The sequence below is a fragment of the Bifidobacterium olomucense genome (genome assembly GCF_012932375.1).
Lineage (GTDB): Bacteria > Actinomycetota > Actinomycetes > Actinomycetales > Bifidobacteriaceae > Bifidobacterium > Bifidobacterium olomucense.
This window is the reverse complement of record NZ_JAAIIG010000006.1, coordinates 57,672-115,342: the sequence shown is the minus strand read 5'-3', so window position 1 is coordinate 115,342 and position 57,671 is coordinate 57,672. Positions and strand designations below refer to the sequence as shown.

The window sequence follows — 57,671 nt, the reverse complement described above, 5'->3', positions numbered from 1 at the left end:
GCCGGTGTATCAGGGGCTGACTGCGCGTGTGGCGTCGCGTTCGGCGTTGCGCTTGACACGTCAAGCCGGCGGTGCGGCCGGCATGCCAGGCGGTGTGGCGGGTGACACGGCGGACGGCATGGCGGACGTATCGGTCGCTGGCCGTCTTGCGTGGACGTTCCGCCGCGCCAGCACCAGTCTGTTGCGCCTGTACCCAAGTGCGCTGGAACTGCTGGGCCGATTGCAAGCCGCGGGATTGCGCGTAGTACTCGTCAGCAACGCGCAATCCTGCTACACCCGGCCCGAACTGGGGCTGCTGGGACTTGACGATGCGTTCGATCGCATCCTGATCTCCAGTGAAGAGGGCGTTCGCAAGCCGTCGCCGGACATCTTCCGTCGTGCGTTGGCCCGCGAGGGATTGCGGCCGGATCAGGTGGTGATGGTCGGCAACGATTCCGTCTCGGACATCGCCGGCGCCCGTGCGGCCGGCATCGACGGCATCTACCTGCGCACCGCCATCTCTCCGCCGGACGATCCAGACGTCTGCAAGGATGCCGTGTTGTCCTTAACCGGCGCTGATTATGCTGGAATCAAACGATTCCTCGGAGTGCAGTAAACGAATTATTCGGCTCCCCTCCCTGAGGGGAGCTGGCTCGCGAAGCGAGACTGAGGGGAGCGGCACGCAAACTGCATCCTTCAACAGGACGGAGGAGCCGAGCGCCGAGCAACAAAGGAGCATCCATGAACGAAATCGAAATGGCCCGCCAACGCAAGGCTACCGGCCGCGATCGCCGTCATAAGGGCCTGTCCGTGTTCCGGCTCAAGGTGATCGGCGCGGTCTTCATGGCGCTTTCCATAGCCTCCACCACGCTCGTGCCCATGCTGTTCGGCGAGCCGTCCGCCGACAATATGACCGGCCTGACCGTGGCCGTGATCTGCGAGATCGCCTCGTGGTGCGCGGTGCCGATCTACGCTTGGCTGCTGTTCGACGGCTGGCGTCATACGCGCAACGTCGGGCGGTATTGGGCGGGGCTGTTTATTCTCGCCGCGCTGGCCGGTATCCCGTACGGCAAGATCATGACCGGCGATTGGGGAGTGCCGTTCAGCATCGCGACTGGCTCGTCAGGCTCGTCCGGCGGCTCAGCTGCGTCGTTCTGGGTCAGCAATCCGGTGTGGGGCTTGGTCCTTGCACTGCTGGTGCTCATGGCCATCGATTGGCTCGCTAAGCATTATTCCGGGGTCGTGCGCTGGCTGCTCACCGTCGCCGTGATCGTGGCCGGCTTGCTGTGGAATCTTATTATGCGCGTCGGCGTAAGCCAGCGCGTGATGTACACGGGTGCGGTGACCCTCGCCTTCGTGCTGATCTTCTACTTCCTGGCTCCCCGCGAAAACACGATGATGTTCACCGCCGGGCTGCTGGGTGCGGTCATGTGCATCACGCCGGGCGTCGGCGTGGCGTTCCTGCACTACCGCAACGGGGAGCTCGGATATAAGCATTCCTGGACCAAGTGGGTGTTTTACGCGCTCTACCCGGTCATGCTCCTCATCGGAGCCCTGCTGTAGTTCGCCGAGGTGGGTAAGGAAGCAAGGCAACGTGAGTCTTGAACTTGACGTTGGGCCTACTGGTGTCTTGCGCGTCGTGGCGTGATGCCGTTCAGGGCGTTCATTCGTGCGGATTTGCGGCGGCCCCGGGTCTTTCTTTCCCGCTTACGGGGTGGATTCCCGTTATGGGAAGGTCTATCTGCATTACAAGGGGCTGATTCCCGCTGTCCGAAATACCTATCTGCGTTACAAGGGGCTGATTCCCAAGTAGCTTCGCCGGCGGAATGGCGGAACAGCGTTGGCATGGAGGCCGAATAGGGGTGTTTTTGCTCCAGTGCAGCCCCTTGTAACGCAGATAGGCTTCTGCGCCACCGGTGTACCTGCCCCTCGTAGCTGAGTTCGCCCCACAGTTGTTCCACGGTTGCCCCATGACCCCCGCCAAGACCCGCCGACTCCTGCTCATCCGAGGATGCCGCCCCCGAATTCAGCACCTGCATCACCACCTCAGCCGGGGTAAACCACGAATCACGGGGTGCGGACGAAAAGTTGGATGTTTGGCGTCCGGATTGGAGTTCGTGGTGTGAGGACGAGGCTTTTGAATTGTATTTCGGTGATGGGTTGACGTTGCGTGTGATTATTAGCGCGCTGCCGGTCATGCCGACCAAGTCGCCGATCGGCAGGTGGGGTGCCGCCGCGGTGGGACCCAGTCCGTTGCTGGTGTATGCGTGGTCCTGACGGTATCGCGAGGAGGCGGCACCGGATTGTCCCCAATGAGAAAACGGCCTGCGAACCATGTGAAATCACATTGCTCGCAGACCGTTTCCCTGCCCTCGTGAAAGCTTTACGCTGCCATATCGCCGAACGGCATATCGGTGCTGCGCGGCACCAGCTGCGCCTCCACCACTTCGTGCTGGTTGTCGAGCGGCTTGCCGTCGATGAGCTTCAGCGCCTTGGTGGCCGCGATCTTGCCCATCGCATACGGATCCTGCTTCATGGTGGTCAGGTTGATGGTGTCGGCGTAGGGGCTGTCGTCAAAGCCCACAATCGAGTAATCGCGCGGCGTGCGGTGACCGTAACGTTCCAGCTTGAGCACCAGCGGAATCGCCATCATATCCATCTGGCAGCAGATCGCGTCCGGGAATTCCTCCAGCGCCAGCAGTGCGGACAGCGCGGAATCGGCGAACGCCGGACCGCGCGGCACGGACAGCACCTGCCAGTTGAGATCGTGCTTGTGCTCGTTGTCCTTGCAAGCCTGGATGAAGCCGCGCGTACGGGCGTCGATCGAGGAGTTCAGCAGTGCCGCCTCCGAGCACGGGTACACGATGTGCTTATGTCCGAGGTTGATCAGGTGCTGGGTGGCGGTGTACATGCCGCGCTCGTCATCGATGCTGATGGAGGCGTCGAAGCCGGCCTCGGACGGGGTGTTGATACCGACGATCGGTACGTGGAGTCGCTTGAGCTGCTCCGCCTCGTGCGGGTCGATGGCGAACGACGCTGCGAACACGGCGTCCACGTTGCGGCGGATCGGCAGCTCGGTGAAGAACTCATGACGGTTCTCTTCGGTGTCGATGTGCTGGAACAGCGAAATGTCGTACCCGGCCGGATGCATCACCGATTCGATGCCGGCGAACGTTTGCGTATTGAACCAGCTGGTGATCTCCTCGTTCATCAGCAGCGCCACGCGGTTGGTGCGGCCGGACTTCAGGGCTGTGGCCGAGCGGGAGATGTTGAAGTCGAGTTTGTCGGCGATGTCCAACACCTTGCGACGGGTTTTGTCCGAAACCAGGTCCGGTCGGGTGAACGCGCGTGAGACTGTGGAGATGGATACGCCGGCGGCCTTTGCTACTTCGTAGATATCTGCCTTGCCCATGTGCCCTCCTCAGTTGATGAGACAGTCGGTCATCGTCCCGTGATGGTTGAACTGTCGTGATAATACGTCGTTGTGCTGTCAACTTATACCATTGTACACTGCAAACGTTAGCGAAACGTCGGATTAATGGCGGCTTCAATCATGATATTCTTGCGATAGTTACCCGTTGCGAACGTATGCTATTGGCGACGGGGTTACTCGATGGTGAGTAGGGGGTGCGGTGATGCGACGATTTGACGGAACGTTGCGGGTCGGCGGAGTGCGTCGGGTCGGTGAGACGCGGCGTGGGATTTTCCGTGGGGCGTCGATCAGGAAGTTGCGCAGGTCGTCGTGCGGGAGGCTGTTCGCAGGACTACCTGAGGTGTCGTCCGGGAAGTTGCGTCGAGCGTCAGGTGGGAAGTTGCGTAGGATGTTGCGCAGGTTCGCGGCGGCGATTGCGGCGGGCGCGCTGGCGTTTGGCTCGGCCGGTGCAGCGGACTTAGGTGCGACCGGCGCGGGCGCGACGTTGCTGGGTTCCACGGTCCCGCTCGCCGCTGCTGACGAATCCGAACCCGGCAGCGACGTGATCGTCATCGCTTTCCAGACCAACTGGAATTCCGTGGCGCGCGAATGCGCCGAAACGTACGGTCCGGAAGGCGTGGGTTACGTGCAGGTCTCCCCGCCGCAAGAGACCATCACCGGCAAGCAATGGTGGACCTCCTACCAGCCGGTCAGCTATCGGCTCGACTCCAAGCTCGGTACCGAAGCCGAGTTCAAAGCCATGATCGCAACATGCAAAGCGGCCGGCGTGGGCGTCATAGCGGACGCAGTCATCAATCACATGGCCGGCGCGGACCGTTCCGGTACCGGCGTGGCCGGCAGCCAGTTCGACGGTGAGGGTAACTTCCCCGAAGTGCCGTACACCGCCGCCAATTTCCACAGCTGCGTCGACAACGTCAGCAACTATCGCAACGCGAGCAACGTGCAGAACTGCCGTCTTTCCGGGCTGCAGGATCTCGACACCAGTCAGGAGTACGTGCAGAACAAGCTTGCCGACTATATGTCCGCGTTGCTGGACATGGGCGTGGCCGGCTTCCGCGTGGACGCCGTCAAACACATCGCCGCCGCAGACGTTGCGGCCATCAAGGCCAGACTGGCGGCCAAGTCCGGCCGTGCGGCGGACAGCATGTTCTTCGAGCAGGAGGTGATCGGCAACTCTGCGGAAGCCAGGGAAATCCAGCCCGCGCAATACCTCGCCACCGGCAAAGTCTCCGAATTCAACGTCAACGCACGGCTCAAGCAGGCGTTCGATAATGACATCAATTCCGCCAGCTTCGGCTTGGGAGGCATTGGGGCCAGCGCAAGTTGGGTGCCGTCCGACAAGGCCGCCGTATGGGTGACGAACTGGGATACCGAACGTAACGGCAGCGCACTGACCTATAAGGACGGTGCGAAATATCTGTTGGCCAATGCCTTCCTGTTGGCGTACGGGTACGGTCAGCCGCACGTTTATTCCGGTTATTACTTTGCGGATGCCGACGACGGTGCGCCCGGAGCTACCGATAATGCGGTGCCGGATATGACTTGTCCGGCGGGCGACGAGTCGGGCGACGACGTTTCGGGTGATGCGGCGAACGCTGCTGAGTCGAGCGGTGAGTCGGGCGGTGAGTCGGGAGCGAAGCGAAACGTCGCGCGAAATACTGAGTCAAGCGGGACTTGGCAGTGTGCGCAACGCTGGACCGCCATCCGCGGCATGATCGGCTTCCACAACGCGGTTGCCGGCAGCGAAGTCACGGATTGGGCGGAATACGGCGAAAACGTGGTCGGTTTCGGGCGAGGTGCGGTTGCGGATGATTCCGGTGATGCTGACGGCTCTGACGGTGCGGCTGCCGGCGATCGGGCCGCGGCGGGCAAGGCCGGCTCAGGCGTGGGGTATCTGGCGATCAACAACAGCGACGAATCGGTCACACGTACGTTCGCGACTTCGCTGCCGGCCGGCGTGTACTGCAACGTGTACGCCACAGGCGACTGTTCCGCCGCGGTTTCCGTCAGGTCGGACGGCACGTTCGAGGCCACGTTGCCTGCCGGTTCGGCGGTCGCCATCCACGTGGGCGCGGAGCGTTCGGGAAGTGCGGGCGGTGTTTCTGGCGGTGCTTCTGCCGGCCGGCGGACCGACCCGGCCGACCCGGATTGGTTCGTCTCCAGCGCGGCGGCGATGGTGGGTGCGCAACCTGCGGATCATGCGCAGATCGTGATGGACGAGGAGATGGTCGAGGCGATCGACGAGGCCAATCATTCCGCGGGATTGTCGGTGCTGGTGCTGGCCGGCGCGATACTGCTGGTCGTCGCCGCCGGTCGTGTGCGGAAGTCGTTCGCAAAACTTGAGTGAGACACGCTCAACTTTTTGTGGGGAATTTGGGAATAGAACTTGCGTCCGGGAAGTTGAGTGGTGTAGGCTCAAGTTTTGGAAGGTCCGAGAACCTGCCAAGGAATCCGCAACGGATTCCCGAGGAACTTGGGCGAAGAACGTAAGAACGAATAACAAACAAAAGGAGCACACATTATGGCACGTGCAGTTGGTATCGATCTGGGTACTACGAATTCCTGCATCGCAACGCTGGAGGGCGGCGAGCCCACCGTTATCGTCAACGCTGAGGGTGCCCGCACCACGCCGTCCGTGGTGGCATTCTCCAAGTCCGGCGAGATTCTCGTCGGCGAAGTGGCCAAGCGTCAGGCTGTGACCAACGTTGACCGCACCATTTCTTCTGTCAAGCGTCACATGGGCACTGATTGGACCGTCGAGATCGACGGCAAGAAGTGGACCCCGCAGGAGATCTCCGCACAGATCCTGATGAAGCTGAAGCGCGACGCTGAGGCCTACCTCGGCGAGCCCGTCACCGACGCCGTGATCACCTGCCCGGCATACTTCAACGACGCCCAGCGTCAGGCCACCAAGGACGCCGGCAAGATCGCAGGCCTGAACGTCCTGCGTATCATCAACGAGCCGACCGCGGCCGCTCTGGCCTACGGCCTTGAGAAGGGCAAGGAAGACGAGCGCATCCTGGTCTTCGACCTCGGCGGTGGCACCTTCGATGTCTCCCTGCTGGAGATCGGCAAGGATGAGGACGGCTTCTCCACCATTCAGGTTCAGGCCACCAACGGCGATAACCACCTCGGCGGCGACGATTGGGATCAGAAGATCATCGATTGGCTGGTCTCCGAAGTCAAGAACAAGTACGGCGTTGACCTGAGCAAGGACAAGATCGCTCTGCAGCGTCTGAAGGAAGCCGCTGAGCAGGCGAAGAAGGAGCTTTCCTCCTCCACCTCCACCAGCATTTCCATGCAGTATCTGGCCATGACCCCTGACGGCACCCCGGTCCATCTGGATGAGACCCTGACCCGTGCCCACTTCGAGGAAATGACCTCCGATCTGCTCGGCCGTTGCCGCACCCCGTTCAACAACGTGCTGCACGACGCCGGCATCTCCGTGTCCGACATCGACCACGTGGTGCTCGTCGGCGGTTCCACCCGTATGCCCGCCGTCAAGGAGCTCGTCAAGGAGCTCACCGGCGGTAAGGAAGCCAACCAGTCCGTGAACCCGGATGAGGTTGTGGCTGTCGGCGCTGCCGTGCAGTCCGGCGTCATCAAGGGCGACCGCAAGGACGTGCTGCTCATTGATGTGACCCCGCTTTCCCTCGGTATCGAGACCAAGGGCGGCATCATGACCAAGCTCATCGACCGCAACACAGCTATTCCTACCAAGCGCTCCGAGGTCTTCTCCACCGCTGAAGACAACCAGCCGTCCGTGCTGATTCAGGTCTATCAGGGTGAGCGTGAGTTTGCTCGCGACAACAAGCCGCTGGGCACCTTCGAGCTGACCGGCATCGCTCCGGCTCCGCGTGGCGTCCCGCAGATCGAGGTCACCTTCGACATCGACGCCAACGGCATCGTGCACGTGTCCGCCAAGGACAAGGGCACCGGCAAGGAACAGTCCATGACCATCACCGGTGGTTCCGGCCTGCCGAAGGACGAGATCGATCGTATGGTCAAGGAAGCCGAGGCTCACGAGGCTGAGGATAAGAAGCGTAAGGAAGACGCCGAGACCCGTAACCAGGCCGAGGCCTTCGCCTACAGCACCGAGAAGCTCGTCAACGACAACAAGGACAAGCTCTCCGACGACATCGTCAAGGAAGTCACCGAGAAGGTCAACGCTCTGAAGGAATCCCTGAAGGGCGAGGACACCGAGAAGGTCAAGACCGCTCAGACCGAGCTGATGACCGCCGCCCAGAAGATCGGTCAGGTGCTCTACGCCCAGCAGGGCGCTGAGGGCGCCGCCGGTGCGGCTGGCGCTGCTGGTGCTGGCGCTTCCGCTGGTTCCGCTTCCTCCGCTGACGACGACACCGTCGAGGCCGAGGTTGTGGACGACGATGACGACAAGGGCAACAAGTGATGTCCGAGTTCAATAAGGACGATTATCTGAACGACCTGCCGGACGCAGACGACTTGGCCAACGCCCAGTCCTCTGCGGCCGGCACGGCCTCCTCTCAGGGCGGTTCGGATACTTCCGGCGCTGCTGGTGCTGGCGAGAAGCCGGCGGCTGACGCGGCTGGCGCGGCTGACGCGGCTGACGATTCGGCCAAGGCTGAGGGCGCGAAGTCCGATGCCGGCGCTGCGAAGTCTGCGGCTGACGGCGAGAAGCCGGCGGGCGACGGTTCGGCTGATGCTTCCGACGACACCGCTTCCGACGACACCTTGACCCCGCTGGGCAAGGCCAAGAAGGAAGCCGCTGAATACCTTGAGGCTCTGCAGCGTGAGCGTGCGGAGTTCATCAACTACCGCAATCGCGCCACCCGCGAGCAGGAGCGTTTCCGTCAGCATGGCATCATCGACGTGCTGACCGCGCTGCTGCCGGCTCTGGACGATATCGATCGTATCCGCGAACACAGCGAAATGGACGACTCGTTCAAGGCTGTCGCCGCGAAAATCGACAAGGCCTTCGAGAAGTTCGGCGTGGAGAAGTTCGGCGAAAAGGGCGAGGAATTCGACCCCACCAAGCATGACGCGATCCTGCACAAGCCGGACGCGGATGCCGACAAGGAAACGGTCGATACCGTGGTCGAAGCCGGCTACCGCATCGGCGATCGCGTAATCCGCGCCGCCCGAGTGGTAGTGGCCTCCCCGCAAAACTAATCCCCGCTTTTAAAAAAGAGGGCCTTTCCGAAATTCGCTGACACATTGAGCGCAACGTTTTTCGGGCTTACGTGTAGCGAACGCAGACGTAAGTTAATCACCAAGTGAAGCGTGGGGCGATGGCATGCGTTGCGCCCAACGTACGTTGGTCATTGCACAGAGCGGGGAGTCGGGATATGCGTTGCTCGACTGTAAGCTTGGCCAAACGGCCTTGAGCGTGTCGAGCAACGCATATCCCGACTCCCCGCGGTCACCGCACTGAACCCGCGGCCCCACGCTGAAACAACGTTCCATTATTAACGGTCGACACTTCAACTCTTGAGAAGTTACCGACCAATCACACAGACTTTTACATATAACGAAAGGAGACATGAATGGCTGAGAACGAATGGCTCAGCAAGGATTTCTACAAGGTCCTTGGTGTCTCCAAGGACGCTTCGGACGACGAAATCAAGAAAGCGTACCGCAAGCTGGCGCGCAAATACCATCCGGACGTCAACAAGACCAAGGAAGCCGAGGAGAAGTTCAAGGACATCTCGGAAGCTTATGACGTGCTGAGCAAGAAGGAGGATCGCCAGAAGTACGATGCGATCCGTCAGTTCGGCATGGGCGGCGCTCGCTTCGCCGGCGGTTCCGGTTCCGGCGGTTTTGATGCTTCCGGTTTCTCCGACATTTTCGGTTCCATGTTCGGGGCGGGCTCCGGCATGGGCGGCAATGGCTCGCGCATTCGTTTCTCCACATCCGGCGGCAACGGCGGCCCCAACATCAACGACATCTTCTCCATGTTCGGTGGTGCCGGTGGTCCGTCCGGCGCGCAGTATGGCGGCGGGGCGTATGGCAATCCCGGCGGCTCGTACGGTTATGAGGAGGCACCGCGTCCGGAGCGTGGCGAGGATCGCAACTCCAAGATCAGCCTGACGTTGCGTCAGGCGGTGAAGGGCGCGACCGTGTCGCTGTCGGTGGACGGCAAGAAGTTCAAGGCCCATGTGCCCGCCGGCGTCAAGGATGGCCAGAAGATCAAGCTGTCGGGCAAGGGCAAGCCGGGTTTGAATGGCGGTGCGTCCGGTGACTTGTATCTGCATGTCACCGTGAAGGACGATCCGACTTTCTCGATGCGCGGTCATGATCTGGTTATGGACTTGCCTGTTACCGTGGGCGAGGCCGTGGCCGGCGGCAAGGTCGAAGCCAAGGATATCGACGGCAATCCGGTTACGTTCAAGGTGCCGGCCGGTTCCAGTTCGGGCGCGGAGATCAAGCTGTCCGGATTGGGTGTCAAGCATGGCAATGCGGCGGGCGATCTGATCGGCCGTGTGCAGATTATGGTTCCGGCCAAGCCGGGGCTGACGGTCAAGCATGTTGCCAAGGAGTTCGACGCCAAAGCCGGCGACTATCTGAGCCGGTGACGGATTGGGTTCTGGCGTATTGAGCGTTGGCGGTCGGGTCCTGGCGTATCGAGTGTTGGCGGATTGAGTGTTGGCGGTCGGCCGCGCTGACTTAGCGGTTGCGGCTCGACCGCCAACTCGTCCGCCAGTGGTCCGGTCATTTGATGTTCCAGCTATTGTCGGTTCGACCGTTGTGGATTACAGTTCGTGGATTTGAGGTTGATCCTGTAGCGGTTTGGCTGGTGGTCCGTCCGCCGGTTCTTGTCGTTGACTCGACCGTTTGGAGTGTGCTTGGTTCATGTATGTAAGGTTCGTTCCTTAGCGGTTTGGTTGCTGGCTTGACTGTTGGAGGATTGGTAGTGAATCGTTCGTTGGTGTTCCGTCCGTTAGATTTTATCTATTAGCGGTTTGGCCAGCGGCGGTGAGTTTGCCGGAATCCCGTTGTTCATGTTCAGCGGTTCGAGTGGATCGCCGATGCAAAGATTCACAGTTTGTATAGGAGGCGCATGATGGCCAGAGGAGCCAATCAGATGCGACAGTTGTACGCCATGTGCGCCACCGCAATCGTTTTGGGGCGTGCCGATCTGGACGGAGCCGACGAGGTTGGTTTCGACATCGAACTGCCTATTTTTACCGTCGGGCAAACGGCCGAGCTGGCCAATATGCATCCTCAGACGCTACGTCAATATGACCGTTTGGGGCTGATTCGCCCGCAGCGCACTGATGGCGGCGCCCGCCGCTATTGTTTGCGCGATATCGCCCGATTGGCTCGTGCTCAGCGTTTGAGTCAGGATGAGGGCATCAATCTTTCTGGCATCGCACGCATTTTGGAGCTCGAAGAGGAGAATCGCCAATTGCGCCGCGAGGTCAAGCGTATGCAGTCGGCTGGCGAGGATAGCGTTTTCGCCGCTGGTCGTGACGGCAACATCGTAGAGGTGCAGCGCTCTAATCGTGCTCGTCTGTGGCGCAATGCCATCCATCGGGAAGTTCGAGAACTTCCCGGCCGTTTCACCGCTTCCGGTGTGACTGGCGCTGGCGCGTCGGGCGCGTCGGGCGCGGGTGCCGGCTCCACCGATGGCACCTCTCGTTCCGACGGCATCTCCCCGTATATCGACGACTCCAAATCCATGGTCCTCTGGGGCTGGTGATGCCCCTCCGCGGCTGGTAAGAGTAAAACCCTCGGTGCTGCTGGCACCAAGGGTTTTGTGCCTTGGGTTTTGCAACTTGGGTTTTGCGATTTGGGTTTTGCGATTTGGGTTTTGTGCCTTGGGTTTTGTGCCTTGGGTTTTGCAACTTGGGCTTTGCGACTTGGCATCCTCGCCGGACCGATGGCCGTCTTCCGCATCCTCATTTCATCTCCTTTCATTTCATCTCTTTTTCGCGAATATGTCTCTCTTCCCTCGTCTCAGTGGTACATTTTCGCGAGGAACGGTGTGTTTCATAAGGGTTCTCCATACCCATACCCATACCCATACCCATTGGTGGTATGTACCGCCTTCGCGAATATGTCTCTCTGATTTCATCTCAGTGGTACATTTTCGCGAAGGATGACGAGCTCTTGGAGGTTGACTCTTTGGGACGGCGATCGCTTCTCATGTCTTCATGTCCGTGAGCGCCCTCAGCGTGTCTGGTGCGTGCTCTACCCACCCTTTCGCGAATATGTCTCTCTGACTTCGTCTCAGTGGTACATTTTCGCGAAGAGTGGTGAGATGGCCGTTGCTTTCGGCGCTGATTGTGGTTGGTGTCTATAACTGGGGTAATTCGGTTACAAGGGGCTGATTCCCGTATCTGGGAACCTCTATCTGCGTTACAAGGGGCTGGTACCTCATGCATCCAGCTCTATTAAGGGTCTCATGTCAACGCAATATGGCCGTTTTGGGGTCGGCTGTACTTGTCGAGCAGCCCCTTGTAAAGCAGATAGATCTCTCCCAACCTCCCAATCAGCCCCTTGTAAGCGAGTTGCTGCCGAGTTGCTGTCGAATTGCTGCCGATTTATCTCGTTAGTCATGTCTCAATACATATTCTCGACCCCAACGCGCGTTGCTCGCCGCCTCCGACACGACCGGCAGAACGATAGCCACCGCTGTCTCACGGAGTTGATGATATAGAAGTGGTTGAAATGGCCGTTGCTCAACTACGAATGGAGAAGAACCATGCTGCTTAAGGCCGTGTTCTGGGATCTGGATGGAACGCTTATCGATTCGGAGCCGCTGTGGCACGACGGCGAAATTGAAATCGCCCATGCCAATGGCGGCGAATGGAATGAGGACCTCGGTTGGCAGTGCTCCGGTACGCCGGTGCCCAGCGTGGCGCGACACATGATCGAGCGCGGCTGCAAACTGAGCGTCGAGGAGATCGACAAGCAGCTCAAGGATTACGTGTTCAACGCCGAGGTGACGCGTCTGCCGTGGATTCCCGGTGTGCAAGAGGTGCTGCGCTCCCTCAAGGAGGCCGGCATCCCCTCGATGCTGGTCACCACTTCGCCCCGGCGCATGGCGGAGAACATCATGAAGCAAGCGGATGGTTTGCTCGTCGGCTACGTGTGCGGTGATGATCCGTTTGAGCACAAGCCGAATCCTGCGCCGTACTTAGCAGCTGCCGCAAAGCTCGGCATCGCGCCTGAAGACATGGCCAAGTGCGTGGTTCTGGAGGATTCCTCGGTGGGGCTTCAGGCTGGTGCCGCTTCCGGCGCCACGTTGATTGCGCAGACCGGATGGATCCGTACTGATACGACCGGCCTCGGCCAGTTCGCGTCCATCGATTCGTATGACGGCATCGACGCCGCCGCGCTTGATGCTTTCGTGCGTCAGCGTCTCGGTGAGTAACGACGCTGATTGGTGTCTGTAGTTGTGAACGTCAGGTAATTGGCTGTTTGGCTGATTGCTTGACGTTTTTTGTTTGGCTGTTTGTCCGCTGCTATTCGATGAACGCCGATTGGTGTCGGGCAACAGTGAATTCTGATTACTGCGCAACGATCTATTGATGCTGGTGGGCCGGAATCATTTGATTGGCGCGGGTTGACTCACGCGAGTCAACCGACGTGCATGTCAACCGACGTGCATGTCAACCGACGTGCATGGTCACAGGCAGACCGTGCCCAATAATTGTGCAGATTTCTCTGACCTGTTGGTCTATGCTGTCACTTGTATAAGCCCCGCTGGTAGGGTAGTGGGCGGTTTCCATACGTGTGCCGCGCGCCCGCCCGCCCGCCGCAGCGTTCGGCGAGAACGGGACGAGTGGTGGTGCATGACCGACTTCGACTCATAGGAATTCCAGGAATCAGATGGGCTTTATCAACTTTATTCTTGAACTGCTGAAGGATCCGCGCGCCGCGATTGCCGGCTGGATTGCCATGGGTGTGGCACCGACTCTCGGCTTCATTTTCCTTATCGTTTTCATCGAAACGGGCGTGGTGTTCTTCCCGTTCCTCCCTGGCGACTCATTGCTGTTCGCCGCTGGTGTGTTCGCCGCTCCGGATGCGGCGACCGGCAAGGCTGCACTGCCGCTGTTCTGGCTGTTGCCGGTTGTTTGGTGCGCGCCGATTATCGGTGATCAGTGCAACTACTTCATCGGTCATTTCTTTGGCCGCCGCATCATCCAGTCCGGCAAGGTGAAGGCCATGACTCCTGAGCGTATCGCCAAAACTGAGGGCATGATCGAGAAGTGGGGTCCGCTGGCAGTGTTCTTGGGCCGTTTCTTCCCGTTCATCCGTACGTTCATGCCGTTCATCTCCGGTATTTCCGGCATGCGTTGGAGCCGTTTCACGCCCTTCTCGGTGCTCGGTGGTCTCACTTGGTCCACGCTGTTCACGCTGCTGGGCTACTTCTTCGGCAATATTCCGGCTGTGCAGGACCATTTCGAACTGGTGATTGTGCTGATTCTGTTGGTCTCGCTGACGCCGACGATCGTCGGTCTGTTCAAGGCCAAGTTCGGCAAGAAGAAGCCCGCCAAGGTGACTGATTCCCAACTGGATGCCATGGAGGATGGTATCGAGCATCTGGAGAAGTAGTCGTACGGTCCACAGCGACTTAGGGGGGACTCTGCTGGTCGGCTGGTTTACTGGGCGATTGGCTGGGTTGACTGACTGGCTACTGACGCTGGACGGCCGGTTGACTGGCTATCCGCTGACCGACCGACATGGGCCGACTGGCTGGCCGGTTGGCTGGCTGACGTGGGCCGACTAGCGCTCGCCAACTGGCGCTGATCGACTGACGCTGACCGACCGGCAAACCAACAACATGCCGGCGTGGTTATCCACATTTGTTGTGGATGACACGCCGGCATGTGCATAACTGGCAAGCTGGAACCACATAGGTCGTTTCAGGTTGCAGAGCACTTCGCCGATACGATTCAATCGGCGTATGAACAACAACAGCAATACTTCTTCTCGTTCGCGCGCAATGCAGCGCTCGCGGGATTCACGAGCCGCGGTGTCCTTCGCGCCGCCGCTTGATGTTCCGCTGCCGGATGATGATGCCGCCGCAGCCTCCGCCATCAGGCCTCCGGACATTGCCGCCGCAGTCCCGCGCTACTACACGCCGCCACCCAAGCCGGCAGCCTCGGGCAAACGAAAGCGGTCTAATACAGCGCCGGAGACCTTGCCCGCCACGGATACGGCATTGCACAATATCGTGACGATGACCGCCGGCCACGCAGGTGTGGGATCGAGCGTGCTTGCGGCCATGCTCTCGTGGGAGCTCGCCAATCGTGGATTGCGATGCGCGCTGGTGGATGTCGATTTCACTTCGGGATGCTTAGACCTGCTGCTGGGCGTAGAGCGCGAACCGGGTTTGCGATTCAATGAGGTCGAAGCTCCGCTCGGCCAGATCGAGGGCGAGGCGCTGCATTACGAGCTGACCGCATGGGAGGGTGTGCGTGTGCTGCCATACCACCCGTGGGATGGGCAAACTCCCGAATGGTGGGAAGTGCAGGCGGCCTTGCGCGCGCTGGCGCAAACGAATGATGTGGTGATTGTGGACGCAGGGCAAGGCGAGTTGGTGGAAGCGATTCCTGAGTTGCGTGACGCTGCGCAACTTATGGTCGTGGAATTGTCGGTACTTGGTTTGGCGCGGGCCAAGGCGCACAGGAATCGATTGGTGGCGTGGAAATGCGCAACACCGGATGTGGTGGGGATTGAGCCGCGAGGGGCACCGCGCGGCCGGGGCAATGTGGGCATCGGCGAGGCCGAGGATTATCTTGCGGCGGCGGTATTGGGTCCGGTACGACCAAGTGTGACTTTGTGCGGTGATGTGCTGGAAGGATTGGGCATTCGTACGGTGCCGAAGGGAAGCCGTAAGACGGTGGATGCTTTGGCTGATTTGGTGGAGCGTGCCGTACATCCGAGGTCTCGTGGCCGCGGCAATGGTGCCAGTCGTGGTCGTGGACTCGGCGGCAATGGTGTCCGTGAGAGTGGTGGCGCTTGGGATGATGAAGGCGCTTGGAGCGATGGCCGGTGAGGTGGTGCGCGGCCGTGATCGCAAGCGCGTGTGGCGGGGCGTGGCGTTCGGTTTGCTGCGCGAATTGGCACAAGATCCGCAGGTGACCGATGTAGCGGTGACGTGCGATGGTCGGGTATGGGCGGATCGTGGTACGGGGATGCGCGAGCATGTGCTGCAGGTGCCGTTTCGCAGTGCGCAGGTCGTTCGGGAATATGCGGTCCAGCTGTGTGCGCAATTAGGATGTCGTCTGGATGATGCCAGTCCCATAGCCGACGCGGCCAATGCGCAAGGCGTACGTGTGCATGCGGTGATTGCGCCGCTGGTGCCGCAGGGTGCCGCGATATCCATACGATTCCCAAAACAGGAAGTCATGACGCTGTCCATGCTGAGTCAGGCTGGACTGTTTCCGGCTGGATGGTTTCCGTTGATTACCGGTTTGGTGGCCCGTCGTGCCACGGTATTGGTCACCGGAGGTACCGGAGCAGGTAAAACCACATTGATTAAAGCGTTGCTTGGCCAATGCGATGACCGGGAACGCATCATCACGGTGGAGGAAGTGCGTGAGCTCGGCGATTTCGGCCACGCCAATCATGTCTCGCTGGTGGCTCGCGCCGCCAATGTGGAAGGTGCGGGCGCGGTAGGGCTTACTGATTTGGTGAAGGCCACGTTGCGTATGCGTCCCGATCGCGTGGTGTTGGGGGAGTGCCGAGGGGAGGAAGTGGTGGATCTGCTGCGTGCGTTCAACTCCGGGCATCACGGCGGCATGACCACCTTGCATGCGGACGATGTACGCCGTGTGCCGGCACGATTGATCGCCTTGGGGCTGCTTGCCGGAGTCTCGCCTCAAGCGTTGGCGGCGCTCGCGGAAGGCGCGTTCGACGTGGTGTTGCACGTGGAACGTATTCGTGGACGTCGTTGTATTACGCAAATCGGGCGTCTGCGTGCGAAGCCGGACGTGCATGCGCGGCTTCCCGCCGGCGGATTCTCCGATGGCCTGATGGGCGAAACGTTGGCGATGTGGGATGGAGTGCATGAGCCGCGTTATGCGTCGAATTGGGCTGATTTTCGTAAGGAGTGGAGCCTATGACGATAGCAATTGTCTGGTGCGCTATATTGATGGCGCTTGCGATGCTGATATGGCCTCGCCGTGGTTCCGGCTCCGAAAACAGTGCCGCACGATTGCGCGTGACTTCGTCAAAGTGGACTGGGAAGTCGCGGTCCGCGCATACGGAGGCATTGTCGGGTGACTCGGCGGGGAGTGTGCGGCATGTTGTGCGGCATCGTGCGCGGGATGGGCCGCTGCGTTCGGGCGCACGTTCGGACGCGCTTGACTCATGCATGTCGCGCGTGGGCGTCGCACAGGTGATCGCTGCCGTCATCGCACGAATGAACGGTGGCGGTACCGCGATGGAGGCATTCATGGAGCAAGGGTTGCGTCCGAGCGCCGTGCGCCGCATATCCGAGCCGAGATTGCGTACGTTGTTTGAGGCCCGTCGGTTGCCGGATGAGACCGCGCCGCAGTGCGCGCAGGTGGCTGCCGGAGTGGCGGGCGCGATAGCACTCAGCGAGAGACTGGGATGCCGGGCTGTGCCCTGCTTGCAGGCAGTGCTTGAAGCCTGGAGCCAGATGCGTCTCCTGCATGATTTGCGTGCGCAAGCGATGGCTGTGCCCAAGGCCACGGTCGGATTGCTGACCGCGCTGCCGGCCATCACGGTAGCGCTCGGCGAATTGATGGGTGCCAGACCGCTTTCGTTCCTGTTCGGTTCAAGGCAAGGTCTGTTGTGCCTGTTGTTGGGCTCCTGCTGCTATGTCTTGGGTCTGTTTTGGATGCGTGCATTGCTTAAAACCGTAGAGGGGTGAGGTGCGCCATGAGCCTAATGGCAATAGATTCGGCAATGCACGTGACATCTTGGTGTGCGGCGGTTGCGGCATGGCTATATGCCGCGAAACCGGCGAATGATACCCGTCTGCCGAAGTCAGCGGTTCGATCGGCATCGGCATACGACGTCGGCGCATCTGGCACCATGCTGATCTTGCATATGCTGCAGGCGGCTTTGCATCAAGGGGCTTCGATTCCCGGTGCCTTGGAGGCCGTGGGCACTGTTGCGAAAGGTGCTTGCGGCGGTGGTCTGGCGCGGGTCGGGGAGTTGTTGAATGCCGGTGCCTCTTGGCATGATGCGTGGAAAGTCGCGCTCGCCGGCGTGAAAGAGCCGGGCAGCAAGGAGTTGTCTGATCCGGGGCGTCCCTATGCGGGGACATCTCACACAGAGCTGGCGTTGCGCTTGGTTTGCGATGCTCTGGAATCCTCTTGGATGCACGGTGACGCTCCCGCGGCCCGTATTGAGGCGGCGGTGGAGCAATTGAGCCGCGACGAACGCGCACGCATAGAACGCGGCACCGCTAAGCTCGCCATACGTCTCCTTATGCCTACGGGCCTGTGTTTCCTTCCGGCATTCGTCTGCATCGGCGTAATCCCCTCCATCATTTCCTTCATGGTGTAGGAGCCGGTCTTGCGTAATGTCCCGCGACACGACGAACATAGTACCTGTAAATATATTAGTGCTCGTGCTCACTCGTACGGGAACGCATGATGATCTGTATTCAGCGAAAACCGCGAAGAGTCTCATTCGCGGGTATAAGGCTTCAGAACGAACAAAATTACGCTGAAATACATCTTGAAATACAGAAATAAACAAACGTTCTTTGATTTGAGTGATTAGCGATTGAAACGGATGCGGCTGGGCCTGCCATCTTAGTGCTCTCGCTCGGTTTTTTATCGTCCGGTCTTCTGCCTTTTCTGCCGGATCGATGACCCAACCAAATTGTTGCCCATGGTTATCCACATTTGTTGTGGATGACACGCCGGGGTGTGGATAACCGGGAAGCTAGAACCACATACCTCGTTTTCACTAGCTTTCGCAGACGCAATGCCGCACAGTGGAAGTACCTCGCGCGGGGCATCACATTCGCCAAACGGAGCAGACGCGACGCCGCGTCAGGCTCCGCAATGAAAGAAAGGAACGCCGATGAGCGATCTCATACCACTCACCGTCGGAAATCATGCCGCGGTCATTCCGCGCTTGCAGTCGCGTCTCGCCGAATGCAAAGCGGCGGCCAGCGAGCGCCTATGCCTCCTGGACGCCCGAATGCGTCTGCTGATGGCCGAGCCGGAAGAAGGTGCGGCCACAGCCGAATATGCGGTGGTATTGGTGGCCGCTACCGGTTTTGCCGCAGTGCTGATCGCCGTACTGAAGTCGGATGCCATCAAAACATTGCTGACGAATCTCGTCAAGCGTGCGCTGAACGTTGGGTGATCATATGACATACCGATGTTTTCGACAGTGGTTGGCCAGATTGCCGCCGGGATTCGAACGGGGGTCCGCCACCGCAGAGTTCGCTTTGGTGCTACCGAGCGTGGTAGCCATCGCTGGATTGATTCTGGCTTTATGCCGGGTGGTGGTCGTGTCTATGGATTGCCAAAGTGCGGCAGCCGCAGCCGCCCGAGAACTGGTGGTGTCTGATGCTCTGCCAGATTCTGGTGCAGGTTTTGGTGCAGAGTCTGGTGCAGATTCCGGCGGGGGAGGCGGAACGCACGGTGATGCCGCAGCAGTGGCGTCGCATGTTGCTGGCACGGAAGTGAGTCTGAACGTCGAGTGGGGGAGCCGGTCGGTGCGGGTTATCGCTGAATGCCCGGTCCTGCCGGGGCCGCTCGGGCTTACGCCGGTGAAAGTCAGTGGTGAAGCTGCCGCGATGAGGCAGTAGCGGTAATGGTAAGGGGATGCAGGTGATGAGGTCACGTCTCGAAGAAGGGTCGGGCACGATGGCGGGTGCCATGCTGGTCATGGTGGTCGCGGTGGCGCTCGCGGTGGCGGCTTGCGCGGGCAATCTGCTGATATGCCAGCACAAGGCGCGTTCGATGGCTGATCTCATCGCCTTTCAATCCGCGTATGCCTTGTGGTGGGCAGAGTCCGACCCGTGCGCGCTGGCGCACGATCAGGCCGATGTCAATGGCGTGCGTCTGACCGCCTGTTCGCTGAACGACGAAGACGTGCTGGTGACCGTCGCCGTGTCTACCATGGTTCCGTTCGTACCGCAGATTGAACAGTCGTCGCGCGCCGGACCGGTCTCGTGTGAGGAGCGGCCTATGAGTAGCTAATACTGGCCTCTGGCGGTCCATGGCGGTTATTCGCTAAGGTGAAGGCATGAGTGAACGTAATGAACGCCGTCGGGTCGTAGCTATGGTGGGCAACCCCATCTCAGACAAAGGCCGCGGTGCCAAAATCGATGCCGAGGTGCTCAGGCTATTGGAGGAAGCCGGGCGCATCCATGACTTCACGGTTATGGACCTCACTGGCACCAGTTTTGACGATTCCCTGCAACGGGCGCGCGAACATGCCCACGAATATGACTATCTGGTGGTGGTCGGCGGCGACGGCATGATTGCGCTTGGAGCGAATGCCGTAGGATGCAGCGGCAAGCCGTTGGGCATAGTCGCCATCGGTTCGGGCAATGATTTCGCACGCGGCCTGAAACTGCCGGTGAACCGTGTGGAGACCGCGGTGGAAGGCATTGTGGGTGCCATCGTGCGTGGCTCGCACATCGATGTGGATATGGGTCGAGTGACTTCGCTGCCGGGAGGCTATGCGGTTGACCCCATAGACCGGTATTACGCGGGCATGTTGTCTTGTGGCATTGACGCGAGCATCAACGACCGGGCCAATCATTCGCATCTGCCGAACGGTTCCGTGCGTTATTTCGCGGCGGTGCTTGTGGAGCTAACGCATATGAAGCGGTACGGGTACCACATCAAGGCCACGATGGCGGACGGCTCCACGGATGAGCGAGACATCATCTCGCCACTGCTGACGGTTGCCAATTCGCGGCATATCGGCGGCGGTATCGAGGTCTCGCCATACTCGTGCTTCTCGGACGGCGAGCTGGACTTGGTGTGGATGGACCACGTGCCCAATTTCGGCGAGTGTGTGCAAGCCATCGCGAACGCATATAACGGTCGTCTGCTGGCTTCAAAGGTATTCGGATGGGAACGTGTGCGCGAGATCGAGATCACTCGGACGAATGACGGTGCTGAGCCGCCGGTGCTGATGGCCGATGGCGAATACATCGGTCGTCTGCCGGTGCGGATTACGACCGAGAACCGCGCCTTGCGTGTGCTGGTGCCGCCGGCAGTGGCCGCGCAGGGCGTAGACGATTCGCAACGGACATGGAATGCCATCGTGCGTGACGGCCGTGCGCCTGAAACGGTGGATAGCCGCTCTCAGACGACTCAGGCGACTCAGACGATGTAGCTTTCGATGTGCAGCGTCTGCGCCATCACCTGCTTGATGGTGCAATCGCTGACGTCGGGATGCGAACGAATCAGCGAGATCAGGCCGATGATCAGCGTGAAGAACGTTTCATGAACGTTGGTGATCGGCAGTCCGTGCATCTGCTCGAAGTCGCGTACGGTGGTTTGGGCGATGTAGTCGGCGATGCGGTCCGCCGCGCGGTCGATGAACTTGATGTACAGTTCGGCGTTGCCGTCCTGAATCATCTTGTTCGAGAACGGGCTTTCGTCCGCGATCAGCGAGCGAAGCACGAGAACGATATCGTCAAGCGCCTTGTTCACATTGCCGGTCTCGCGTGCTGCGTTCCACTGTTCGAGCTTGGTGAGGATCTCGTTGATGACGTCATCCAACACGGCGTTCGCCACGGAATCCTTGTCTTCAAAATAGTGGTAGAACAACGAGCGCGTCATGCCCGCCTTGTCGGCAATGTCGGAAACGGTGATCTTGGAGAAGCCTTTCTCCAAGCAGATGCTTCGTGCGGCGGTGATGATGGCCCTGCGTCGGGCATCGCCGCGCTTCACGTTTTGATTCTCGTTTGTCGCGACGTACTCCGCCATGAGGCCCTCCTGACAACAACCATTGTTGACACTATGTTAATACTTGTGGAAGTCGTGGTGATTGCGCATGTTGTGCGCATTGCGTCGCTCGCATCGCACGCCAGAGTGACGCGCCGGACCAACGAGCCAGAACAGTCCGCCAAATCAGCCCACCCAAGCCAACACCCAAACCAACACCCAAACCAACGAACCAGACCAACCAAATCAAACCAAAGACTCCCGCGCATCGCGAATGTTAGTGAGGGCAAGGTAGGTTAGTAGCTATGGCACTTGCACTGTATCGTCGCTATCGTCCGGACACCTTCGAAGGCGTAATCGGCCAGGACCAGGTCACGGTCCCGCTGATGCGCGCGCTTGACGAAGGCAAGCTCACGCATGCCTATCTGTTCTCCGGCCCGCGTGGCTGCGGCAAAACCAGCTCGGCGCGTATTCTCGCCCGCTGCGTCAACTGTGCCAAAGGCCCCACCTCGCATCCCTGCGGCGAATGCGAAAGCTGCAAGGATCTGGCCACCGGCGGTCCCGGCTCCATCGACGTGGTGGAGATCGACGCCGCCAGCCATAACGGTGTGGACGACGCTCGCGAACTGCGCGAACGCGCCGGATTCGCCCCCGCCCGTGACCGCTACAAGATTTTCATCCTCGACGAGGCTCACATGGTCACGCAGCAGGGCTTCAACGCGCTGCTCAAAATCGTTGAGGAGCCGCCCGAGCATGTGATGTTCATCTTCGCCACCACCGAGCCGGACAAGGTGATCGGCACCATTCGTTCCCGCACTCATCACTATCCATTCCGCTTGGTGCCGCAGGAGGTCATGGGCCCGTATCTGGAGCAGATTTGCGCCAAGGAGGGCATCAAGCCGGAGCCGGGCGTGCTGAAGCTGGCCATGCGCGCCGGCGGCGGTTCCATGCGAGATACGCTGTCGGTGCTCGATCAGCTGATGGTCGGTTCCGTGGAGGGTGTCATCACCCATGATGCGGCCGTCGCGCTGCTCGGCTTCACGCCGGAAGCGCTGATCGGCGAGGCCGTTGACGCCGTGATCGCGCATAACGGCGAAGCGTTGTACGGCGTGATTCAGAAAGTGGTCGTCGGCGGTTTCGACCCGCGCCGATTCGTCGAGGATCTGCTGGCTCGCGTCCGCGATCTGCTGGTGCTCACGTTGGCCGGCGACCGCGCGGAATCCGTGCTGTCCGACACGGCTGAGGCTGAGGATATGGCCGATTTGCATCGTCAGGCGGGTGCGTTGGGTTTGGGTGCGCTCACCGGTATGGCCGAGATCATCAACGCCACGTTGGGCTCGATGACGGGTGCGATTTCGCCGCGTATGCGTCTGGAATTGTTGGCGGCACGACTGTTGGCCGGTAGCGAATCCGGATTCGCCGTCGGTGTTCCGGAGGCTGCCGGTGCCGCTGCCGGTGCGCCGGTGCGTAACGTTGGTGCTGCCGCTGGCCCGTCCGGATCGGCGGATGCCGCTGGTCGTAACGCTCAAGGTGGATTCGCGGGCGGTTCTCGCGGTGGATTCGCCGGTGCTTCGCATGGTGGTTTTTCCGGTGCGACGCGCAACCAGCAGACGGCACAGTCGGCACCGGCGCAGACAGCTCCCGTACAGTCGCCGTCCGTAGCCCAGCCGGCGACGGCACCCGCGACCCAATCGTTCGCCCAGCCGGTGTCCGCCCAGCCAGCCGGAACATTCGCCGGTCAGGCGGCAGGGCATGCCGCCAATAATGCTTCCGTTGATTGGAACAACGCCGGATTTGCCGGCGATGCGACCGGTCACCCCGGCTCGGCTGCACCGGCGACTGTCGCCCCACAGAGCACGCCCGCTCCTCAGACCGCGCCTGTGGCGGATAACCGATCGGTCGACGAAAAGTGGGATGCGGTCGTTGCCGCGCTGCCGGAAACCATTCGCGAATATGTGTCGCGAGACAAGGTGCCTACCGTCAAGTTCGGCCCGAACCGTAAGGGCTTGCCGTGCCTGTCGATGACGTTTGACCAGTCGCTCAGCCAGCATGCCTTCGCCTTGGCCGTGGATAACAGCGGCAAGAAGGCTGCGACCGTAGTGATGGATGCCGTACGCAACGAATTCGGCGCCAACGCGGTCATCGCGCCGACCGTGGTGGCGGCCAACGGCGAGCGGGTCGAATCCGTCAAGCGAATGAGCCCGGAGCAGCTGGCCAAGGTCAAGCAGCAGATCGCGATGGCCAAGGCCGGTCTTGCCGCGGCGAGCTTGGGCGGCGGTCTTGGCGGTGCGGCCGGAGTGCGTGCCGGCAGCGAGCCGAAAACCGCGAAGGCTTCCGGCGCGAGCCAGGAGGACGGCGGCGAAAGCCATCGAGCCGGGGAAACGGCCGGGGGTGCCGTCGGAGTTGATTCACCGGCCGAAGATCATCACGAACACCACAAGAAGCATGTGCCGGTACCGGATGTAAGCGACGGCATCGATCCGTGGGGGATTTCGTCATCTGCTACCGCATCGTCTGTCGCTGGCACGTCGTCTGTCGCTGGCACGTCGTCTGTCGCCGCGCCGCCCGCCAGCGCGCAGCCTGTGAAACATCCCGTGGAACATGCTGTGGAACAGTCCGTGAAACAATCTGATGACCCGTGGAACCAGCCTGTTTCCGTCGAACCGAGCGACGACCCGTGGAACCAGCCTGTGTCTTCCGCTTCTGCTGGTGCGGGCGATGACCCATGGAATCAGCCGGCACCGCAGCAGTCTCGTCCGATTGTGCAACCGCAGCAGTCGGACCAGTCGCAGCCTACGCCACAGACGCTGCAGCCGACTCCCGGTCAGGAACCGGACCCGTGGAATCAACCTATGCCTCCAGTCGGTCCCGAGCCAAACGATGACCCGTGGAACCAGCCGGCTCCCGTAGCCCAGTCTGCGCCCGCAAACGATCCGTGGAATCAGACTCCGAACGGTTCCCCGAATCACTCCGGGTTTGAGTCGCACCTTAAGCCGGCTGCCTACAACGTTGGAAACGCTGGAAACGCCGGAATCCAACCCGGCCCTGCGACCCAGTCCGCTTCCGAGCCGCAGGTTGACCCGGACGAGGATGAGTACTCGATGAGCGACCAGTCGCTCGGCGACGCCACGGCAATGAGCTTGGACGATTTGAAGGCGATGTTCGAGGTCAAGAAGGTGGAGGAGTTCGCCGCCGACGACCCGAGGAACCCGCGCAACGTGCAGACCTCCAAGTCGCTATAAGTGAGTCGCTGTAAATCTGGAGATCCGGGAAACCGGAAGTCTGGAAAGCCAGAGATCCGGGGAACCGGTAATCCGCCCTGCGCTCACGCCCTGCCTCCGCGCCCGACATTCAATCCAATAACCCTCGCAGATTTCACATTCCGTAAGGAGCAAAACCATGGCCTTGGCCTATGACGGTGCCATTCAGCGGCTGATCGACGCGTTCGGCCACCTGCCCGGAATCGGGCCGAAAGGTGCGCAACGCATCGCGTTCTATATTCTGTCCGCGCCGGAAGATGAGGCCCGCGAACTGGCCGAAGCCATCGAAGAGGTCAAGGCGAAGATTCGGTTCTGCGATATTTGCGGCAACGTCTGCGAGTCGAGCCCATGCCCGGTGTGCCTCGACCCGCGGCGCGACCGCTCGGTGATCTGCGTGGTCGAAGAACCCAAGGACGTGATGAGCATCGAACGTACGCGCGAATACCGCGGCCTCTACCATGTACTGGGCGGCGCCATCAATCCGATGGCCAACGTCGGGCCTTCGGATCTGAAGATCGCCGGTCTCATCAAACGGCTGGAAAGCACCGGTGCCGATGAGGTCAAAGAAGTGATTCTGGCGCTCGACCCGAATATCGAGGGCGAGGCCACCGCCAGCTACCTGTCCCAGCTGTTGCGACCGTCCGGCGTTAAGATCACGCGACTGGCCAGCGGTCTGCCGGTGGGCTCCGATCTGGAGTACGCCGACGAGATCACGCTCGGCCGCGCCCTCGCCGGTCGCCGCGAAGCCTAGTCGCCGACCTAACTGCTTTCGGCATAGTTACGTGGTTCGGTCATGAAATATAAGGAAAGCATCTCTGCAGACCGGCATGGCCTATATTCCTGCCAACATCAGGCTTTTTGACAGCCCGCTGTATGCGTGGGCCGTGTCCGTTCAGCCGCCTCGGTCGCCGCCGCTTCGGCCGCCGCCCCAAGCGTATCGTTGGCGCGCATGCCGCGGCGTTTCTGCCACGGCCACCACGCGGCGTGACGCATAATCAACGTGACCTGATGCCGTCGGGCCAGCCAGATGAACAGCCATCCGCCCAGTAGCGTCACGGCGGTGGTCAGTATGCCGATGTTGCGCCCGTCGTGGACGTCCGCCGGCTCCGGCGCGGGCAGCGGTATCGAGACGCGATGCCCGGAGATCAGCAGTCGATGCGTGTTCACGCCGTACGGGGTGCAGGTCATCAGCGTCACACGGTCTTCGCCCGGCACGATGCGGAGCTTTGACGTGTCGTCCGGCAGGATCACGGAGATGCGGTCCACCTTGTAGCCCAGCGTCTCGCCCATGATCTCGATGTAGAAGAAGTCGCCCTTGCGCACTTCGTCGAGTCGCGTGAACATCAGCGCCTGCACCAGACCGCGGTGTCCGGTGATCACGGAATGTGTGGAGGTGCCGCCCACCGGCAGCGACGAGCCGTACAGATGTCCGGCGCCGGAGGCCAGCGCCTCTTCGGAGGTGCCGTGGTAGATCGGCAGGTTGATGGACTGCTTGGGTACTTTGATGGTGCCCATCACGCCGTTGCCGGTGTCGAGCAGCGACTGGTATTCCTTGTCTTTGGCGGAGGCTGAATCCTTGCCGCTGGCGCGCGAGCCTCCTTGCTCGGAGGAGAACGGGTCGACGGCCTCGCCGAGCACCGGTTGGCCGGATGCCGCAAGTTTTTCGTTGTATTCGTGCGCGGCTTTGAGCTTGTCTTCCGCCTGTGGGTATGGCCAGCCGGCGACCGACTTGGCTGTGGTGGCTGTGGTGGCGGCCAGTTCGCGGTCGGATTCGAACTGCAGTGCCAGTGGGAAACATGCCACGCTGATTGCGGCGATCAGCAGAATGATGGTGATCGCGCGCATGATGAACAGGTTGCGCTGCAGCCGGCGACGTTCGGCTGCGATGTCGGTAACGTCGATTGTCTCGGCGAACGGCGTGGCTACGAAGGTTTTGCCGTCGGTTTGCTCGTCGGTTGGGTGAGTGGTCTGGCCGTCTGCTGGACGGACGGCTGAGTGGCTGGCTGGGTCGGTTCTCCGGCTGCCGGTCGGGCGGGGGCTTGCCGCATTCGACGCACGTACGCTCTTCACGGAGGTGTGCTTCCCCGCGGAACGTCGGTGAATCAATGCCATGATGTCCACTTTCCCTGATGATTGGTTTTCGAATCGGTCCCTGGTCGGCGCTGATGTTGCGTGGCCGTCAATGCCGTTGACGATGGGTCGGTACCGATGTAGCTGGGGCAAACGTTACTCCAAGGCAATCCCCGAAGTTTGGTGGTGCGATGACTGATGTCTGGACTATGCGCGGTTGGCGGAGCCGTCCGGCACCTGAGTTGTCTACAGGTTGTCTACTTTGTCCATGCCTCTGATAAATCGCTTTATAAAGGGTAAAGAAAGGGGGTGCGATGCTGCGAAAAAATGCGAAAATAACACGGAAATGCGAAAAAAGATTGTAATTTGCATAACAATTTGATAACAACATCGCTTTGTTTAACGCGTAAACAAAGGCGTAAAGCACTGAATTGATGCGAATGCAAAGGATTGCATAAACCTCGAATTTGACGAAAGCGCTTTCTTTGACAAGAGTGCGCAAGAGGGGTATTTCTGAAAGCAGCGGGGGAAGGCCCCTCAGAGGTTAAAGGGTATAGACGATGGTTTCTTTAGTGCGATGTTGCAGGGGAACTATCGACAAGAAGGAAGTTAGCCAGAGGTATGCACGGTAAGAACGCAAAGGCTACCGGATTCCGCCGTATCGCGTGGACGTTGCTCGCCCTATTGGCGGCGGTGGCGATGCTGCTGGTATGTTCCATGCCGGCTTCCGCGGAAGACACGGCTGGTGACGGAAGCAGCGATACGCAATCATCACAGTCCCAGAACGGTAACGGCTCCGGTACGTGGGCCGATCAGGCCGACGGCACCGCAACCGTAGTGCCCGGCACCACTGATACGAACTCCACGACCCCGTCCACTGACGGCAATACCGCCGACGGGAACGCTTCCGGTTCCGATTCCGGTACGTCCGGCAATTCGAGCGATGCTACGGACAATGCAAACGCAGATGACGCCACGTCCGACGGCACTGCTGCTGACGGTCAGCAGTCCGATCCTCAGGCCGTATCGCCCGCCGCAACCGGTGACTGCGCTGCTGTATCCGACTGGGATACGCTCGTCAGCTGCGTCCGCGACAATGTTCCCGCTGACGGCATCCTCGTCACCATCGCGAAGACCATCACCGCCCCGGCCAACAGCGGTCCGGTCACCATCGGCGGCAGTGTGACGCTCACCGCGGACGACGGCGTGAACCCGGCGCTGACCGCCTCCACCGGTGACGCACTCTTCATCGTAAACGGCAATCACACCCTTACCCTCGGCAAGGATGCCAACGATGCCAGCTTCTCCTACAAGAACGCCCAGCGCTGGCTCGCCCTGATGAACAAAGATGCTGCGGGCAATACCGGTACGCTTGTCATCAACAACGGTACATTCGACAACATCAAAACCCCGTTAACATACGACAAAGATAATCATGTGCGTAGCGACAACGGTGGATCGGTTGCGGTCAACGATGGTGGCACGTTCGTTATTAATGGTGGCTCGTTCAGCGATAACAGTGCTGCCAATGGAGGTGTGTTCTATCAGTTCTCCGGTTCCACCATGATTAACAATGCCACATTCTCCAACAACACCGCAAACGAAAAAGATGGCCAGATGGGCGGCGTCTACTACCAGAACGGTGGCTCCCTGACTATCAACAGCGGTGAGTTCAAGGAAAACAAGGGCTGGCGCGGTGGCGTGGTGTATAGCAACGCCGGCACTATCGATGTACATGGTGGTACCTTCGACGGCAACTCCTCAAACATGGCCGCTGGCGTGTTCATGCAGAACAGCAAAACTGATACCATGACCGTGGATGGCGGTACGTTCTCCAACAACAAGGCCGGTTCCAAGGGTGGCGTAATCCATAACAATGGCACGCTCACCATCACCTCGGCTACGTTTACCGGTAACCAAGCTCGTAATGGTGGCGGCGCGATCTCACAGGATAGTGGTTCCACTGCCATCGTTCCGAATCCCGTTACCGGTCAGTCGGTCATGTTCAAAGACAATGCACACACTGTAGCGGTAGATAATCAAGGTAATCTGAAGCAGTGCAACACCACCACAGGCGATACAGATGATTGTTGGAGGAACAATGCCGATGTTGGCGGTGGTGCCATCTACGCGTCCAGTGGCAAACTCAATATTCAAGGTGCCGTGACGTTTGACGGCAATTATTCCCGCGCCTGGGGCTATATGGATGGCGGTGGTGCCATCTATATAAAGGGTGAGCTGTGGGTGCAGAACGATGTCAAGGGTACCAAGCCTAAGTTCATCAACAACTACTCCGGTGTGGAGCAGCGCGGAGCTGACGGTACGGCGTATCGTGGCGGTGCAGGTGGTGCCATCTTCCTGCAGGAAGGCACCGTGCATAGTGAGCAGACTGACGAAACTAAGAAGTACACCTCCCGCGCATACATCCTCGGCGGCTACTTTGAGAACAATACCTCTGGATATCTTGGCGGTGCCATTTACACTGAGGCGAAAAGCGTGACCTATGTGGCCAAAGCTGTAGCCACCAAGAACACAGCCGGCCACTTCGGTGGCGGCTTGTGGCTATGCCCGTCCGGCACGGGTACCGCATCCAAGGGCGGCAATATCGCGTTGTTTGAAAACTCGGTCACAAATACCATTGATCCGAACAATTCCACCAATGGGTCTCCGTATCCCAATGACAAGGCATTCAGTGGAACAGCGCTGACGGCTTGGGAGACAGGTGGAGACAAAGACACGGACAAGGTGCATGGCACCGTAACCGATGGAGATGGTACGGAAGCGGGTGCCGATTTCGCCATTATGAACCCGATGTGGAAAGGCGAAATTGGGAGCACCAGTTTCCAGCTGATGGATACGTGGTTCACCGACCGCACAAAATCCGCAGTCGATTGGTATACGGATGGCACGCCTATCAAGTCGGCCAGTGGTTTCCAGGATTACTTTGCAGACCCGAAACCAGGTTGGCATACAGGCAATGACAAGGGTGGTACTAACCTTGCCGTCACCAAAACTGGCGGTCGTTATGGTGACGGGTCGAACACAAGTACCAAGATGACAATGGGTGCCACCCACACGCATGTCATCAATATGACCCGAACGAGTGACCCTTCCAAGGGCATCACCACCGGTATTGCGCTTAAGGCCACCAAGGCTGACGGCATGACTGATGAGGAGTGGGAATCTGCCAAGGCCGGAGCATGGAGTTCGGATGCTGTGCAGTTCACCAACAACTCCGCCCGTCTCTCTGGTGGCGCGTTCGCTACCAACGGTGATGTGAAGTTCTCCACGCCGTACACGGCTTCGTGGACCAAGGTAGACGCCAAGGACAAGAACCAGATCGGTGGCGCGACTTGGACGGTGAGCACTACTGGCACTGGTGCGACCAAGGAAGATGCGCTTGCTAGCGATAAGCTCGGCGGTCCGTTCAGCGCCGACTTCGACCCTGGCATGTGCGCCGCCGATGCGTCCGGCATCCTCACCGAAGCCGGCACGAAGGCATGGAACAACGGCATCTGCTGGAAGCAGGAGGTCACTCAGGATAAAACTACTCAGCAGTGGACTGTCACCAACTCGATGCGCATTATCGATAATCAGGGCGGCGACAGCTATCTCGGTGTCGATAACAACCCGGACGCCGGTGGATTCGACATCAACAACCTGCACAATGGCACGTACACGTTGGAAGAAACTTCTGCTCCGACTGGATATACGCCAGAACTGGACAACGGCTCTAAGAAGAAGTACACGTTCACCGTGAACAATGCCCAAGCGCAGTGGGACAACACCACCAACGTGGATAAGGAGATCGGTAACACCCGCCTGAAGGGTGTTTCGTGGGGCAAGGTGGATGTCGATTCCAAGAGCCAGGATTTGCCCGGCTCCGTGTGGACGGTGACGGAAATCAACGCTGACGACGGTACGAAGGTGAGCGGCGCTCAGCCGCACGAAGTGACCGACTGCGTGGATTCGGATACCGTGAACTGTGAGGTCGATAACAAGGACAAGGCCTTTACAGACACCGACGGCACTGTCGGCAAGTTCAATATCTTCGTGGATAAGGCCAAGGCCACCTACAAACTGGTGGAAACGAAGTCGCCCGATGGGTATTGGATGCCGACTGATAACACGTCCTACCGCTTCTTCAGCGTGGACGCCAACTCCGACGACAAGGTGCAGATCTACAAGTCGGACGGCAAGACTGAAGTGCCGAATAACGACATCACCAACACGCAGCCGAACGTGTCATGGTCGAAAGTCGCCAAGGACAACGGTGAGTTGCTCGCCGGTTCCGAGTGGGAGATTTACGGTCCGCTCGATAAGGACGGCAACCCGGTTAAGGATGCTAACGGCACCTCCATCGCCGTCACGGCCAAGGTGACGGACTGCGTAAGCGAGAACAACTATTGCGACACCCAGTCCAATGATCTGACCGGCGGCACGGACGGCACAGTCGAGAAGACCTACGCCGACGTCGATCGTGCGTCCGGCAAGTTCAGGGTCAAAGGCCTGAAGATGCCATCTGATGCGCACACTGAGTATACGTATCAGCTCACCGAAACCGAGGCTCCGCAAGGGTTTGTACTGTCCACGACCACGTACCAGTTCGTGATCGGACACAATCCGCCGACCTCGGATAGTGGATCTACAGGTGATGTGACAATTTGCACGCCGGAGACTTCGACTTCGTCGAAGGTGACTCGCGCCGCTGGGGATGCTTGCGCGCACGTGGCCGGCAACAAGATCGCCAATATTCGTCAGGTGACGGCGTTGCCGTTTACCGGTGGCGTGGATGCGCGTGAATGGCTGCTGTATGGTGGCGCGTTCGCCGTGTGCGCGGCCGTCGCTCTTGCACTTGTCAACGAATACCGCAAACGGAAGGGGCTTAACGGCTAGCCTCGCGGTTTCGCCTCCCGCACTCCCGCCGCGCCTGTTGTGTTTATGACGCAGCGTCAGACAGACATGTCTTACGGAGCGCATCGACTGATGTCTCCGACTCATCCAGAAACAAGAAACAAGAAGAACACAAACAACAGGAAGAAGGGTCTCATCATGAAGATGAGAAAACTATTCGCCGGCATCGCCGCCGCAGCCACCCTATTCGGCGGCTTAGCCCTCGGTGCCACCACGGCGAATGCTGTGGAGACTCCGCAACTGCCATATCAGCCTTTGGCAGCCGGTCAGGTGGATAATCAGGGCAAGGTGACTGCAGACGCCACGTTCAAGTTCACCGCTGACGATGCTGACCAGTGGGGCATCAACAACAATCGTAAGATTGAGGCGTACAAACTGGCTGATTACTACCAGTACGTTGATGTCGATGGCAATGCAGTGTTCGGTGTGCAGACTGCTGACGCCGCCAAAGATGGTGTCTCCAAAGCCCTGAAGGTAGCCCTGGCAGACGTTACTGCAGATGCGAATGATCCTTACGCTGGCAAGGTTCCCACCAATGCCGACACTCTGGCATGGGCTTTGCAGTACGGTTACCTTGACCAGTCTGCTAACAAGCCGTGGACCACGACCGATGGGTCTAATCCGACCACCGCAAGCACCACCCGTAAGTTCGCCGATACGCTCAACAGTAACCTCAATGACGAAACGGCTCCTGTTGCGCTGGGCGATCCTACGGAGCTGTCTTATGTTCATGGGCAAGGCAATCTGAAAGCTGTTGCCAATGATCCCAAGTCGTTCACTGCTGATCTGCCAGCCGGTATCTACTTGTTCCTCGATGTGACCTCTTATCCCAGCGGGCACATCAAGGATGGTACTGAGAATGATGCTGCCACCAATGGCAAGGTTGTTGTCAATTCTGCGCCGATTATTCTTGCTTCCGGTCATCTGACCGCCGACGGCACCACCAATCCCGTCAACTATCTATACCCGCTTGGCGATCTCGATGCTGGTGACAACACCGTGGCCTTTAAGAACCACGTGACACCGATCAACAAGACCGTCGATGATTCCGATAAGACCGTCTCTACCGGTCAGACTGTGCGTTACACGCTGAAGAGCACTTTGCCTCTGACGACGGGTTATGATCCGACGACCTACGTCTACAAGTTGACTGATTACCCGGGCGCTGGCCAGACTGTTTACCTTGACGGTATCAAAGACGCTAATGGTCACACCGTGGCTAACTCTGAGGACGGTAGCGACAACGCAGCCGCCTATGACGTAAAGGTGTATGACACCAATGCCGATGGCTCGTTGAAGGATGAGGATCCGAACACCGATGGCGTGCAGCCGTTGAAGACCCTTGCCGCTGGTACGGATTTCGATTTGACGACCACCAGCACGGATGATGCTGCAACAGCAGGCGTGGATGAGAGCAAGATCATCGCTGGCGTTACCGATAAGACGACCAACTTTACGTTGGACTTCAGCAAGCTCATCCAGTCCGCCGATTACAACAAGACTCCGTTGTGGGGCAAGACCGTAGTCGTCACTTATGTGGCCAAGATCACTGGCGTGCAGGGGGATGTGCCTAACACCGTCGAAGTGAACGACAACAACACCAAGGCCGAGCACGGAACCAAGCTCACTCTTGGTCGTTTCATGTTCACGAAGACCGACGCACAGGGACTGAGCAACGCCGACATTAATGGTGCCACGTTCTATATCGAACCTGATGCCAGCGTAACCGGCAACAAAGCCGTTGCGTTGAACAATCCTGATTGGAGCAACCAAGCTTTGGTTGCGAAGTACGATAAGAACAATGATGGTCAGGCATCGGACGAAGAAATCAATCATGTGGCTGATCCGTGGACTGGTGCTGGCATCAACGAATCTGATTCCCGCGACTACAAGCGGCAGAATGGCATCGTGACGTTCTCTGGCCTGGCAGACGGCACTTACACCGTTACCGAAACCAAGGCTCCTGCAGGGTATTTGGGTGATGCCATCTCCGTTCAGTTCAACGTCACCATCGAGGGCGGCAAGGCTGTATCCTTCAAGGGCATCGACAAGTGGGGCTTGGCTCCTACGGTGAATGAAACTCAGGATGCTCAGGGCAACAAGGTGGAAATCACCGACTACAAGGTGAAGAACGTGAAGAACATCACCGAGCTGCCGAAGACCGGTGCTGCGGGCATCATCATGTTTACTGTGATCGGTGCGCTGCTGGCTGGTGCTGCGGGTCTGGTGTTCACGAAGTCTCGCGCCACCAAGCGTGCGCTGCGTCACGTGTGATGTAAGTACGCTGTAAGGCAATAGCCAATACAGAGTCTGTGGGGTATGCGGCCTAGCGCTGCATGCCCCACATTCGTATTCCCACATTCGTATTGCATTGGCACCCGATTCGCACGAAAAGTGTCCCCAGACGTTTTCGCTGCAACCTACGGAGCGCGTTCCTTACGAAATGTATGTCCGATCAACTGTTTGACATCCCGCAAAGATGCGGGCCATAGGCCGCAATATGTGCCTGACCAGAACTTCGGGCCGGTGGGCTGCTGTCTGCTCCGCCGGTCGTCTCAGCGTACGTTTCTCCAGAGTAGATTTCCCTTTTTCTGGAAAACCGTATGCTGACGGCTACTGAGCGTACGTTTTTCCAGATGATACGGGTTTTGCTCTGGAATAACGTACGCCACGGGTGTCGTGCGTATTGCAGATCAGTAGTTTGGACGACCTAGACGACTGCGTGACTTGCCTGACCCGGGCTTGGCTGCGTGATCCGGGTCCGGCTGGTCCCGGCCATCCTGGGTCCGGCTGGTTCGGTCTTCCCGGGTTCGGCTGGTCCGGCCGTCCTCCCCCTCATCGCCTCCAATCGGACTCAATCGGTCACAATCACAAACAAGGCCCGGCGGTTTGGGCCGGGCCTTGAAACAGGAGAGAGGAAGAAGAAGAGAAGAAGGAATTCAGTTATGGGGTTCCCTGCGGAAGAACCTCGCCGGTGCGCTTTCGTTTGCCGGTAGTTCATAGTAAACCGCGCGAACTTGCGAACAGCGATGGAGCACCCTCAAAGAATCCCCGCCAAAACACTGAAAATTCGCTGATAAAGCCGATGCCCAGGGCGCTGCCGCTCGCGCTCGCCCGAATTATGACAATAGCTCAATGGCGTGGCTGAATCGTGTGCTCATCAGCTCGATCGAAGATGAATCAATGTGCTGCATCTTCGATCGGTTAAGAGCTTGCGAAAGGCTGGAGCGCAGTGTGCTTCTCCACTGGTTAGCATATGTGTTACTCACCCCGAATACCGCCAATGCGTCATCAGTAAGTAGGGTGTTCGTGGTCACTTCGTTATCCCCACAGAAGGAAAGCTGATGGGAGTCTGGCATCTTTTCGTCATATGGTTCCGGATTCATGTCAAACGCTGGTGCCAAATGCCATGAACTCTGAATGCGAAGAAAACCGTGATTGCGCAGGTGATCATCGAGATTGCCGATTGCTGCGCCGAACATGGCGCGACGCCAGAGTTCGGTGGTGTCTGCACCTCTGAGCCGAGCATCCTCGGCAAGATCGATCCAGTCGCCGCCTTCCCCATCAGAAGCTTCTAGTGCTGTCATTGCGGACATATAGGGAATGCGTTTCGCGTGCTGAATATCCGCACTCGGAGTGCGATCAAAGCGTTGTACGAGAAGGACGGTTCGACTTCTTCCCTCGGAATCTTGAATCTTGATGGTCCGGTGCTGGGGAACTTGGATTCCTGCAAGTTGCGCGATATCAAGAGTCACTGATTCCCATCCAATTACATCCCAATTGTCGCCGTCCGGTTTAGGGAATTTAGCGAGCCAAAGTGAGTCCCCATCAACTACCGACGCTTTTGGCCGCGCTCCGCCGAGTGATCCGGTAGCTCGGTATAAACGGCGCAGAGCAATGTCGCTGATTTCCTGATTTTTCTCCACCGCGTCCGCTGTGTTCATCAAGTCGGGCAAGTTGGCTACAACAGGGACGCCTTCATTTCCTGCTACATAATCCCCATTGACGACGAATCGCACGGCCCCTTGACGGGTCAAATCGTTGACGCCAAACAGGTATTCTGGCTCGAAGACTCGCGTACGTTTGAGGCTCCGAGCGAATACTTTTCGCCCCCAACGGTCTGGGGCGGAATCGGAAAACGGTCCCAGACCGGAGAAATGAAATGAGGCCAGTGAGCGGGGCATAGAGGGGAAAAGGTCGAAGGAATCAGCGTCGGCGATATAGGAAGGCAGGTAGTGGAACAACAGTGTGTTGCCTGTTGCGTGCAGAGTACCTGCGGTTACCTCTTTACCTGTATCGAGAGTAATGCGCACATGGGCTTCTATTGTTGTCGACATGCTTTTGGCCTTATCTGCGAACGCGTTTGGGGAGAATTTCGCCGGCGCGGAGTCTTCCGAGATCGGTGGTGTAAGGGTCGCAGGCTTTTACCATGGCGTCTGCGAGTTGGAGCACGTGCGCAACACTTATCAGTGAATCGGTGCGTACTGCTTTGCCTTGTTCGATGTTGGCGACGGTGGTGGGGCTTACGCCTGCGCGCTGTGCCACGTCGGCAATCGTGAGAGAGAGCAGCTTGCGCTGTTGCATGAGTTGCTCTCCGATTGTGCGCAAATCGCGCTTTACGGCAGTAGGCACGTATTTCATATCTTCCTCACATCTCGATTATTATCAACAGCATAATATCTTTTTTCGCAGTTAATCACTAGTATTCTAGTAATTAATACGTTGATGGTGATGTATTGGATTGTGTATTGGACTGGGCGCTCTGGTGAATAGCGAGATGCGACAAGATGCGGTGGGCCGTACGACTGCAAGGTGCTGCAGCTGAACTTTGGTATGGGGATTCGGTCGTGCTTCCGGCGGCGCTTCCGGCGGCGTTCGCGTCCGTATGATGGGTGGGCGGTCATATGGCAAAGCGCGTGCTCCTTATAATCGTGCCGCTTACGTAGAATAAGGCGCAAACGTGAGGCAACGGTGGCATCGTAAACATGCGTCCGCGGCCTGAAACACAGCCCAAGAGAAGAACGAAGGACAGCAGTGGCTCTCATCGTGCAGAAGTACGGCGGCTCATCGGTGGCCGACGCGGAATCGATCAAGCGCGTGGCCAAGCGCGTCGTGGAAACGAAGAAAAAAGGCAATAAGGTGGCCGTGGTGGTCTCCGCCATGGGCGACACCACCGACGACCTCATCGATCAGGCGCTGAGCATCGACTCCAACCCGCCCGAGCGCGAGATGGACATGCTGATGACCGCCGGCGAGCGTATCTCGATGAGTCTGCTGGCCATGGCCATTCACGCCGCCGGCGATCGTGCCCACTCCTTCACCGGTCAGCAGGCGGGCTTCTTCACCGACGCCCGTTACGGCGCGGCCCACATCAAGGCCGTCAAGCCGGACCGTGTGAAGAACGCTCTCTCGATGGGTGACGTGGCCATCGTGGCTGGCTTCCAAGGCATCAACGCCAAGGGCGACGCCACCACGCTCGGCCGCGGTGGTTCCGACACCTCCGCCGTGGCGCTTGCTGTGGCGCTCGGTGCGGACATCTGCGAGATCTACACCGACGTGGACGGCATCTTCACCGCCGACCCCCGCATCGTGCCGGCCGCCAAGCGCATCCCGTACATCGGCTACGACGCGATTCTGGAGATGGCCAGCTGCGGCTCCAAGGTGTTGGCGTTGCGCTGCGTGGAATACGCGCAGCGATTCAACATGCCGCTGCACGTGCGCTCCTCGTTCTCGCACCGTCCCGGCACGCTGGTGGTGCCCGACGGCGTGGACCCGCGCACGCTGCCGAATCTGGACTAGCTCCGGATTTCGGATTCCACCCCTCGAATCATTCGTAATACAGATCACAAGACCACAAGATAAGGCGACAGACATGACTGAAGAAGAAGCGAAATCCATGGGAGACCTGTTCCCCGACCTGGGCCCTGAAGCCCCGGTGATCTCCGGCATTGCGCACGATCGCTCCGAAGCGCTGGCCACGGTGCGCGGCGTGCCGAACGAACCGGGTATGGCCGCCAAGGTGTTCACCGAGCTGGCCGTTGCCGGTGTGAACGTGGATATGATCGTGCAGGCCGGCGCGTCCGTGGGTACTGCGGATATCTCCTTCACCGTGCCGGAATCCGCCGTCAAGCAGGTGCAGGATACGCTGCTCGACAAGCAGGAGGAGCTCGGATACCATTCCTTCGACGTGAACACCAACGTGGGCAAGGTGGCCGTGGTGGGCGTCGGCATGAAGACCCACTCCGGTCTGGCCGCCAAGTTCTTCCAGGCTCTGAGTGACAAGGGCATCAACGTGCTGATGATCTCCACCTCGGAGATTCGTATCGCCGCCCTCGTGCCGCTCGACCAGCTCAACGACGCCGTCAAGGCGCTGCACACCGCGTATGGCCTTGACGCCGACCAGATCGAAGCTGTGGTTTACGGTGGCACCGGTCGCTGAGCTTGTGTGAATGCGTGTGTAGTCGCACGAAAGTCGCACGAATTCGCACTATTGCATGAGAAAGCCCTCCGCATGGAGGGCTTTCTCCTTTACAAGGGGTTGATTTCCGCTGTTCGGAATATCTATCTGCTTTACGAGGGGCTGTCCGACAAATACACAGGCCCGGAACATGGCGTAATGACGTTGAAATTAGGGACGAATATGGGCGTTATCGTTCCGGCGCAGCCCCTCGTAAAGCAGATAGACCTCCCGCTAACCGGATATCAGCCCCTTGTAAGCGAGAAGGTTTGTTGCTCTGCCGAAAGATATGGCAGAGCAACAAACCTTCTCGCATATATTGTTTGCCTATGCGCCGTTATTCGTGTGCTATGCGCACTTTTCGCACGATTTGGGTGTAGGCGGGGTGTATGAGCCTCTTGCGGTGTACTTTTCGCGCGATTCGGGTGCAAAGTGGCCGAATGTAGGCACGTGTGGGACGTTTTCGCGCGATTCGGGTGTGGGGTTGCTTGAATCTGGCCTGTTCTGCTCGCTTTTCGCGCGATTCGGGTGTGGGCGGTTCATACACCCCATTTGCGCCCGAATCGTGCGAAAAGCGCGAATTGTGCGCAAAAGTACGAATCGTGCGAAAAGCGCGAACCGCCACAAACCGCGTATGTGGTGCGAGGCTACTTCTTCGTGATGTAGCCGAGCGCCTTGAGCATTTCGGCGCATTCCAGCGCACCGCCGGCGGCACCGCGCAATGTGTTGTGTGCGAGGCCCACGAACTTCCAGTCGAAAATGGAGTCCTCACGCAGACGGCCGATGGAAACGCCCATGCCGCCCTCATAATCCACATCCAGCTTGACCTGCGGACGATCATCCTCGGTCAGGTACTGGATGAACTGCTTCGGCGCGTGCGGCAGTCCGAGCTCTGCGGCCTGCGAAGTGTAGTTCACCAAGCGGTCGATAAGCTCTTCCTTCGTGGCCTTCTTGCCGAAGTTGATGAACACGGTGGCGGTGTGACCGTTCAGCACAGGCACGCGAATGCACTGCGAGGTGATGCGCAGAGCCCCCTCGAACGGCACGATTTCGCCGCGCTCGGCGTCCACATGACCGAACACCTTGAGCGGCTCCTTCTCGCTCTTCGCCTCTTCGCCGGAGATGAACGGAATGATGTTGCCCACCATCTCGGGCCAATCCTTGAAGGTCTTGCCGGCACCGGAAATGGCCTGATACGTGCTCACCACCACTTCACGCGGCTCAAACTCCTTCCACGCGGCCAGCGCCGGGGTGTACGCCTGAATCGAGCAGTTCGGCTTGACGGCGATGAATCCGCGCGTGGTGCCCAGACGACGACGCTGATGCTCGATCACCGCGAAATGCTCCGGATTGATCTCCGGCACGACCATCGGCACATCCGGCGTCCAACGATGGGCGCTGTTGTTCGAGACCACCGGGGTCTCGGTTTTCGCGTAGCGCTCCTCGATGGCGCGAATCTGGTCCTTGGGCATGTTCACCGCGGAGAACATGAAGTCCACGTCCTTGGCCACGTTCTCCACGTCATCGCCGTCAAGCACCGTCATGTGCTTGACGAACTCCGGCATCGGCGTCTCCATCTTCCAGCGGTCGCCGACGGCCTCCTCGTAAGTCTTGCCGGCGCTATGCGCGGAGGCGGCGAGCGTGGTCAGCTCGAACCACGGATGATTTTCCAGCAGCGTGATGAAACGCTGGCCGACCATGCCGGTGGCGCCAAGCACGCCGACCTTCAACTTTTCGGACATATCAACCCCTTGGGTCAGATGGATGGGTGTTCACACGTAATCGTCAATCTTACGGAAACGCCGTGCCACGTGCCGCGTACTTCCGCATGATGGCCGGGGTCGGGCCGTCCGAAGCCCTCTGACCGGGAACCTCGCGCCCGTGTCTTCCGGTCGGAACGCTCCAGCCCCGCCCCATCCCCGACGTCCCGCCGCGCTAGGCTAGTAGGCATGTCGATCGCATCAGTGGAAGCGCAAAAACAGCTTGACCGTATCGTGGCCTTGGGCTACCCGGACGTGGCGGATATGAGCGCCGCCGCGTTCCGCGCGCTGGCCCGTCCGTTGATCTCCGCGCTGGAGCAGAGCGATCTGGGCTCGAATATTCTGCTGGTGCCCACGCGCGAGCTGGTTTCGCCGGAATCGCTGATCGCCCGAACCTCGATCAACCGCATGGCCGGGTTCACCACGATGCCCCCGCGCGACATCGCCAGCTTCCTGCCGCAGGACGGTTTCATGCCGCCGGAGGGTCCGTTCTACTTGGTGGTCGATCCGCATACCGGCACCTGCTATGTGAACCGTGAACCGGATGTGGCCCGCAAGCTCATCGATTCTGACGAACGTCTGCCGCTCACGCTGGAAGAGGGCCTCGCCATCGCCACCCAGCATCCGGAATGGCTGTTGGAGAAGAACGGCTTCAATCTGCTGGGTTCGCGTTCGGCGGACGGCCGTGTGCCGAGCATCTGGATGAGTCAGAATGCGCCGCGTTTGGGAGCCGTATGGCCCAACTCGCGCCATACATGGCTGGGTAACGCCTACTGCACCGCGCGTCGCGGCGTGAGCCTGTTCCGGTAGTCCCCGCTAGTCCCGCAGTCGTTGCTTGCGTGCGTTCGTTTCTCGGTAGAATGATGCCATAGTGCATCATTCGACGAGAGAGAAGAACAACGATGATTTGTCAACGATGTGGTGCTGTCAATAATGGGGGTAGCCGATTCTGCGAGCAGTGCGGCGCGCAGCTGCCGGCCGGTAGCGCGGCAGCGCAGCCGAATCAGCCGGGCGTGACCGCAAATCAGGTCCCGGCACCGGGACAGAACGCTGCTTGGCCGCCCGCTCCGGGGCAGGCCGCGTCCGGGCCGTCCGCGCCGATGCCGATGCCTGATCAAACGATGATCGACCATCCGCCGCTGCCCGGTACGTCAGGTACGCCCGCGCCCGCCCCCGGTACGCCCAGCGTCCCCGCGCCCGCCACAAACGCTCCGTACGCAGCCTCCGGCTACCCAACGAACTCGACAAACCCGACCGGCCCGTCCGCGACTCAGCCCACGACCCAACCGGTCCCGCCGTCATACGCAGCTACGGTGACCGCAGTTGCCAAGCGCGGCCCGAACAAGCTCGTCATCCTCCTGTCCATCATTCTTGTGGCCCTGCTCGTGGCCGGAACAACCCTGTTCTTTACCTACCGCGCGGAAATGTGGGGCGGCAAGGTTCTGCCGGATGCGGCGAGCATCGCCAGCGGCGTGACCAGCAAAAACGGCAAGAAATCGGTGGTCAAGGCGAAGGACATCACGGCGGCGCTGAAAGCCAAGGGCCTGAAGGTCAAAACCGTGCCGGTCTTCTCCGGCGAGGAGCGCGGCGCATTCCTCGGCTATGAGGGCGCTCAGGCGGGCGCTCGCGTCAAGCAGGGCTCCACGGTCACCGTGCAGGAGTCGGCCGGCCCGGGCGTGCCGAAAGACACCGTGGGCAAGGACGTGAACAAGGTGACCGATACGTTCGCGGACATGGGCGTGCCGGTGCACTACAAGAAGGTCGTCATCGCGCAAGACAGCAAGACGCCGGAAGGTCAGGTCGCCGTCACTTACCCGGCACCAGGCGTGGGATTGACCGAAGACGAGGAGAGCGACGGCATCTACATCGGCGTGGCCTCGAAGGGCGACGGCATTCCGGTGGACATCCTCGGCCAGGAGAAATCCGACGCGGTCAGCGCGCTGGAGGCGGAAGGCTATGACGTAACGCTCAAACCGCATTATTCGTCCGAACAGTACGTGGGCAAAATCTCCGGTTCATACCCGGCACCGGGCTCCGAACTGAGCTCCGGCGAATCGGTCACGCTGTATTACGGCATCGATAAAGACAGCAACATGGACGTGCTGAGCCGTGACAACTCGTATAACGGACGGATGGCCAGCATACAGGCCAGCGCGATGATCGGCATGTACTGCAAGAACGAGGTGAAGGACGCCTCCAAGGATTGCGTCACGCTGGAACAGTCGTCCTCCACCCCGTACGGCGGTACGACGTCCGACGATTACCAGTACCTGCATATCAAGGGCGAGGACGAAGACAAGGATCATCTCCTTGGTCTCAGTAATTTCTCGCAAGACATCAGCGGCGCGATGCTGTCCGCCGATCAGTACACGGATCCGAACAAGCTGCCGATGAAAAACCATCTGCTGCTCAAGGATTGGGGCATGTTCGAGCTGTACGCTGGCATGGATTTGCCGAACTGTGGCACGACAACCATGACCGGTTCTTCCGTAGGAGAGTATTGCATCGACGGTGTCTATAAAATGGCCGATTTTTCAGGCGGTACAATGACCCCGCCGGCCGGCGCCGAACATTACAGTGGTCCGACCGGATTGACCTACGAGATGAAGGATTTCGTGGTCTATTTCCCGGTGGGCTCCGATGTGGATTCGCTGGAATCGTCCGGCTACTTTGACGCCGATGAACTGGCGAAGGCCAACAAGGAAGAGAAGATCGACACCACCCGTCCGTTCATTCTGGTGCGTGACAAGAGCCTGTACGACTCCACCAGCGACCCAGTTGACGACTGGGCGCATCAGGTCGATCCGTTCGTGCCCACCAACAAGTCAGCAAACGGATATCAGAATGAGATGGAGCCGATGAAGCCGGCACCCAGTGGCTCGACCGTCTACTATCTCATGGAGCAAAACGGCGACCTCGACTGGGATTCCCTGCCGGACGCCGACGTGAAGGTTCCCGCATCCAAGAGCGGTGCCGATTCGTCCGATTCGTCCGATTCGTCAGACAAGTCCACGTCGAAGAAGTCGGCCAAAGACATGACCCTGCAGGAAATCCGCTCGACTGTGAGCGGCGGTGACTTCACGCCGATCGCCGGCAAGTACTGCCAGAAGGATAATTCCTCGTGCATCACCATCGACGACACCGGCAAGGCGACGTCGTCCGGTTCGAAGGACCTGTACATGAGCCCGGATGATCATACGGTGTCCAAGTTGCAATTGGCGGATGCGGATCCGAGATGGGTGCCCGAAGACGTCGGATTGGACCTTAAGGGGCCGGACAGTGACTACCAGTGCGGCAGCTACCGCGGCTCCGACGCGTGCTACAACGGTGACGAGTTTTTCTCTGAAGCTGAGATTTTCAAGCCGTTCGAGGTGGCGTACATACCGGCTGGCACCAGCTCCAGCAAGCTGGAAGGCCTTGCGGCATCATCGTATTCATCGTCGTATGTAGCGGGCAAAGCCAAACCCGACAGCAGTAAGGCCTTCCTGAAAATCATCTACTATCACATGAATGAGGCGCCGCTTGACGAGACGGTGTACTACCTGACCGAATAGTCGGCGAGCGGTGACGTGAGGGCGCACATAGCCTCATCAATCGCCGGCTGATTACGGCCACGCAAATCCCCTGTGCCGGTACTGTGAACGATCGGGTGTCCGCGGCCGCGCGCCTCTACACTGTTGAGGCATGACGAGCTTGCGATTCCGCGAAGACGGCAGCTTCCGCGTGCTGCAAATGGCCGACGTGCAGGACGGCCCCGACGTGCGCCCGGACACGATCCGCCTCATTCGTGAGGCCATCCGCGCCTCCGACCCGGATCTGGTGGTCTTCACCGGCGACCAGATCCGCGGCTACGATCCCGCCTATATCGACACCTTCCTGCGCCGCCGTGGCGAGGAACCCGGCGCTCGCGTCCGCGCCGTCACCGAGGTGGAGGCCAAGCTGCGCGGCATCAAACGCAGGCAGGTGCTGCGCAAGGCCGCGGGCAAGGCAGTCGCCAATACCGTCACCGATAACGACGCCAACGCACCGGTGACGATGGACGAACTTATGGACCAGACCCGCGAGAAAGTACGCCGCACGTTCGCCGGATTCCTGAGTCCGATTATGCAGGCGGGCGTACCGTTCGCCGCCACGTACGGCAACCACGACTTCCAGTGTGGCATTCTGGCCGAGGAACAGGATGATCTGTACCGCGAATTCCCGGGATGCATGAATCCGAAAGACAGTCTGGAGCCCGGTACGTTTGCGTTGCCTATTGAGGCGTCCGATGGGTCCGGCCGTGTGGCGATGGCCGTGATGATGGTCAATTCGGGTGACTACGCCGGCAAGCCGGAAGAAAACGACGCGCAATACCCGGCGTATGTGGTCAACTCGCGTGGCCTTGATCTGGCCGATTCGGATGGCTATGGCACGCCCACGCCCGAAGCGCTCGAATGGCTGGGCACAGTGCAGGATGAGCTCGGCGCGCGCAATGGCGACGGCAAACCGGTGCCGGCCATCGCCTTCCAGCACATTCCACCGCAGGAATTCTACGACTGCCTGAAGGAGGTGCCGGCTTGGACGCCGAACGCGGTGGAGGGCGCGCGTGCCTATGCCGGGCACTGCTATGTGCTCAATCATGAGATTTGCCGCCCGGGTTCGCGATTGGGCGAGGCGATCGGATGTGCGGACGAGAACGTAGGTGAGGTGGCGGCCCTCAACGCGGCCGGCGGGTATTTCGCGCTGTTCTGCGGTCACGACCATAAAAACGCCTTCGTCGGCCACGCGCACGGCATCGACTTGGGGTATGCGCCGACCTGCGGATTCGAGTGTTATGGGCCGAAGTCCCGATACCGCGGAATCCGTCTGTTTGAATTCCACGAAAGCAATCCGGCCGGTTACGTGACCCGCATGCTCACGTGGGGCGACTTGGTGGGCCGCTACTCCAGCAACGAGGTGCGCGTGTGGTTCGAGGACCACTGCATCACCGATGCGATCGGCGTGCGCAACGAATTGCGTCGCCCGCAGGTGTTTGCGGTATTGGCCGGCGCGATGAGCCTCGGCTTCCTGGCCATCGTCCGCTCGCTGATTCGCGGACGGTAGGGGCAGCGTACGTTTTCCCAGAGTAAATCCCGCGTCATCTGGAAGAACGTACGCTTATTCTCACTCAGCGTACGTTCTTCCAGATAAGGGGGAAATTAGTCTGGAAAAACGTACGCTAAAAACGTACGCTCTGTGCGGCCAACAAACACAACGCGCTGTGAGCGTCTCTCGCGAGTCGCTCACAGCGCGTTTGTCGTAGTAATCACGTTAAGTTGCGTTGATCACGCGCGATTGGGGGCGACTGAATGCGTCCCGCGCGATCAACGCAACTCACGGTTTGCGGTCCGTTACTTGATCCGTTACTTCTCAGTGCGGATGAAGGTACCCTTGCCGCCGTCGTTGGCCAGCAGCCAGTCAGACGGGCCGTCCATCGAGCCGCGCTTGACCATCAAGGACTGCGCGTCCTCAGGCAGCGATTCGAGGTCGGTGCCGGCCGGGTAACCGGTGAACGTGCCGCACGGGCTGAAACCGGATTCGGTGGCCTTGGACGTGTCGTCGATCTTGAAGGCCGAAGCATCGCATTCCAGCGTCACGGTGCCGTCCGAATTGGACTTGGCGGACTTGAACTTGCCGGTGAACTTGGTCTTGATGCGCGGGGCGGTGGCGGTCGGCTCGCCGCTCTTCATATCGGCCTCATCCACGGTGCCGGAGAAGTTACCCTTCTCGTCCAGCGAGATGGTGGTGTACGCGGAGCCGTCGGCGGCGATCGTGTAGGAGTACTGGGATCCGGCCAGATCGGAGAACACCTTCAGCGAAGCCGCGTCCGGCTCGTCGGACTCGGAATCCTTGGAATCCGAATCCGTGGAATCGGCGTTCGAAGCATCCTTGGACTCCGGCACCTTCACGTCCGCATCCGGCAGGGAATCCCAGTCCGGCTCGGTCGTTTCCACACGGTAGTAGGCCGTGGCGTCGCTCGGGGCCGGCTTCATCTTGACGATGCTGTCCCTGTTGCTGGAGTAGCCGTCGTACGGCAGGAACGGATTGGTGGTGTTGCCCCCGGCCTTGTACGGAGCAGTGGTGGTGTCGTACTGCGAGGGGTCACGCCACAGGATGAACGGACGGTCCGTATCCACGGCCTTCTCCTTCTTCGCGGCGGCCAGAGCGTCCGCGTCGAAGTAGCCCTTGCTGCCTTCCAGACCCTCAAGATCAGAGCCGGTGGGAACCACCAGGAACAGGTCCTGCATATGGTATTCGCCGCTGGTAGGACGGTTGCCGCCCACGCCGTTGGTGCTGTACATCTTGCCGTTGGACCAGTAGTTGGTCAGGCTCGGGTAGGGCATGAGTTCGAATGCGCCGTAATCCTGCGTGACCAGATAGTCGGCCTTCGTATTGCTGCAGTAGGGCTGCTGGATGGCGTCGCAGGCCACCAGATAATTGCCGTACTGGCCATAATCCGAGTAGTCGCTGCCGCCGGAGACCACCTTGTTATCCTCGATGGTGATGCACTTGCCGTCGTTGGTGCACCACTGGCCGTCGGCAGCATCCGTGGTGCCGAGCATCGCATCGCCATTTATCTCCGGCAGATCTTCGGCCTTGAACGCATCCTTTGTGCTCGTGGCGTCGATGCCCTCGTACAAGGTCACATCATCGCTGGAGCTCATTGTGGAGCCGGGGGCCGGGTCGGCGCCGGCCACCTTGCCCACGTACTGCTTGGAGGAGAAACGCTTCTTGACGGTTACGGTGTGGCCCTCGGATTCCAGCTGGGACTTGACGTCGTCCACGCTCTGGCCCATCACGTCGAGCGGCAGTGCGGAGCCGTCGGACTTGGTGGCCACGCCGAGGTAGATGCCCTTGTCGCGTTCGTCGTCCTTCACGCCGGTGCCGGCGGCCGGATAGCTGGAAACCACCGTGCCTTCGGGATTGGTCTTGGTGTCGGAGACGTAGACCTTCTTGTAGTGGACCGGCACGCCCATCTCAACGAACGTGGAGGTCGTCTTCTCGGCCTTCTTGCCGATGGTGTCCTTCGGCACGCCCGGGCCGGCGGATTCCTGCACGGTGACCGTGGAGCCGGCCGCCACGCGGGCGCCCGCCTCGTTGTCCTTATAGCCCACGAACACGCCGGAATCCTTACCGGAGAAGACCTTCTCGGTCTTGACCTTCAGGCCTTTGGCCTTCAGTGCCGCCGTGACGTCCTTCGCCTTGACGGCCGAGGTCTTCTTGCCGTTCTTGTCGGTGACCGAGCTGGAGAACGATGCCGGGTCGGGCAGCGACTTGCCGCCCCACACCTCGGCGCGGTAGGTCAGGAACAGGGCCACGCCGGCCGCGATCAGAGCCACCAGTGCGACCGCGAGAATGATGATCAGCTTGTTCGGGCCGCGCTTGGCCTTGGCCGGTGCCGGGGCCGGCTCGGTCACCGTTGCGGTAGAGGTTTCGGTGGCCGGTGCGTCCTGCGCGGGAGCCGCCGGTGCAGCCGGTGCGACGGGTTCTGGAGTCGGTGCGACGGGTTCTGGAGCCGGTGCCGGGGCCGGTGCGGCTGGAGCCGGGGCAGAGGAAGACAGTACGGTTGCGTCGTCCTCGACCGGAACGTTGGCGGACAGTATCGTCTCGTCGGATTCAGGTTCAGCGGCAGCAGCCGGTGCCGGGGCCACGGTTGCCGGCATCGGTATCGGCGGCAGGGCCACTCCGGACGGGGTGGGCACCGAGGCGCCGGCTGCCGGCGCGGCCGGAGCCGGAGCGCCGGCGAGCGGAGTGCCGCAGGTTTCGCAGAACTTGTTGCCGTCTGCGTTCTCGGTATGACAATTAGGACAGAGCATAATCAAACTTCCTTCTGTGCTTGTCTCTTCCGATAGTCAAGAATATAGCGACCTCAGCCGTTGCCGCTGGACTCGTGGGGCCGGCTGAGACGAGTCGGGTCGGACGGGTCAATCGAACGTATTTCGGACGAATCGTTGGGGTCATAAGGCAGCGACGTGCGGACATAAATCGCGCCCGCGCAAAAAGCTCGGCGATTACCGAGCTTGTGCGCGGGCGCAAGATTACAGGCAGAAATCGGTCAGCCGCGGACGTTGTAATCCGCAGACAGATCGTTCATGGCGTGCAGCAGCTTGTAGTAGAAGATGAACGGTCCCACGATGATGAACGCGCCGAGCACGCCCCACAGCCAGTATGTGGCGGCACTGACGGTGGGCGTCATGCCGCGGGCGGCCTGCTCCTCGCCTACGCGTGTGCACATACGGTGGAACCAGAAGAAGTATGCGATGCCAAGCGTCACCGGGCCCACGAGGAAGAACAGCAGACAGTAGTGCATGGTCTTCTTGCCGTCGCGGCGGGAGGCGATGAGGTTCAGGGACTCGCCGACCTCGCTCATCTGCCAGATGTCATAGATGCCGAGGGTGACTAGACCCAACAGGATGTACTTGAGCAGACCACGCTTGGTGCGCAGCTGGCGGGCCGGACGGGCGCTGTAGACGGCGGTGGGTTGCACCGGCTGTTGCGCGTACTGCTGCGGCGCGGCCTGGGGTACGACGGCCGCCTGCTGCGCGGGCCACTGGTAGGTGGGCTGCTGGTACTGAGGCGCGGCGTACTGCTGGGCCTGAGGCTGGGCCTGTGGCTGCGGCATCTGCGGGACCGGCGGAACTTGAGCGGCACCCGGTTGCGCATACTGCGGCTGAGGTACGGAGTTCTGCCCGCCATGCGGCTGTGGCATCGGTGGCATCTGCGGCATGGGAGGCACATTCGGATTAGTCATGACTAACTTCTTCCCTCACGGCGGAAAGCCTCGTGCTCCCCGCGCACGATTCCGATTCTAATGTCGAAAGGTAGCGAAAGCGGGAGTTTGCCATGTTCTTGAGATGAACGTGGCGAGACGGCCGGGTGATGTGGCCGAGCGATGCGGCTAAGCGATGCGATCGGGCGGCAGAGGTCGGGTGATTCTTGAGATTCTTGAGACAGACGGGGTGTTGGAATGCCCCGTCGCTAGGATAGAGGGAGCCGCGCATGTTACGTACACGTAAATTGTGCGACCGGAAGAGGCCGCAAGGCCATACAGACCAATTGTATGAAGGTTTTTCACACAGCAAAGGAGGAACAATGGGTCAGGATCAATCATCCGTTTTTGATCTCGCAGCGGTTGCCGCGGCGTCCAATGGGGGGAACAACGACCCGCTGCTGCCTCCGGCACGATTCATCGGAGACCCGCAGAAGCCCAGCCGCATGCCGTACAACAAGTACGCGGCTTACGACAAGCAGATTCCCTTTGATTACCCGGAGCGCACCTGGCCGGGCAAGCGACTGCAGCGTGCGCCGCGCTGGTGCTCCGTCGATCTGCGCGACGGCAATCAGGCTCTGGTCAACCCGATGGATTCCGAGCGCAAGCTGCGTTTCTGGAACCTGCTGGTCTCCATGGGATTCAAGGAGATCGAAGTGGGCTTCCCGTCCGCTTCCGAGACCGACTTCAACTTCATCCGCATGCTCATCGAGCGTGAGCTGATCCCGGACGATGTGACCATCGTGGTGCTCACCCAGTGCCGCGAGCACCTCATCCGCCGCACCTATGAGGCTCTGCGCGGTGCCAAGCGCGCGATTGTACACTTCTACAACTCCGTCTCCGTGCTGCAGCGTGAAGTGGTGTTCAAGAAGAACAAGGCCGAGATCAAGCAGCTCGCCACCGACGCCGCCGAACTGTGCAAGCACCTGGAAGGCGAGGCCAAGGGCATCGACCTGTACTACGAGTACTCGCCGGAATCCTTCACCGGCACCGAGCCGGAGTACGCCGTCGAGGTGTGCAATGCGGTGATCGGCGTGATCAAGCCCACGCCCGAGCGTCCGATGATCATCAACCTGCCGGCCACCGTGGAAATGACCACGCCGAACGTGTTCGCCGACGAAGTGGAGTACGTCTCCACCCATCTGGACGACCGTGACGCCGTGGTGCTCTCCCTGCACCCGCACAACGACGAAGGCATGGGCGTGGCCGCCACCGAGCTGGCCCTGCTCGCCGGTGCCGACCGCGTGGAAGGCTGTCTGCTGGGCAACGGCGAACGTACCGGCAACGTGGACCTCGTCACCCTCGGCCTCAACATGCTCACCCAGGGCATCGATCCGCAGATCGACTATTCCAACGTGCCCGAGATCCGCAAGACCGTCGAGTACTGCAACCAGATCAAGATCTCCGAGCGCCACCCGTACGCCGGCAACTTCGTGTTCACCGCGTTCTCCGGCTCTCATCAGGACGCCATCAAGAAGGGCCTTGAGGCCCGTCAGGTGGCCGCCGACCGCGCCGGTGCCGATCTGGACAGCTTCGTGTGGCTCGTGCCCTACCTGCCGATCGACCCGAAGGACATCGGCCGTACCTACGAGGCCATCATCCGCGTCAACTCGCAGTCCGGCAAGGGCGGCATGGCCTACCTGCTCAAGACCAACCACAACCTCGACCTGCCGAAGCGTCTGCAGGTGGAGTTCGACAAGATCGTCCAGAAGTTCGCCGACGACACCAAGAAGGAAGTCAAGGACGAGGACATCTGGCGTCTGTTCAAGGACGAGTATCTGCCGGTCGAGCAGTCCGGCATGACCGCGGCCGGTGTGGTCGTGGGCGATACCCACGACGCTTCGCTGGCTCCGTGGGGCCGTTTGAAGCTGCTCAAGGTGGCCATCAGCTCCGGCGAGGACGGTTCGGATACCGTGCTCAAGGCCCGCGTGCTCGATCGCGGCGTGAACGTCGGCGAAGATGAACCGGTGGAGCGCGAGGTTTCCGGCATCGGCAACGGCCCGATCGCCGCCTTCCTCAACGCCATCTCCAACTTCGGTGTGGATGCCTCCATCATGGACTACGTGGAGCACACGATGTCCGTGGGCACCAACGCCATGGCCGCCTCCTACGTGGAATGCCAGGTCGGCGATGCCGATGACGCGCAGATCGTGTGGGGCGTGGGCATCGATTCGTCCATCACCACCAGCGCCCTGAAGGCCATCATCTCCGCCATCAACCGTTCCCAGCGCAAGCGCTGAGTCGCGGCACGGCGTGGTGCGTCGTGGCGGCGAGTTCGGCGCGGCTCGGCACGGTGTACGTCCGGCGGCCACCAAGTGTGGTGGGACGTACACCAGCCGGCCCTGAGCGCAGTGTCCGGCCCTGAGCGCGGCGAGCGTGCGCATCCGCATCGGTGTTGACCATAAACCGCCATAAACCGAGAGCCCTGTATTGGCTGTTCATCAGCCAGCACAGGGCTCTCGTCGTTGTATTCGGTTCTTTGACATCCGTTCCCATGCTCAAGCGTACGTTTTTCCAGACTATATTGTCCTTCATCTGGGAAAACGTACACTGAAGGTGACTGAGCGTACGTTCTTCCAGATGAGAGGGAAATTAGTCTGGAAAAACGTACGGTGACGAGTCGGACAGTGGACGGTGACCCAGTAACCGGTCAGCCGATCACGAATTGCCGCCGTTACCACCGGTCGAACCGTCGGTGCTGCCGGAATTGCCGTTGGGTTTGCCGCTGTCGGTGCTGCCGGAATTGCCTTCGGTTCCGCTGTCGCCTCCGGTGCCGTCGTTGCCGTTGCCGGTTCCGTTGCCGTTACCGTTGCCAGAATTGCCCGGATAGTTCGGGCAGTCGGTGGACGACGTCGGGTCGTTCAGGCACTGCTGTGCGAACTGCTGCTGCTTTTCGGCTTCGGCTGCGGCCTCGTCGGCGGCCTTCTGCTGAGCCTCCTGCTCGGCCTTCTTCTGCGCATCTTCGGTGGACTGCTTGTTGCTGTCCGTGTTGGTCGAGGACGACTGGCCCCTGCCCAGACCCCACGTGCCGTCCGAGCCGCCGATCTTGCCGTTGTCCTTGGCGGTGGGGAACTGCTCGACATCCGTACCGGCCAGTGCCTGCGTCATATATTCCTGGAACAGATGCGCCGGGTAGCCGGTGGAGGAGACGCCGTAGCCGGAGAAGGCCGGCACCACCTGCGGGTTGCCGTCCGCATCGGGGTTCCAGATGGCCCACACGTTCATCAGGCTCGGCGTATAGCCCACGAACGAAGAGGCCATCTCGTCGTTGGCGGTACCGGACTTGCCGGCCACCGGGCGTCCCAGCGCGGTGCTGACGCCCGCCGCCGTGCCATACGTGGTGGTGCCCTGCATGGCCTTCTGCACGAGTGCGCAGTCGTTGGCGTCGAACACCTGCTCGTTCTCGCTGGGAGCGTTGTACAGATCCTTGTTCTTGGCATCGAGCACGCGAGCCACCATATGAATGGTGTTCTTCTTGCCGTTGTTGGCGATGGTGGAGTGGCCCTGTGCCAGATCCCAGACGGTCAGCGCGTTGATGCCGAGCACGTTGTACATCGAGTCGGCGTCGATGTCGCCCTGGATGCCGGCCTCATGCGCGATTTCGGCGGTGCGCTGCGGCGTCAAATGCTCGTTGATGTTCATGAACACCGTGTTCACTGAGTTGGCGGTGGCGTGGTACAGGTCGATGTTGCCCCAGTTGTTCTCCAGCGCGTTATTCACTTCTTGATCCAAGCCGGCGAAATGCTGGTGAGAATTGCCGTTGAACAGGGTATCGAAGCTTACGCCGGACTGCGCCGCACCCAGCAGCGCGAACGGCTTCATGGTGGAGCCGGGTTCGAATACGGCCTGATCGCAGTTGTTGAGCTGCTTGGTCAGGTAGTCCGAGCCGGCGTACACCGACAGGACCGCGCCGGTTTTCGGGTTGAGGGCTATGCCGCCGATCTGCAGCGACTCAGGCATGTCGTCAAGGCGGGTGTCGCCTATGGACTGCATGACGTCCTGCTTGTCCTTTTCGATGGTGGTGATGATCTTGTATCCGCCGGTGTCCAGATCCTCCTTGGTGAAGGCCTTGGACTGCACCAGTTCGCGCTCCACCATGTCCAGCAGATAGCCGTTCGCGCCGGCGTAGTCGTTCTGCTGGGCCACGGGCGCGGTGTCCGGGAACTTGGCTTCGGACTTCTGCTTGGAGGAGATGTAGCCGTCCTCGCTCATGATGTTGATCACACGCTTGAAGCGGGACTTCGCGATATCCGGGTTATCCGCCGGGTCCCACGTGGAGGGGGAGGGGATGATGCCGGCGATCATCGCGGCTTCGGAGAGCGTCAAATCCTTGGCGTCCTTATTGAAGTAGGCTTTGGCCGCCGCCTGGATGCCGTAGGAATTGCGCCCCAGATAGATCGTGTTCATGTAGTTGCACAGCACTTCGTCCTTGGATTCGGTCTGTGCGATCTTGATGGCCAGAATGGCCTCGCGAGCCTTGCCGGAGTACGTGGTGGTCTCGCCCAGATAATAACGCTCGGCATACTGCTGGGTGATGGTCGAGCCGCCTTGACGGGTGCCGGTGGTCACGTTGTTCCAGAACGCGCGTGCGATGCCTCGCAGATCCAGGCCCTTGTCGGTATAGAAGGTGCGATTCTCGGAGGCGACGATGGCGTTGCCGATGTAGTCCGGCAGGCCGTCGCAGGAGATGATTACGCGGTTCTGCTCGGCGTAGGAGCCGATCGGCGTGGTGCCGTCCGCGTAATATACGGAGGTTTTCTCCGCCAGCGCGAACTTTTCGGGCTGTGGAACCTCAGTGGTGGTGTACAGGTATGCGAATGCCGCGATGGCTGCGGCCACGCCCAGCGCGAACAGGCCGAAGATAACGCCCAGCACCCATTTGAGTACGCGATGCTTGCCCTTCTTGCCGCCGTTCTTCTTGCGGTTCGGGGCCCTGTGGCTGGTGGCTTTGTGGCTTGCCGCATGACGGGACCGGGTTGGCCGGCCAGCGGTGCCGGAGCCCTCCTGCGCGATGCGACTGCGGCTGGTACGGCCGGCGCCGGCGGCCGAATTGGAGCCGCTGTACGCTGTGCGCGGTTGGCGCATAGCGGGGCCGTTGCCGCCCGAATGTGCACGACGAGTATAAGAAGCCATGATGTCCACCGTAACCTTTGGCCTTGAACAATCGTTTGACGTGAGCGCAACCATGCTGGCTTTCCAGTGGTATTTTCCCTGAATTCTCACATTTGATTGTGGCGGCTGAATAACGGCTGGACGTGGGCTGGAGGGGGGTGCGACGCGCGTTGGCGACAACGCTGGTCCACCCGTCTCCATACACTTGGCCGAAGCCTCCACGCGGCGCTATGTCACCCAACTCCCCCAGGGCAGGAATGCAGCAAGGGTAAGTGGCCTCTGACGGGTGCGTGGAGGTTTTTCTATCTTTGCCGGAACGGTAGTGGTGGGGCCTGATGCGTCTCGCCAGACCGTAGGCTTGGCCGAACGGCCTTGAGTGTGTCGGGCGAGGCGCACCAGGCCCCACCGTGTAACTGGCACATGAGAATGTGCGGGTTTGGTCCCGGGCTCGCAATGATGCGGCCTACTGTCCGGGGCGCGGCCGTACAGTCGAACGTATGAATGACGCACCGCAACCCACCATCCGTGATCCGCACAAGCCGGCCGGCCTCGTCGGCGACGGCGCGATTCCCAAGCCGCCTACGCCGCCGTCTGCGCAACGGCATACGAACCAATCGTCTGACCCAATCGACCCGCTGGCCGCGCTCGGCCCCGACCGCAGCACAGCGTCCATCCATGCGAACGGCCCGCGGGTCTGGGGCATAGACAAGGCCCCCAGCACAACGGCTTCGGACGTCATCGACCCGAGCGCAACCTCCGCAGTCACTACAGCGGAACTGGACCGAGGCCTCGCCAGACTCGACCCGTTGACCGTGCGCCCACGCATCTCCAGCCGTGTGCTGTGCGTGGTGTTCGGACTGCTGTTCATCGCCGCGGCGTTCGGCGTGTGGTGGGGCTGCGTATGCACTGCCGCCGGTCAGTCCTATGACGAAATGGTGTATTCGGCGCTGGCGGACCGTGTTGCCGCATGGAATCAAGCGCTGGTGGGAGCGGTCGTCACGGACTCGGCCCGTCACTCGATGCTGGTGATCGGCGTGAGCGTGCTGCTGGGCGGCATCGGTGTGGTCGCGGCGTTGGTTCGTCGCCGTTGGTGGCTGATCGGGCAGCTTGCGGTGCTGGCGGTGCTGTGCCTGGCGGCCACGCGCCTGAAAGGACTGCTGCCGCGCCCGTTCCTGATCAATACGTCTTCGTCGCCATCGAACTCGGCCCCGTCCGGCCATACGATGCTGGCCGCGGCCGCCGCCGTGATCCTGCTGCTCGCCGTGCCGCGCGCCGCCCGCGCTGTGGCGGCGGTCGTCGGCGCGACATGGTCGGTGATGGTCGCGGTGTCCGTGATCGTCGGCGGTTGGCATCGCCCGTCGGACGTGGTGATGTCGATACTGTTGGTCGCCGGGCTTGCCCTGCTGGCGATGGCCTTCACGCGCACTTCCGGCATGGATGCGCCGGGACAGCGCGTCTCCTCGGTGAGCGTACAGATCCTCGGCAGCGTGATGATCACCGCCGGTCTGCTGCTGCTCGTCTACGCCGCCTACCTGATTTGGCAGGTGGTGCCCGGCCTGGGCATCAGCGCCAGCTGGGCGGTGGACGGTGCGGTGATCAGCGCGTTGACCGGCATCTGTGGCGTTGCGGCGCTCGCGTTCGGCTTGGTTCTGGCCCTGCGGCAGATCACGGCCGCGCCGCTGAGCCGTCTCGGACTGATCGGTGCGCCTCCTGCGCCGCCACAACGGTGAAATTTGGCAGTCGGGTATGATTCGTGAGTATTATGACGCCAGAAACGTCGTATGTTTCGCGGAAGAAGGCAATTGCGAAGGCCTGTGCAAGGTACGCAAGGTGATTGCGCATCGAGTGCGGTGATTGCAGTAACGGTGATTGCAGTAATAAGGAGTGGGGTATGGCTACCAAACTGGTGATTGTGGAGTCTCCGACCAAGGCCCACAAGATTGGCGACTACCTGGGCAAGGGGTACACCGTGCTGGCGTCGGTAGGCCATATCCGCGATCTTGCGCAGCCCAGCCAGGTGCCGGCGGCCGACAAGGCCAAGTTCGGCAAGTTCGGCGTGGACGTGAACGACGGATTCAAGCCGTATTACATTGTGGACGGCGACAAGAAGCGTACGGTCAGCGAGCTGAAATCCGCGCTGAAGGGCGCTGATGAGCTCTACCTCGCCACTGATGAGGATCGCGAGGGCGAGGCTATCGCATGGCATCTGGTGCAGACGCTCAAGCCCAAGGTGCCGGTCAAGCGCATGGTGTTCCACGAGATCACCAAGAACGCCATCAACGCTTCGCTCAATAACACGCGAGATGTAGATGGTCATATGGTGGACGCGCAGGAGACCCGCCGTATCCTCGACCGACTGTACGGCTACGAGCTCTCCCCGGTGCTGTGGCGTAAGGTGGGGCCCGGCCTGTCCGCCGGCCGCGTGCAGTCGGTGGCCACCCGTCTGATCGTCGAACGCGAACGCGAACGTATGGCCTTCAAGCGCGCGCCGTATTGGGATATCGTCGCCACGCTGGCCGCTCCTTCGGCCGAAGGTGATCGCGCTGAATTCTCCGCTCGCATGATCTCCTTGGGCGGCAAGCGTTTGGCCGGTTCCAAAGACTTCGGCGCTGACGGCCAGCTTACGCCGAGCGGCTTTGCGGACAATGTGCGGCAGCTGGACGAAACGAGTGCCGCGGCCATCGCGGAAACGCTCAAATCCGCCGATTTCACGGTGATGAGCATGGAAACCAAGCCGTATCGCCGTCGCCCGCAGCCGCCGTTCACCACCTCCACCCTGCAGCAGACCGCCGGCAACCGGCTCGGCATGGGTGCCCGTGCGGTGATGCGCGCCGCCCAAAGCCTGTATGAGAACGGCTATATCACGTACATGCGTACCGATTCGGTGACGCTGTCGCAGGAGGCCATCGCCGCCGCCCGCAATGCCGTGAGCTATCACTTTGGCGAGTCGTATTTGTCTGCGGAACCCAAGCAGTACGCCACGAAAACCGCCGGTGCGCAGGAGGCCCACGAATGTATTCGCCCGGCCGGTTCCCGGTTCCATGATCCGGATGAGCTCGCCTCGAAGCTTCCGGTTGACCAGCTGCGTCTGTACACGTTGATCTGGCAGCGCACGCTCGCATGCCAGATGGCCGATGCCACCGGCTCCACCGCCACCGTGCGCCTGTCCGCGCCGGCCGGGGCGAATGAGGGCGAGGCCGTGTTCCAGGCGTCTGGCACCGTCATCGAATTCCCCGGCTTTATGAAGGCGACCGGAGAGGGGCGTAAGTCTTCTGCCGGGTCTTCGGCCGCTGCTGGTGCGGGGGCCGCCAGTGCTGCGGCTGCGGGCGCTGCGGGGGCGGGCAAGTCCGGTGATGCCTCCGAAAGCAACGCCTCCCTGCCGCCGATGAGCGTCGGCCAGAAGGTCGAAGCGAGCGATATCGAGCCCGATGGCCACGAAACCCAGCCGCCGGCCCGATACACCGAGGCCACGCTGGTCAAAACGCTGGAAGCCAAGGAGATTGGTCGTCCGTCCACATACGCCAGCATCATCTCCACGATTATGGACCGTGGTTATGTGTATGAGCGCGGTCGTGCGCTGATCCCCAGCTGGTTGGCGTTCTCCGTGGTGAAGCTTTTGGAGCAGAACTTCCCGAAGCTGGTGGACTACCAGTTCACCGCCGAAATGGAGAACGGACTGGACCACATCGCCCACGGTGAGGAGAGCGGCCGTGACTGGCTCACCCGCTTCTACTTCGGTTCCGGCGAGGGCGCGGCGCGCAATGCCGACGAAGCTCATGAGGGCCTGCAACAGCAGGTGGCTCAGTTGGGCGATATCGATGCGCGTGCCATCAACACCATCAACATCGGCGACGGGCTGCATGTGCGCGTCGGCCGTTTCGGACCATATCTGGAAGACATGGAGCATCTGGACGCCGAGGGCAATCCGAAGCGCGCCTCGCTGCCGGACACCATTGCGCCGGACGAACTGACGGTTGCCGTGGCTCGTGATCTGATCGACAATCATTCCGGCGGTCCGCGCGAACTGGGCAAAGACCCGGTGACCGGCGGCACGGTGGAAGTGCGCAACG

The 57,671-nt window shown here is 60.4% G+C and carries 39 protein-coding genes, 1 other RNA gene and 1 pseudogene (2 of these 41 cut by a window edge); 32 read left to right on the top strand and 9 right to left on the bottom strand.

Annotated elements, in window-relative coordinates; genetic code table 11:
* The 3 genes from G1C97_RS07790 to G1C97_RS07780 all read left to right on the top strand — a co-directional run.
* Window positions 1–595, top strand: the 3' portion of a protein-coding gene (locus tag G1C97_RS07790; protein WP_169241275.1) for an HAD family hydrolase. Its footprint begins 230 nt before the window's first position; only the last 595 of its 825 coding nucleotides appear in the window; the start codon falls outside the window, past its left edge; its stop codon occupies window positions 593–595.
* Window positions 596–720: 125 nt separating this feature from the next.
* Complete coding sequence (locus G1C97_RS07785) at window positions 721–1,542, top strand: TraX family protein (protein ID WP_169241274.1); 822 nt, start codon at window positions 721–723, stop codon at window positions 1,540–1,542.
* 525 nt (window positions 1,543–2,067) lie between these two features.
* Window positions 2,068–2,256 carry a hypothetical protein gene (locus tag G1C97_RS07780; RefSeq protein WP_169241273.1) on the top strand — a complete coding sequence of 63 codons (189 nt, stop codon included), beginning with the start codon at window positions 2,068–2,070 and terminating at the stop codon, window positions 2,254–2,256.
* Window positions 2,257–2,362: 106 nt separating this feature from the next.
* Here the strand turns inward: G1C97_RS07780 and G1C97_RS07775 are convergent, their stop codons facing one another.
* Window positions 2,363–3,391 carry a LacI family DNA-binding transcriptional regulator gene (locus tag G1C97_RS07775; protein WP_169241272.1) on the bottom strand — a complete coding sequence of 343 codons (1,029 nt, stop codon included), beginning with the start codon at window positions 3,389–3,391 and terminating at the stop codon, window positions 2,363–2,365.
* Window positions 3,392–3,800: 409 nt separating this feature from the next.
* On the opposite strand from G1C97_RS07775, the gene G1C97_RS12300 reads away from it, so the two are divergent.
* The 16 genes and pseudogenes from G1C97_RS12300 to G1C97_RS07695 all read left to right on the top strand — a co-directional run bounded on the left by G1C97_RS12300 (window position 3,801) and on the right by G1C97_RS07695 (window position 20,686).
* Window positions 3,801–5,759 carry an alpha-amylase gene (locus G1C97_RS12300; protein WP_240951066.1) on the top strand — a complete coding sequence of 653 codons (1,959 nt, stop codon included), beginning with the start codon at window positions 3,801–3,803 and terminating at the stop codon, window positions 5,757–5,759.
* 174 nt (window positions 5,760–5,933) lie between these two features.
* Window positions 5,934–7,820, top strand: coding sequence for a molecular chaperone DnaK (gene dnaK, locus G1C97_RS07760; RefSeq protein ID WP_169241271.1), 1,887 nt, complete (start codon window positions 5,934–5,936; stop codon window positions 7,818–7,820).
* Window positions 7,820–8,560 carry a nucleotide exchange factor GrpE gene (gene grpE / locus G1C97_RS07755; protein WP_169241270.1) on the top strand — a complete coding sequence of 247 codons (741 nt, stop codon included), beginning with the start codon at window positions 7,820–7,822 and terminating at the stop codon, window positions 8,558–8,560. Before dnaK ends, grpE begins: the two co-directional genes overlap by 1 nt.
* Before the next feature lie 374 nt (window positions 8,561–8,934).
* Complete coding sequence (locus tag G1C97_RS07750) at window positions 8,935–9,963, top strand: DnaJ C-terminal domain-containing protein (protein WP_169241269.1); 1,029 nt, start codon at window positions 8,935–8,937, stop codon at window positions 9,961–9,963.
* 488 nt (window positions 9,964–10,451) lie between these two features.
* A complete protein-coding gene (locus G1C97_RS07745; RefSeq protein ID WP_169241319.1) occupies window positions 10,452–11,090 on the top strand; it encodes a heat shock protein transcriptional repressor HspR in 639 nt (212 codons plus the stop codon).
* A 1,005-nt stretch (window positions 11,091–12,095) separates the two neighbouring features.
* Entirely contained in the window at window positions 12,096–12,767 is a 672-nt protein-coding gene (locus tag G1C97_RS07740) for an HAD family hydrolase (protein WP_169241268.1), read from the top strand.
* Window positions 12,768–13,225: 458 nt separating this feature from the next.
* On the top strand, window positions 13,226–13,951 hold the full coding sequence (locus G1C97_RS07735) for a DedA family protein (protein ID WP_100497104.1): 726 nt from the start codon (window positions 13,226–13,228) through the stop codon (window positions 13,949–13,951).
* 352 nt (window positions 13,952–14,303) lie between these two features.
* A complete protein-coding gene (locus tag G1C97_RS12295; protein WP_240951065.1) occupies window positions 14,304–15,398 on the top strand; it encodes a CpaE/TadZ family protein in 1,095 nt (364 codons plus the stop codon).
* On the top strand, window positions 15,388–16,467 hold the full coding sequence (locus tag G1C97_RS07725; protein ID WP_169241318.1) for a TadA family conjugal transfer-associated ATPase: 1,080 nt from the start codon (window positions 15,388–15,390) through the stop codon (window positions 16,465–16,467). The genes G1C97_RS12295 and G1C97_RS07725 overlap by 11 nt, the downstream gene beginning before the upstream one ends.
* The gene (locus tag G1C97_RS07720; RefSeq protein WP_277348173.1) at window positions 16,464–17,240 is read left to right on the top strand and encodes a pilus assembly protein; all 777 of its coding nucleotides are present in this window, start codon (window positions 16,464–16,466) and stop codon (window positions 17,238–17,240) included. Before G1C97_RS07725 ends, G1C97_RS07720 begins: the two co-directional genes overlap by 4 nt.
* Before the next feature lie 35 nt (window positions 17,241–17,275).
* A complete protein-coding gene (locus G1C97_RS07715; RefSeq protein ID WP_240951064.1) occupies window positions 17,276–17,881 on the top strand; it encodes a type II secretion system F family protein in 606 nt (201 codons plus the stop codon).
* Between the two features lie 525 nt (window positions 17,882–18,406).
* Window positions 18,407–18,694, top strand: coding sequence for a DUF4244 domain-containing protein (locus tag G1C97_RS07710; protein WP_169241267.1), 288 nt, complete (start codon window positions 18,407–18,409; stop codon window positions 18,692–18,694).
* 4 nt (window positions 18,695–18,698) lie between these two features.
* Window positions 18,699–18,897 (top strand): annotated as a pseudogene (locus G1C97_RS12540) (TadE/TadG family type IV pilus assembly protein); the annotation flags it as partial.
* Window positions 18,862–19,020, top strand: a complete 159-nt coding sequence (locus G1C97_RS12535) for a hypothetical protein (protein WP_417852219.1) — start codon at window positions 18,862–18,864, stop codon at window positions 19,018–19,020. The pseudogene G1C97_RS12540 and the gene G1C97_RS12535, both read left to right, overlap by 36 nt.
* 147 nt (window positions 19,021–19,167) lie before the next feature.
* The gene (locus G1C97_RS07700; protein WP_240951070.1) at window positions 19,168–19,536 is read left to right on the top strand and encodes an Rv3654c family TadE-like protein; all 369 of its coding nucleotides are present in this window, start codon (window positions 19,168–19,170) and stop codon (window positions 19,534–19,536) included.
* Between the two features lie 46 nt (window positions 19,537–19,582).
* Window positions 19,583–20,686, top strand: coding sequence for a diacylglycerol/lipid kinase family protein (locus tag G1C97_RS07695; protein WP_169241264.1), 1,104 nt, complete (start codon window positions 19,583–19,585; stop codon window positions 20,684–20,686).
* Here the strand turns inward: G1C97_RS07695 and G1C97_RS07690 are convergent.
* Complete coding sequence (locus G1C97_RS07690; RefSeq protein WP_169241263.1) at window positions 20,674–21,282, bottom strand: TetR/AcrR family transcriptional regulator; 609 nt, start codon at window positions 21,280–21,282, stop codon at window positions 20,674–20,676. The two genes, G1C97_RS07695 and G1C97_RS07690, sit on opposite strands and share 13 nt — an antisense overlap.
* Before the next feature lie 263 nt (window positions 21,283–21,545).
* Here G1C97_RS07690 and G1C97_RS07685 point away from each other — a divergent pair, with 263 nt between their 5' ends.
* Entirely contained in the window at window positions 21,546–24,482 is a 2,937-nt protein-coding gene (locus G1C97_RS07685; protein WP_169241262.1) for a DNA polymerase III subunit gamma and tau, read from the top strand.
* Window positions 24,483–24,639: 157 nt separating this feature from the next.
* On the top strand, window positions 24,640–25,251 hold the full coding sequence (recR, locus tag G1C97_RS07680; RefSeq protein ID WP_169241261.1) for a recombination mediator RecR: 612 nt from the start codon (window positions 24,640–24,642) through the stop codon (window positions 25,249–25,251).
* A gap of 98 nt (window positions 25,252–25,349) precedes the next feature.
* Here recR and G1C97_RS07675 read toward each other — a convergent pair whose 3' ends face one another.
* The gene (locus G1C97_RS07675; protein ID WP_169241260.1) at window positions 25,350–26,612 is read right to left on the bottom strand and encodes a class C sortase; all 1,263 of its coding nucleotides are present in this window, start codon (window positions 26,610–26,612) and stop codon (window positions 25,350–25,352) included.
* A gap of 579 nt (window positions 26,613–27,191) precedes the next feature.
* On the opposite strand from G1C97_RS07675, the gene G1C97_RS07670 reads away from it, so the two are divergent.
* Window positions 27,192–31,466: a SpaA isopeptide-forming pilin-related protein gene (locus tag G1C97_RS07670; RefSeq protein WP_169241259.1), complete on the top strand. Its 4,275-nt coding sequence runs from the start codon at window positions 27,192–27,194 to the stop codon at window positions 31,464–31,466.
* Window positions 31,467–31,622: 156 nt separating this feature from the next.
* On the top strand, window positions 31,623–33,758 hold the full coding sequence (locus G1C97_RS07665) for a SpaA isopeptide-forming pilin-related protein (protein WP_169241258.1): 2,136 nt from the start codon (window positions 31,623–31,625) through the stop codon (window positions 33,756–33,758).
* An 845-nt stretch (window positions 33,759–34,603) separates the two neighbouring features.
* On the opposite strand, the gene G1C97_RS07660 is transcribed toward G1C97_RS07665, so the two are convergent.
* Window positions 34,604–35,821: a type II toxin-antitoxin system HipA family toxin gene (locus G1C97_RS07660; RefSeq protein ID WP_169241257.1), complete on the bottom strand. Its 1,218-nt coding sequence runs from the start codon at window positions 35,819–35,821 to the stop codon at window positions 34,604–34,606.
* Window positions 35,822–35,831: 10 nt separating this feature from the next.
* Window positions 35,832–36,125 (bottom strand): helix-turn-helix domain-containing protein, encoded by a 294-nt coding sequence (locus G1C97_RS07655; protein ID WP_169241256.1) that lies wholly within the window; start codon window positions 36,123–36,125, stop codon window positions 35,832–35,834.
* Between the two features lie 393 nt (window positions 36,126–36,518).
* On the opposite strand from G1C97_RS07655, the gene G1C97_RS07650 reads away from it, so the two are divergent.
* Both G1C97_RS07650 and G1C97_RS07645 read left to right on the top strand, forming a co-directional pair.
* Window positions 36,519–37,283 (top strand): aspartate kinase, encoded by a 765-nt coding sequence (locus tag G1C97_RS07650; protein ID WP_100497121.1) that lies wholly within the window; start codon window positions 36,519–36,521, stop codon window positions 37,281–37,283.
* A gap of 73 nt (window positions 37,284–37,356) precedes the next feature.
* On the top strand, window positions 37,357–37,923 hold the full coding sequence (locus G1C97_RS07645) for an ACT domain-containing protein (RefSeq protein WP_100497122.1): 567 nt from the start codon (window positions 37,357–37,359) through the stop codon (window positions 37,921–37,923).
* Between the two features lie 665 nt (window positions 37,924–38,588).
* Here the strand turns inward: G1C97_RS07645 and asd are convergent.
* Window positions 38,589–39,683: an aspartate-semialdehyde dehydrogenase gene (gene asd, locus G1C97_RS07640; protein ID WP_169241255.1), complete on the bottom strand. Its 1,095-nt coding sequence runs from the start codon at window positions 39,681–39,683 to the stop codon at window positions 38,589–38,591.
* 207 nt (window positions 39,684–39,890) lie between these two features.
* Here asd and G1C97_RS07635 point away from each other — a divergent pair, with 207 nt between their 5' ends.
* The 3 genes from G1C97_RS07635 to G1C97_RS07620 all read left to right on the top strand — a co-directional run bounded on the left by G1C97_RS07635 (window position 39,891) and on the right by G1C97_RS07620 (window position 44,783).
* A complete protein-coding gene (locus G1C97_RS07635; RefSeq protein ID WP_100496590.1) occupies window positions 39,891–40,511 on the top strand; it encodes a DUF5701 family protein in 621 nt (206 codons plus the stop codon).
* 92 nt (window positions 40,512–40,603) lie between these two features.
* A complete protein-coding gene (locus G1C97_RS07630) occupies window positions 40,604–43,255 on the top strand; it encodes a PASTA domain-containing protein (protein ID WP_240951063.1) in 2,652 nt (883 codons plus the stop codon).
* 130 nt (window positions 43,256–43,385) lie between these two features.
* A complete protein-coding gene (locus tag G1C97_RS07620) occupies window positions 43,386–44,783 on the top strand; it encodes a metallophosphoesterase family protein (RefSeq protein ID WP_169241254.1) in 1,398 nt (465 codons plus the stop codon).
* Window positions 44,784–45,082: 299 nt separating this feature from the next.
* On the opposite strand, the gene G1C97_RS12410 is transcribed toward G1C97_RS07620, so the two are convergent.
* On the bottom strand, window positions 45,083–47,536 hold the full coding sequence (locus G1C97_RS12410) for a PASTA domain-containing protein (RefSeq protein ID WP_169241253.1): 2,454 nt from the start codon (window positions 47,534–47,536) through the stop codon (window positions 45,083–45,085).
* 239 nt (window positions 47,537–47,775) lie between these two features.
* Entirely contained in the window at window positions 47,776–48,471 is a 696-nt protein-coding gene (locus G1C97_RS12530; RefSeq protein ID WP_240951062.1) for a DUF4234 domain-containing protein, read from the bottom strand.
* A 341-nt stretch (window positions 48,472–48,812) separates the two neighbouring features.
* On the opposite strand from G1C97_RS12530, the gene leuA reads away from it, so the two are divergent.
* Window positions 48,813–50,729 carry a 2-isopropylmalate synthase gene (gene leuA, locus G1C97_RS07605; RefSeq protein ID WP_169241252.1) on the top strand — a complete coding sequence of 639 codons (1,917 nt, stop codon included), beginning with the start codon at window positions 48,813–48,815 and terminating at the stop codon, window positions 50,727–50,729.
* Window positions 50,730–51,147: 418 nt separating this feature from the next.
* On the opposite strand, the gene G1C97_RS07600 is transcribed toward leuA, so the two are convergent.
* Window positions 51,148–53,622, bottom strand: coding sequence for a transglycosylase domain-containing protein (locus tag G1C97_RS07600; RefSeq protein ID WP_205832566.1), 2,475 nt, complete (start codon window positions 53,620–53,622; stop codon window positions 51,148–51,150).
* A gap of 188 nt (window positions 53,623–53,810) precedes the next feature.
* Between G1C97_RS07600 and ffs the strand changes: the two genes are divergently transcribed.
* The 3 genes from ffs to topA all read left to right on the top strand — a co-directional run.
* Window positions 53,811–53,907: signal recognition particle sRNA small type (gene ffs / locus G1C97_RS07595), an RNA gene on the top strand.
* Window positions 53,908–54,098: 191 nt separating this feature from the next.
* Window positions 54,099–55,331 carry a phosphatase PAP2 family protein gene (locus G1C97_RS07590; RefSeq protein ID WP_169241251.1) on the top strand — a complete coding sequence of 411 codons (1,233 nt, stop codon included), beginning with the start codon at window positions 54,099–54,101 and terminating at the stop codon, window positions 55,329–55,331.
* A gap of 161 nt (window positions 55,332–55,492) precedes the next feature.
* Window positions 55,493–57,671, top strand: partial view of a type I DNA topoisomerase gene (gene topA / locus G1C97_RS07585; protein ID WP_169241250.1) — the 5' portion only. It continues 857 nt past the right edge of the window; the window shows 2,179 of its 3,036 coding nt (coding positions 1–2,179); its start codon is at window positions 55,493–55,495; its stop codon lies off the right edge, out of view.

What these genes read in the sequence shown, in the direction of transcription:
- G1C97_RS07785 (WP_169241274.1), top strand. Translation starts at nt 721, where the DNA reads ATGAACGAAATCGAAATGGCCCGCCAACGCAAGGCTACCGGCCGCGAT.
- G1C97_RS07775 (WP_169241272.1), bottom strand. Translation starts at nt 3,391, where the DNA reads ATGGGCAAGGCAGATATCTACGAAGTAGCAAAGGCCGCCGGCGTATCC.
- G1C97_RS12300 (WP_240951066.1), top strand. Translation starts at nt 3,801, where the DNA reads ATGTTGCGCAGGTTCGCGGCGGCGATTGCGGCGGGCGCGCTGGCGTTT.
- dnaK (WP_169241271.1), top strand. Translation starts at nt 5,934, where the DNA reads ATGGCACGTGCAGTTGGTATCGATCTGGGTACTACGAATTCCTGCATC.
- grpE (WP_169241270.1), top strand. Translation starts at nt 7,820, where the DNA reads ATGTCCGAGTTCAATAAGGACGATTATCTGAACGACCTGCCGGACGCA.
- G1C97_RS07750 (WP_169241269.1), top strand. Translation starts at nt 8,935, where the DNA reads ATGGCTGAGAACGAATGGCTCAGCAAGGATTTCTACAAGGTCCTTGGT.
- G1C97_RS07745 (WP_169241319.1), top strand. Translation starts at nt 10,452, where the DNA reads ATGGCCAGAGGAGCCAATCAGATGCGACAGTTGTACGCCATGTGCGCC.
- G1C97_RS07740 (WP_169241268.1), top strand. Translation starts at nt 12,096, where the DNA reads ATGCTGCTTAAGGCCGTGTTCTGGGATCTGGATGGAACGCTTATCGAT.
- G1C97_RS07735 (WP_100497104.1), top strand. Translation starts at nt 13,226, where the DNA reads ATGGGCTTTATCAACTTTATTCTTGAACTGCTGAAGGATCCGCGCGCC.
- G1C97_RS12295 (WP_240951065.1), top strand. Translation starts at nt 14,304, where the DNA reads ATGAACAACAACAGCAATACTTCTTCTCGTTCGCGCGCAATGCAGCGC.
- G1C97_RS07725 (WP_169241318.1), top strand. Translation starts at nt 15,388, where the DNA reads ATGGCCGGTGAGGTGGTGCGCGGCCGTGATCGCAAGCGCGTGTGGCGG.
- G1C97_RS07720 (WP_277348173.1), top strand. Translation starts at nt 16,464, where the DNA reads ATGACGATAGCAATTGTCTGGTGCGCTATATTGATGGCGCTTGCGATG.
- G1C97_RS07715 (WP_240951064.1), top strand. Translation starts at nt 17,276, where the DNA reads ATGCACGTGACATCTTGGTGTGCGGCGGTTGCGGCATGGCTATATGCC.
- G1C97_RS07710 (WP_169241267.1), top strand. Translation starts at nt 18,407, where the DNA reads ATGAGCGATCTCATACCACTCACCGTCGGAAATCATGCCGCGGTCATT.
- G1C97_RS07700 (WP_240951070.1), top strand. Translation starts at nt 19,168, where the DNA reads ATGAGGTCACGTCTCGAAGAAGGGTCGGGCACGATGGCGGGTGCCATG.
- G1C97_RS07695 (WP_169241264.1), top strand. Translation starts at nt 19,583, where the DNA reads ATGAGTGAACGTAATGAACGCCGTCGGGTCGTAGCTATGGTGGGCAAC.
- G1C97_RS07690 (WP_169241263.1), bottom strand. Translation starts at nt 21,282, where the DNA reads ATGGCGGAGTACGTCGCGACAAACGAGAATCAAAACGTGAAGCGCGGC.
- G1C97_RS07685 (WP_169241262.1), top strand. Translation starts at nt 21,546, where the DNA reads ATGGCACTTGCACTGTATCGTCGCTATCGTCCGGACACCTTCGAAGGC.
- recR (WP_169241261.1), top strand. Translation starts at nt 24,640, where the DNA reads ATGGCCTTGGCCTATGACGGTGCCATTCAGCGGCTGATCGACGCGTTC.
- G1C97_RS07675 (WP_169241260.1), bottom strand. Translation starts at nt 26,612, where the DNA reads ATGGCATTGATTCACCGACGTTCCGCGGGGAAGCACACCTCCGTGAAG.
- G1C97_RS07670 (WP_169241259.1), top strand. Translation starts at nt 27,192, where the DNA reads ATGCACGGTAAGAACGCAAAGGCTACCGGATTCCGCCGTATCGCGTGG.
- G1C97_RS07665 (WP_169241258.1), top strand. Translation starts at nt 31,623, where the DNA reads ATGAAGATGAGAAAACTATTCGCCGGCATCGCCGCCGCAGCCACCCTA.
- G1C97_RS07660 (WP_169241257.1), bottom strand. Translation starts at nt 35,821, where the DNA reads ATGTCGACAACAATAGAAGCCCATGTGCGCATTACTCTCGATACAGGT.
- G1C97_RS07655 (WP_169241256.1), bottom strand. Translation starts at nt 36,125, where the DNA reads ATGAAATACGTGCCTACTGCCGTAAAGCGCGATTTGCGCACAATCGGA.
- G1C97_RS07645 (WP_100497122.1), top strand. Translation starts at nt 37,357, where the DNA reads ATGACTGAAGAAGAAGCGAAATCCATGGGAGACCTGTTCCCCGACCTG.
- asd (WP_169241255.1), bottom strand. Translation starts at nt 39,683, where the DNA reads ATGTCCGAAAAGTTGAAGGTCGGCGTGCTTGGCGCCACCGGCATGGTC.
- G1C97_RS07635 (WP_100496590.1), top strand. Translation starts at nt 39,891, where the DNA reads ATGTCGATCGCATCAGTGGAAGCGCAAAAACAGCTTGACCGTATCGTG.
- G1C97_RS07630 (WP_240951063.1), top strand. Translation starts at nt 40,604, where the DNA reads ATGATTTGTCAACGATGTGGTGCTGTCAATAATGGGGGTAGCCGATTC.
- G1C97_RS07620 (WP_169241254.1), top strand. Translation starts at nt 43,386, where the DNA reads ATGACGAGCTTGCGATTCCGCGAAGACGGCAGCTTCCGCGTGCTGCAA.
- G1C97_RS12410 (WP_169241253.1), bottom strand. Translation starts at nt 47,536, where the DNA reads ATGCTCTGTCCTAATTGTCATACCGAGAACGCAGACGGCAACAAGTTC.
- G1C97_RS12530 (WP_240951062.1), bottom strand. Translation starts at nt 48,471, where the DNA reads ATGACTAATCCGAATGTGCCTCCCATGCCGCAGATGCCACCGATGCCA.
- leuA (WP_169241252.1), top strand. Translation starts at nt 48,813, where the DNA reads ATGGGTCAGGATCAATCATCCGTTTTTGATCTCGCAGCGGTTGCCGCG.
- G1C97_RS07600 (WP_205832566.1), bottom strand. Translation starts at nt 53,622, where the DNA reads ATGGCTTCTTATACTCGTCGTGCACATTCGGGCGGCAACGGCCCCGCT.
- G1C97_RS07590 (WP_169241251.1), top strand. Translation starts at nt 54,099, where the DNA reads ATGAATGACGCACCGCAACCCACCATCCGTGATCCGCACAAGCCGGCC.